51 protein-coding genes and 2 tRNA genes (1 of these 53 cut by a window edge) are annotated in these 53,142 nt (G+C 62.5%); 21 read left to right on the top strand and 32 right to left on the bottom strand.

Features of this window, described 5'->3' with window-relative positions:
• Positions 1-702, bottom strand: partial view of a recombinase RecA gene (recA, locus tag NKJ20_RS17645; protein ID WP_023674696.1) — the 5' portion only. It extends 396 nt beyond the left edge of the window; the window shows 702 of its 1,098 coding nt (coding positions 1-702); its start codon is at positions 700-702; its stop codon lies beyond the left edge, outside the window.
• A 277-nt stretch (positions 703-979) separates the two neighbouring features.
• On the opposite strand from recA, the gene NKJ20_RS17650 reads away from it, so the two are divergent.
• Entirely contained in the window at positions 980-1,903 is a 924-nt protein-coding gene (locus tag NKJ20_RS17650) for a PfkB family carbohydrate kinase (protein WP_352745706.1), read from the top strand.
• Between the two features lie 34 nt (positions 1,904-1,937).
• Here NKJ20_RS17650 and NKJ20_RS17655 read toward each other — a convergent pair whose 3' ends face one another.
• Positions 1,938-2,261, bottom strand: a complete 324-nt coding sequence (locus NKJ20_RS17655) for a TfoX/Sxy family protein (protein ID WP_023717364.1) — start codon at positions 2,259-2,261, stop codon at positions 1,938-1,940.
• 90 nt (positions 2,262-2,351) lie between these two features.
• On the opposite strand from NKJ20_RS17655, the gene NKJ20_RS17660 reads away from it, so the two are divergent.
• Complete coding sequence (locus NKJ20_RS17660; protein WP_352745708.1) at positions 2,352-2,849, top strand: GFA family protein; 498 nt, start codon at positions 2,352-2,354, stop codon at positions 2,847-2,849.
• 142 nt (positions 2,850-2,991) lie between these two features.
• Here NKJ20_RS17660 and sufA read toward each other — a convergent pair whose 3' ends face one another.
• The 8 genes from sufA to NKJ20_RS17700 all read right to left on the bottom strand — a co-directional run bounded on the left by sufA (position 2,992) and on the right by NKJ20_RS17700 (position 10,510).
• Positions 2,992-3,372, bottom strand: coding sequence for a Fe-S cluster assembly scaffold SufA (gene sufA / locus NKJ20_RS17665; RefSeq protein ID WP_352449379.1), 381 nt, complete (start codon positions 3,370-3,372; stop codon positions 2,992-2,994).
• 108 nt (positions 3,373-3,480) lie between these two features.
• Positions 3,481-3,873 carry an SUF system Fe-S cluster assembly protein gene (locus tag NKJ20_RS17670; RefSeq protein WP_023674690.1) on the bottom strand — a complete coding sequence of 131 codons (393 nt, stop codon included), beginning with the start codon at positions 3,871-3,873 and terminating at the stop codon, positions 3,481-3,483.
• Between the two features lie 5 nt (positions 3,874-3,878).
• Positions 3,879-5,120: a cysteine desulfurase gene (locus NKJ20_RS17675; RefSeq protein ID WP_023674689.1), complete on the bottom strand. Its 1,242-nt coding sequence runs from the start codon at positions 5,118-5,120 to the stop codon at positions 3,879-3,881.
• Positions 5,121-5,157: 37 nt separating this feature from the next.
• Positions 5,158-6,426 (bottom strand): Fe-S cluster assembly protein SufD, encoded by a 1,269-nt coding sequence (gene sufD, locus NKJ20_RS17680; protein WP_023674688.1) that lies wholly within the window; start codon positions 6,424-6,426, stop codon positions 5,158-5,160.
• 43 nt (positions 6,427-6,469) lie between these two features.
• Positions 6,470-7,225, bottom strand: coding sequence for a Fe-S cluster assembly ATPase SufC (gene sufC, locus NKJ20_RS17685; RefSeq protein WP_352745713.1), 756 nt, complete (start codon positions 7,223-7,225; stop codon positions 6,470-6,472).
• 72 nt (positions 7,226-7,297) lie between these two features.
• Positions 7,298-7,615: a hypothetical protein gene (locus tag NKJ20_RS17690; RefSeq protein WP_352681965.1), complete on the bottom strand. Its 318-nt coding sequence runs from the start codon at positions 7,613-7,615 to the stop codon at positions 7,298-7,300.
• Between the two features lie 10 nt (positions 7,616-7,625).
• Positions 7,626-9,143 (bottom strand): Fe-S cluster assembly protein SufB, encoded by a 1,518-nt coding sequence (gene sufB, locus NKJ20_RS17695; protein ID WP_352745715.1) that lies wholly within the window; start codon positions 9,141-9,143, stop codon positions 7,626-7,628.
• Positions 9,144-9,331: 188 nt separating this feature from the next.
• Complete coding sequence (locus NKJ20_RS17700; RefSeq protein ID WP_352745717.1) at positions 9,332-10,510, bottom strand: cysteine desulfurase family protein; 1,179 nt, start codon at positions 10,508-10,510, stop codon at positions 9,332-9,334.
• Between the two features lie 238 nt (positions 10,511-10,748).
• Here NKJ20_RS17700 and NKJ20_RS17705 point away from each other — a divergent pair, with 238 nt between their 5' ends.
• Both NKJ20_RS17705 and NKJ20_RS17710 read left to right on the top strand, forming a co-directional pair.
• Positions 10,749-11,423, top strand: a complete 675-nt coding sequence (locus tag NKJ20_RS17705) for an alpha/beta hydrolase (RefSeq protein ID WP_023674683.1) — start codon at positions 10,749-10,751, stop codon at positions 11,421-11,423.
• A gap of 6 nt (positions 11,424-11,429) precedes the next feature.
• On the top strand, positions 11,430-12,080 hold the full coding sequence (locus tag NKJ20_RS17710) for an FMN-binding negative transcriptional regulator (RefSeq protein WP_352449373.1): 651 nt from the start codon (positions 11,430-11,432) through the stop codon (positions 12,078-12,080).
• 40 nt (positions 12,081-12,120) lie between these two features.
• On the opposite strand, the gene NKJ20_RS17715 is transcribed toward NKJ20_RS17710, so the two are convergent.
• Entirely contained in the window at positions 12,121-12,453 is a 333-nt protein-coding gene (locus NKJ20_RS17715; protein WP_023717355.1) for a lipid-A-disaccharide synthase N-terminal domain-containing protein, read from the bottom strand.
• A complete protein-coding gene (locus NKJ20_RS17720) occupies positions 12,446-13,174 on the bottom strand; it encodes a glycosyltransferase family 2 protein (RefSeq protein ID WP_352449372.1) in 729 nt (242 codons plus the stop codon). Before NKJ20_RS17720 ends, NKJ20_RS17715 begins: the two co-directional genes overlap by 8 nt.
• 379 nt (positions 13,175-13,553) lie before the next feature.
• On the opposite strand from NKJ20_RS17720, the gene tyrS reads away from it, so the two are divergent.
• Positions 13,554-14,819 (top strand): tyrosine--tRNA ligase, encoded by a 1,266-nt coding sequence (gene tyrS, locus NKJ20_RS17725; protein WP_352745720.1) that lies wholly within the window; start codon positions 13,554-13,556, stop codon positions 14,817-14,819.
• A 378-nt stretch (positions 14,820-15,197) separates the two neighbouring features.
• Here the strand turns inward: tyrS and NKJ20_RS17730 are convergent, their stop codons facing one another.
• Positions 15,198-18,572, bottom strand: a complete 3,375-nt coding sequence (locus NKJ20_RS17730; protein WP_352745723.1) for a hypothetical protein — start codon at positions 18,570-18,572, stop codon at positions 15,198-15,200.
• A 96-nt stretch (positions 18,573-18,668) separates the two neighbouring features.
• Between NKJ20_RS17730 and NKJ20_RS17735 the strand changes: the two genes are divergently transcribed.
• Positions 18,669-19,136 carry a peroxiredoxin gene (locus NKJ20_RS17735; RefSeq protein WP_352745726.1) on the top strand — a complete coding sequence of 156 codons (468 nt, stop codon included), beginning with the start codon at positions 18,669-18,671 and terminating at the stop codon, positions 19,134-19,136.
• A 138-nt stretch (positions 19,137-19,274) separates the two neighbouring features.
• Complete coding sequence (locus NKJ20_RS17740) at positions 19,275-20,567, top strand: M23 family metallopeptidase (RefSeq protein WP_352745729.1); 1,293 nt, start codon at positions 19,275-19,277, stop codon at positions 20,565-20,567.
• A 75-nt stretch (positions 20,568-20,642) separates the two neighbouring features.
• Here the strand turns inward: NKJ20_RS17740 and NKJ20_RS17745 are convergent, their stop codons facing one another.
• Positions 20,643-21,434 carry an alpha/beta fold hydrolase gene (locus NKJ20_RS17745; RefSeq protein WP_352745732.1) on the bottom strand — a complete coding sequence of 264 codons (792 nt, stop codon included), beginning with the start codon at positions 21,432-21,434 and terminating at the stop codon, positions 20,643-20,645.
• 320 nt (positions 21,435-21,754) lie between these two features.
• On the opposite strand from NKJ20_RS17745, the gene NKJ20_RS17750 reads away from it, so the two are divergent.
• From NKJ20_RS17750 to NKJ20_RS17775, 6 genes are all read left to right on the top strand, one after another.
• The gene (locus tag NKJ20_RS17750; protein WP_352619162.1) at positions 21,755-22,921 is read left to right on the top strand and encodes an ROK family transcriptional regulator; all 1,167 of its coding nucleotides are present in this window, start codon (positions 21,755-21,757) and stop codon (positions 22,919-22,921) included.
• Positions 22,918-23,682 carry an ATP-binding cassette domain-containing protein gene (locus NKJ20_RS17755; RefSeq protein ID WP_352745735.1) on the top strand — a complete coding sequence of 255 codons (765 nt, stop codon included), beginning with the start codon at positions 22,918-22,920 and terminating at the stop codon, positions 23,680-23,682. Before NKJ20_RS17750 ends, NKJ20_RS17755 begins: the two co-directional genes overlap by 4 nt.
• 39 nt (positions 23,683-23,721) lie before the next feature.
• Positions 23,722-24,762: a sugar ABC transporter substrate-binding protein gene (locus NKJ20_RS17760; RefSeq protein ID WP_352745737.1), complete on the top strand. Its 1,041-nt coding sequence runs from the start codon at positions 23,722-23,724 to the stop codon at positions 24,760-24,762.
• Between the two features lie 162 nt (positions 24,763-24,924).
• Positions 24,925-25,920, top strand: coding sequence for an ABC transporter permease (locus NKJ20_RS17765; RefSeq protein ID WP_352449360.1), 996 nt, complete (start codon positions 24,925-24,927; stop codon positions 25,918-25,920).
• Positions 25,917-26,687, top strand: coding sequence for an SDR family oxidoreductase (locus tag NKJ20_RS17770; protein ID WP_352745740.1), 771 nt, complete (start codon positions 25,917-25,919; stop codon positions 26,685-26,687). The genes NKJ20_RS17765 and NKJ20_RS17770 overlap by 4 nt, the downstream gene beginning before the upstream one ends.
• Positions 26,684-27,340, top strand: a complete 657-nt coding sequence (locus NKJ20_RS17775; protein ID WP_352745743.1) for a GNAT family N-acetyltransferase — start codon at positions 26,684-26,686, stop codon at positions 27,338-27,340. The genes NKJ20_RS17770 and NKJ20_RS17775 overlap by 4 nt, the downstream gene beginning before the upstream one ends.
• 200 nt (positions 27,341-27,540) lie before the next feature.
• Here the strand turns inward: NKJ20_RS17775 and NKJ20_RS17780 are convergent, their stop codons facing one another.
• Both NKJ20_RS17780 and NKJ20_RS17785 read right to left on the bottom strand, forming a co-directional pair.
• Positions 27,541-28,014: a hypothetical protein gene (locus tag NKJ20_RS17780; protein ID WP_352745746.1), complete on the bottom strand. Its 474-nt coding sequence runs from the start codon at positions 28,012-28,014 to the stop codon at positions 27,541-27,543.
• Between the two features lie 51 nt (positions 28,015-28,065).
• Positions 28,066-28,141, bottom strand: a tRNA-Val gene (locus NKJ20_RS17785).
• Positions 28,142-28,358: 217 nt separating this feature from the next.
• Here NKJ20_RS17785 and NKJ20_RS17790 point away from each other — a divergent pair.
• Positions 28,359-28,435 (top strand) — tRNA-Asp (locus NKJ20_RS17790).
• A 92-nt stretch (positions 28,436-28,527) separates the two neighbouring features.
• On the opposite strand, the gene rbsK is transcribed toward NKJ20_RS17790, so the two are convergent.
• Genes rbsK through NKJ20_RS17805 form a run of 3 tightly spaced genes read right to left on the bottom strand, consistent with a single transcriptional unit; the run spans position 28,528 to position 31,016 of the window.
• On the bottom strand, positions 28,528-29,469 hold the full coding sequence (rbsK, locus tag NKJ20_RS17795; protein ID WP_352745748.1) for a ribokinase: 942 nt from the start codon (positions 29,467-29,469) through the stop codon (positions 28,528-28,530).
• A gap of 4 nt (positions 29,470-29,473) precedes the next feature.
• Positions 29,474-29,926, bottom strand: coding sequence for an RbsD/FucU family protein (locus tag NKJ20_RS17800; protein WP_352745750.1), 453 nt, complete (start codon positions 29,924-29,926; stop codon positions 29,474-29,476).
• Between the two features lie 31 nt (positions 29,927-29,957).
• A complete protein-coding gene (locus tag NKJ20_RS17805) occupies positions 29,958-31,016 on the bottom strand; it encodes an ABC transporter ATP-binding protein (RefSeq protein ID WP_352449436.1) in 1,059 nt (352 codons plus the stop codon).
• A 293-nt stretch (positions 31,017-31,309) separates the two neighbouring features.
• Between NKJ20_RS17805 and NKJ20_RS17810 the strand changes: the two genes are divergently transcribed.
• The 3 genes from NKJ20_RS17810 to NKJ20_RS17820 all read left to right on the top strand — a co-directional run bounded on the left by NKJ20_RS17810 (position 31,310) and on the right by NKJ20_RS17820 (position 35,154).
• Positions 31,310-32,974 carry an ABC transporter substrate-binding protein gene (locus tag NKJ20_RS17810; RefSeq protein ID WP_352575956.1) on the top strand — a complete coding sequence of 555 codons (1,665 nt, stop codon included), beginning with the start codon at positions 31,310-31,312 and terminating at the stop codon, positions 32,972-32,974.
• A 127-nt stretch (positions 32,975-33,101) separates the two neighbouring features.
• Complete coding sequence (locus NKJ20_RS17815; protein ID WP_352576054.1) at positions 33,102-34,223, top strand: carbohydrate ABC transporter permease; 1,122 nt, start codon at positions 33,102-33,104, stop codon at positions 34,221-34,223.
• Between the two features lie 13 nt (positions 34,224-34,236).
• Complete coding sequence (locus NKJ20_RS17820) at positions 34,237-35,154, top strand: carbohydrate ABC transporter permease (protein ID WP_352614125.1); 918 nt, start codon at positions 34,237-34,239, stop codon at positions 35,152-35,154.
• 50 nt (positions 35,155-35,204) lie between these two features.
• On the opposite strand, the gene NKJ20_RS17825 is transcribed toward NKJ20_RS17820, so the two are convergent.
• Positions 35,205-35,948 carry a creatininase family protein gene (locus NKJ20_RS17825; protein WP_352745753.1) on the bottom strand — a complete coding sequence of 248 codons (744 nt, stop codon included), beginning with the start codon at positions 35,946-35,948 and terminating at the stop codon, positions 35,205-35,207.
• Positions 35,949-35,953: 5 nt separating this feature from the next.
• Complete coding sequence (gene hxlB / locus NKJ20_RS17830) at positions 35,954-36,520, bottom strand: 6-phospho-3-hexuloisomerase (RefSeq protein ID WP_352745755.1); 567 nt, start codon at positions 36,518-36,520, stop codon at positions 35,954-35,956.
• A 185-nt stretch (positions 36,521-36,705) separates the two neighbouring features.
• Here hxlB and NKJ20_RS17835 point away from each other — a divergent pair, with 185 nt between their 5' ends.
• A complete protein-coding gene (locus NKJ20_RS17835; protein WP_352745757.1) occupies positions 36,706-37,728 on the top strand; it encodes an aldo/keto reductase in 1,023 nt (340 codons plus the stop codon).
• An 88-nt stretch (positions 37,729-37,816) separates the two neighbouring features.
• Here NKJ20_RS17835 and NKJ20_RS17840 read toward each other — a convergent pair whose 3' ends face one another.
• From NKJ20_RS17840 to NKJ20_RS17855, 4 genes are all read right to left on the bottom strand, one after another.
• A complete protein-coding gene (locus NKJ20_RS17840; protein ID WP_023674657.1) occupies positions 37,817-38,089 on the bottom strand; it encodes an HU family DNA-binding protein in 273 nt (90 codons plus the stop codon).
• Between the two features lie 196 nt (positions 38,090-38,285).
• On the bottom strand, positions 38,286-40,697 hold the full coding sequence (gene lon, locus NKJ20_RS17845; protein WP_352619243.1) for an endopeptidase La: 2,412 nt from the start codon (positions 40,695-40,697) through the stop codon (positions 38,286-38,288).
• Between the two features lie 266 nt (positions 40,698-40,963).
• Positions 40,964-42,238, bottom strand: coding sequence for an ATP-dependent Clp protease ATP-binding subunit ClpX (gene clpX, locus NKJ20_RS17850; RefSeq protein ID WP_352449349.1), 1,275 nt, complete (start codon positions 42,236-42,238; stop codon positions 40,964-40,966).
• A 304-nt stretch (positions 42,239-42,542) separates the two neighbouring features.
• Positions 42,543-43,172 carry an ATP-dependent Clp protease proteolytic subunit gene (locus NKJ20_RS17855; RefSeq protein WP_023674655.1) on the bottom strand — a complete coding sequence of 210 codons (630 nt, stop codon included), beginning with the start codon at positions 43,170-43,172 and terminating at the stop codon, positions 42,543-42,545.
• Positions 43,173-43,519: 347 nt separating this feature from the next.
• On the opposite strand from NKJ20_RS17855, the gene NKJ20_RS17860 reads away from it, so the two are divergent.
• The gene (locus tag NKJ20_RS17860; protein ID WP_352745760.1) at positions 43,520-44,110 is read left to right on the top strand and encodes a hypothetical protein; all 591 of its coding nucleotides are present in this window, start codon (positions 43,520-43,522) and stop codon (positions 44,108-44,110) included.
• A gap of 4 nt (positions 44,111-44,114) precedes the next feature.
• Here NKJ20_RS17860 and NKJ20_RS17865 read toward each other — a convergent pair whose 3' ends face one another.
• Entirely contained in the window at positions 44,115-45,206 is a 1,092-nt protein-coding gene (locus NKJ20_RS17865; RefSeq protein WP_352745763.1) for an NAD(P)/FAD-dependent oxidoreductase, read from the bottom strand.
• A 96-nt stretch (positions 45,207-45,302) separates the two neighbouring features.
• On the opposite strand from NKJ20_RS17865, the gene NKJ20_RS17870 reads away from it, so the two are divergent.
• A complete protein-coding gene (locus NKJ20_RS17870; protein ID WP_352745766.1) occupies positions 45,303-46,550 on the top strand; it encodes a cytochrome P450 in 1,248 nt (415 codons plus the stop codon).
• 161 nt (positions 46,551-46,711) lie between these two features.
• Here NKJ20_RS17870 and NKJ20_RS17875 read toward each other — a convergent pair whose 3' ends face one another.
• Positions 46,712-47,626 (bottom strand): LysR family transcriptional regulator, encoded by a 915-nt coding sequence (locus NKJ20_RS17875; protein WP_352745769.1) that lies wholly within the window; start codon positions 47,624-47,626, stop codon positions 46,712-46,714.
• A gap of 109 nt (positions 47,627-47,735) precedes the next feature.
• On the opposite strand from NKJ20_RS17875, the gene NKJ20_RS17880 reads away from it, so the two are divergent.
• A complete protein-coding gene (locus tag NKJ20_RS17880) occupies positions 47,736-49,193 on the top strand; it encodes an LVIVD repeat-containing protein (RefSeq protein WP_352745772.1) in 1,458 nt (485 codons plus the stop codon).
• Between the two features lie 158 nt (positions 49,194-49,351).
• On the opposite strand, the gene NKJ20_RS17885 is transcribed toward NKJ20_RS17880, so the two are convergent.
• The 5 genes from NKJ20_RS17885 to NKJ20_RS17905 all read right to left on the bottom strand — a co-directional run bounded on the left by NKJ20_RS17885 (position 49,352) and on the right by NKJ20_RS17905 (position 53,027).
• A complete protein-coding gene (locus tag NKJ20_RS17885) occupies positions 49,352-49,702 on the bottom strand; it encodes a cupin domain-containing protein (RefSeq protein WP_352646533.1) in 351 nt (116 codons plus the stop codon).
• A gap of 5 nt (positions 49,703-49,707) precedes the next feature.
• A complete protein-coding gene (locus NKJ20_RS17890) occupies positions 49,708-50,988 on the bottom strand; it encodes an O-acetylhomoserine aminocarboxypropyltransferase (protein ID WP_352745774.1) in 1,281 nt (426 codons plus the stop codon).
• A gap of 187 nt (positions 50,989-51,175) precedes the next feature.
• Entirely contained in the window at positions 51,176-51,697 is a 522-nt protein-coding gene (locus NKJ20_RS17895) for a CoA-binding protein (protein ID WP_352542616.1), read from the bottom strand.
• A gap of 76 nt (positions 51,698-51,773) precedes the next feature.
• Entirely contained in the window at positions 51,774-52,196 is a 423-nt protein-coding gene (locus NKJ20_RS17900; RefSeq protein WP_352702557.1) for a VOC family protein, read from the bottom strand.
• Positions 52,197-52,205: 9 nt separating this feature from the next.
• The gene (locus NKJ20_RS17905) at positions 52,206-53,027 is read right to left on the bottom strand and encodes an enoyl-CoA hydratase (RefSeq protein WP_352745776.1); all 822 of its coding nucleotides are present in this window, start codon (positions 53,025-53,027) and stop codon (positions 52,206-52,208) included.
• Between the last annotated feature and the right edge of the window lie 115 nt (positions 53,028-53,142).

The raw sequence follows: 53,142 nt of genomic DNA on the forward strand, positions 1-53,142 counted from the left end.
GAGGCGGACCGAGGCATAGAATTTCAACGCATTGCCGCCGGTCGTCGTCTCGGGCGAACCAAACATGACGCCGATCTTCATGCGGATCTGGTTGATGAAGATGACCATGGTGTTGGAGCGCGAGATCGAGGCGGTGAGCTTGCGCAGTGCCTGGCTCATCAGGCGGGCCTGCAGGCCGGGCAGCGAATCGCCCATCTCGCCTTCGATTTCCGCCCGCGGCGTCAACGCCGCCACCGAATCGACCACCAGCACGTCGATGGCGCCGGAGCGCACCAGCGTGTCGCAGATCTCCAGCGCCTGCTCGCCGGTATCGGGCTGCGAGATCAGCAGGTTTTCGAGATCGACGCCGAGCTTGCGGGCATAGACCGGGTCGAGCGCGTGCTCGGCATCGACGAAGGCGCAGATGCCGCCCTTCTTCTGGGCTTCGGCCACCGTGTGCAGCGCCAGCGTCGTCTTGCCCGAGCTTTCCGGCCCGTAGATCTCGACGATGCGGCCGCGCGGCAGGCCGCCGACGCCAAGCGCGATGTCCAGCCCAAGCGAGCCGGTCGGCACCGTTTCGATCTCGACGACCTGCTCGTTCGCGCCGAGCCGCATGATCGAGCCCTTGCCGAAGGCACGCTCGATTTGCGACAGCGCCGCATCCAGAGCCTTTGATTTGTCCACCGCTTTGTCCTCTACAAGCCGCAAAGAATTCTGAGCCATGATACATCACCCCGTGGTCGTCAATGGAGGCCGGACAATCCCGCAATCCTTAAAAGAATGTACCTCATTTGTTCTCATTTGTCAATGAGCACCAAGGGTTTGAAAAATAACGCATATCCCTATTTGTTCTATTTTTGTTTCGCAATTATTGCTTCCGATGTGTCTCGCCTCGCATGCGGCGCCGTTGCCGTCACCAACCGAATCGGACCCGCGATTGCAGGGTTCCGCCCGGCGACCTAGTCTCCCCCGGGCAACAGCTAAAGGGCATTTTGACGGCATGATCAAATCCCCGACGATCCTGGCCGTGGGCGGCGCCTATATCGAGCGGCGCGGCCGGGTTGCCGGCGCCTTCGTGCCGGCCGCTTCCAACCCCGGCACGATGCGCGAGCATGTCGGCGGTGCCGTCTTCAACGCCTTGCGCTGTGCGGTGCGACGCGGCGTCTCGGCCTCGCTGCTTTCGGTGCGCGGCGGCGATGCCCTTGGCGACACGGTTTTACGCGCCGTCACCGAGGCCGGCGTTGCCGACCTGTCGGCGGTGTTCCTCGACCGAGCAACGCCAAGCCATACGATGCTGATCGACAGCGACGGCGGGCTGATCGCCGGCCTTGCCGACATGGTGCTCTACGAGCTGGCGCTTCCCAAGCAGATCCGCCGTGCCAAGGTGCGGGAAGCGATCGGTTCGGCCGACGCGGTGCTGTGCGACGCCAACTTGCCGTCGACCGCGCTGGAGCGGCTGGCGGCACTCGCCGCCGGCAAGCCGGTGTTTGCGCTTGCGGTCTCGCCCAACAAAGCGGCGCGGCTGACGCCGGTGCTCGACCGTCTGGCGATGGCCTTCATGAACCGGCACGAGGCCGGCGTGCTCGCCGGCGTCCAAATCGATCAAGGCATCGTCGACGGCCTGAGACGCGCCGGGCTGAAAAGCGGCGTGATCACCGCCGGCGACGAACCAGTGCTCGGTTTCGACGAATTGAGCGCGTTCTCGATCTCGCCACCGCCGCTGCAAAAGCGGACCGATGCTGCCGGCGCCGGCGACGCATTGGCAGGCGCCACGATCGCTGCCCTGCTGCGCGGCCTGACGCTGCGCGCGGCACTGCGCGAAGGCATTGCCGCAGCGATGCTCGTCGTCGAGAGTGCCGCCTTCACCAGCGCTGGCTTTGCCGAAGCGCTGGCGCTCGTGCCCGAGGCGCGGGACCTGGCGTGAAATGCGGCCCGGAATTGCCGAAGCATGACGCAGCCTATTTGCCGGCGCGCCGTCCTGCCTCGTAGGCGCGACGCGCCCAGATCGCCATCTCGTCGGGATCGTCGAACGCGCTGTCGGGAACGCTCCAATAGGGCATCGACACGAGCTTGCCGTGGCGCGAGCCGGTATAGGTCCATTGCCGGCAGCCGGCCGCTTCGAAATCGGGCGCGCTTTCGGCGTCGGCCTTCAGCATCAATTCGCCACGGATGACGATGGCGACGATGACGCCGTCGAAATAGATGCCCTTGCCGCCGAACAGCTTGCGGATGCTGACCGGGCCGAGGCCTTCGAAAAGCTCTTCTATGCGCTCGTTGTCCATGCGGCGATCATGTCACCCGGATTTCCCCTTGTCATCGCCGCAACCGGCGCCATCCTGACAAAGTGCAAATCACTTTCGTCGGAGTTTCTCATGCCGCTTCTGCTCAAAGGGTCCTGCCGGTGCAATGCCGTGCGTTTCGAGGTGGAAAGCCACACGCCGGTGCCGTTCATGCTGTGCTACTGCTCGATCTGCCGCAAGCAGCAGGGCGGCGGCGGTTTTGCCATCAATCTCGGCGCCGATTACGAGACGCTGAAAATCCAGGGCAAGCGCCATCTCGGCGTCTTCCGTGCCGAGATCGAGGACGACGAGCACCCGCAACGCGAGATCTCGACGGGCGAGCGGAACTTCTGCACGAAATGCGGGACGGCACTCTGGCTCTACGATCCGACCTGGCCGGAGCTGGTGCATCCGTTCGCCTCGGCTGTCGACACAGACCTGCCGAAACCGCCGGAGAAGGTGCATCTGATGCTGAAATACAAGGCGAATTGGGTCGAGCCGGATATCGGCAAGGGCGACAAGGTTTTCGATGTCTACCCGGAGGAGTCGATCGCCGACTGGCACAAGCGAACGGGGATGTGGGTGGATTAGCGTTCTTCTCCCCGTCGCTATACGGGGAGAAGATGCCGGCAGGCAGATGAGGGGCGGCGCGAACTTGCGAGAGCAGGCTCTGCCCCTCATCCGGCCCTTCGGGCCACCTTCTCCCCGTATAGTGACGGGGAGAAGGAAAGCCTCAGGCCGAAGCGCGTGCTTCGGCCAGTGCCTTCAGATCAGCCGGCTTCAAATCGACCGATTCGCCGCAGCCGCAGGCCGAGCTCTGGTTCGGATTGCGGAAGGTGAAGCCGGTGCGCAGCGTCGTCTGCTCGAAATCCATCTCGGTGCCGAACAGGAAAAGTGCCGCCTCCGGCGCGACATAGACATGGGCGCCGTCGCGCTCGATGTGGTCGTCCTTGGTGTTGGGCTTGGTCACCAGATCGACCGTATATTCCATGCCGGCGCAGCCGCCCTTCTTGATGCCAAGGCGAATGCCATGCGCATTCTCACGGGTCGCGACGATCTCGCGCACCCGGTCGGCAGCCTTTTCGGTCATCGTGATGACGGCAAAGCGTCCCATTTCATTCTCCACGTTCGCGCGGGTTCAAGGCCTGCCGAATGATTCCTCACCTAAAATGGTGAAGTTTTGTATCCGGCGCAAGTGCGCCAGCCTCTGGCTGGTCGGATGCTAGTACCAGCCAACCGCCACCTGCGCCTCTTCCGACATGCGGTCGGGCGACCATGGTGGGTCGAAGGTCATGTTGACCTCGACGCCGGAGACGCCTTCGACGGCGCCGACGGCATTCTCCACCCAGCCCGGCATTTCGCCGGCCACCGGGCAGCCCGGCGCGGTCAGTGTCATGTCGATCTTGACCGAGCGGTCGTCCTCGATGTCGATCTTGTAGACCAGGCCGAGCTCGTAGATGTCGGCCGGGATTTCCGGGTCGTAGACCGTCTTCAGCGCCGAGACGATGTCGTCGGTCAGCCGCGCCAATTCTTCGGCCGGAATGGCCGATCCGGAGACCACCGCATTGGTGGCCGTTTCGGAAGTGGTCTCGGCGGTATGGCCGGCATCATCCATGATCGTCACCCGAAGAACTTGCGCGCTTTTTCCAGCGCATCGGCCAAAGCATCGACTTCGGCCCTGGTATTATACATGCCGAACGACGCCCTGCATGTGGATGTTACGCCGAAGCGTTTCAACAGCGGCTGGGCGCAATGCGTGCCGGCGCGCACCGCCACGCCCTGCCGGTCGATGACCATCGACACGTCATGGGCGTGGATGCCCTGCAGCTCGAACGAGATGATGGCGCCCTTGCCGGGCGCATCGCCGAAGATGCGCAGCGAGTTGATGGCGCGCAGTTTTTGATGCGCATAATCCTTCAGATCGGCCTCGTGCGCGGCGATGCGCTCGCGGCCGATCTTTTCCATGTATTCCAGCGCGGCACCAAGCCCGATTGCCTGCACGATCGGCGGCGTGCCGGCCTCGAAACGGTGCGGCGGGTCGTTGTAGGTGACGATGTCCTGCGTCACCTCCTCGATCATCTCGCCGCCGCCCATGAACGGGCGCATGCGCTCCAGAATATCCTTCTTGCCATAGAGCACGCCGATGCCCGACGGGCCATAGACCTTGTGGCCGGTGAAGACGAAGAAATCGCAGTCGAGGTCCTGCACGTCGATCGGCATGTGCACGGCGCTCTGGCTGCCGTCGACCAGCACCGGAATGCCCCGGGCATGCGCGATGCGCACAATCTCCTTGATCGGCGTCACCGTGCCCAGCGCATTCGACATGTGGGTTATGGCGACCAGTTTTGTCCGGTCGGTCAGCCGCATTTCGAATTCCTCGATGTGGAAGACGCCGAGATCGTCGACCGGTACCCAGACCAGCTTCGCGCCCTGCCGCTCGCGGATGAAATGCCACGGCACGATGTTGGAATGGTGCTCCATGATCGACAGCACGATCTCGTCGCCTTCGCCGATATTCGGCATCCCGAAACCATAGGCGACCGTGTTGATCGCCGCCGTGGTGTTCGAGGTGAAGACGATGTTGTCGGTGCTCGGCGCATTGAGGAAACGGCGCACCGTCTCGCGAGCCTTCTCATAGGCGTCGGTCGCGGCATTCGACAGGAAATGCAGGCCACGATGGACGTTGGCATATTCCTGGGAATAGGCGTGCTGGATAGCGTCGAGCACCGCCTGTGGCTTCTGCGCCGAGGCGCCATTGTCGAGATAGACCAGCGGTTTGCCGTAGACTTGCCGCGACAGGATCGGGAAGTCGCGGCGGATCGCCTCGACGTCGTAGGGGATGTTTTCGACTTTCTGGTCCATCTCGAAGTCCTTGCCGCGCTGCCGCGTTCCTTCCCCTTTACCCGTGCGCCACGAACCAGTTGTCGAGTCTCGCTTCCAGCGCCTCGACGATGGCCTCGTCGTCCAGTTCCTCGATCACCTCGGCGACGAAGGCCTTGACCAGCAGGCCGCGCGCGGTCTTCTCGTCGATGCCGCGCGCCATCAGGTAGAACAGATGGCTGTGGTCGATCTCGGTGACGGTCGCGCCATGGCCGCAGACGACGTCGTCGGCGAAGATTTCGAGCTCCGGCTTGGTCGAGAACTCGCCGTCATCCGACAGAAGCAGCGTGTTGCAGGCCATCTTGGCGTTGGTCTTCTGCGCATATTGGTGGACGTTGATGCGGCCCTGGAAGACGCCGCGCGCCTTGCCGGTCACCACGTTTCGGATGACTTCGGTCGAGGCTGTGTGCGGTACGGCGTGGTCGAGCACCATAGTGACATCGGTATGGGTATCGCCGGCGAGCAGATTGATGCCGCGCAAGGTGAATTCGGCGCCCTCGCCGGTCGTCTTCACAACGACCTCCTGCCGGACAAGCTTGCCGCCGGCATTCATGATGAACAGCGTCAGCTTCGAATTCTTGCCGAGATGCGCCTTGAACTGGGCAAGATGCGTTGCCGTATCCGGCTGCTCCTGCACGACCAGCCATGTCACTTCGGCGCCCTCGCCAAGCAAAAGCTGGCTGACCGAGCTGACCAGCGCCGCCCCCTCGCCTGCCTGGCGTTCGACGATGACAGCGTTGGCGCCGGCACCGACACGGACGGCCAGGCGTACATGCGTCTGTCCACCGGCCTGCAAATTCTGCAATTCGAGCGGCTTGTCCAGTTGGGCACCGTCGGCGATGTCGACGAAATAGCCGTCGGCGACAAAGGCGGTGTTGAGCGCGCCGATGGCATCGTCGCTGCCATAGGAATCCAGCCCCGGGGCGATGCTGCCGTCGGTCAGCTTCTCCGATAGACGCTGTACCGTGACGCCCTCGACAGCAGCCCATTTCGCGCTCGAAACGCCGTTCAGTACCGGCAAAACCGAGGAGCCTTCGACGATCGGCGCAATGGCTTTCGCGACCGCTGCCGGATCGAAGTCCGGCACCGAGGTCAGCAGCCGGCGCAGGTCCGTATAGTGCCAGGATTCGATGCGCCGCGTCGGCAGGCCGCCCTTGATCGCCTCGATGGCGTCGTCGCGCTTCAGCATCACCGCGCCGTCGCCGGGCAGCAGCGACAGCCGCTCGCCGAAGGCGTCGATCAGCGCCGTTTCGGCTAATGTCCGCTGGGGTGTCGTGTGCATATTCATCAGTATCGCCTTGTTTGGCTTGCCTTCCGGGCCCGCTTGCATCTCACGCGGCTTGCCCGATCACGCCGGCATAGCCATTGGCCTCGAGGTCGAGCGCCAGCGACTTGTCGCCCGACTTGATCACCTGGCCCCTGTAGAGCACGTGCACCGTATCCGGGACGATGTATTGGAGCAGGCGCTGGTAGTGGGTTATGACGACAATGGCCCTATCCGGCGAGCGCAGCGTGTTGACGCCGTCCGCGACGATCTTCAGCGCATCGATATCGAGTCCGGAATCGGTCTCGTCGAGGACACACAGCTTCGGCTCGAGCAGCTTCATCTGCAGGATCTCGGCGCGCTTCTTCTCGCCGCCGGAAAAGCCGACATTGAGCGGCCGCTTCAGCATCGCCATGTCCATGTTGAGCGAGGCGGCAGCTTCCTTTACGCGCTTGAGAAATTCCGGGATCTTCAGCGGTTCCTCGCCACGCGCCTTGCGCTGCTCGTTCATCGCCACTTTCAGGAATTCCATCGTCGCCACCCCCGGTATTTCCATCGGATACTGGAAAGCGAGAAAGATGCCGGCGGTAGCGCGCTCGGCCGGATCCATGTCGAGGATCGACTGGCCGTTATAGAGGATGTCGCCCTCGGTGACCTCATAGTCCTCGCGGCCGGCGAGGATATAGGACAGCGTCGATTTTCCCGAGCCGTTCGGGCCCATGATGGCGGCGACCTCGCCGGCCCTGACCGTCAGGTTCAGGCCGCGAATGATCTCGGTGCCGTCGTCGACGATACGGGCATGGAGGTTTTTTATCTCAAGCATTTTTTGCAGTCTTTCAGTCGTATTGGATCGTGGCGTTAGCCGCTGAATGAATGTGTTACGTCAATCTCGCCTTCATGGACTCGTGCCCTCCTCAGACCAGAGGCCGGACCCGTCAATAAAGCCGAGCGCTTCCTTCCCGCCGCAGCCGAACCGACGTTTTACCGAACGCCGCGCGTCCAAACGCGAAACGCCCGACGCCCGCTGACTGCTAAGAAATTTTTCAACTTCGTCAGATGTCACGACCAAATCACGAGCCGGCTGGAGTTCGAGCCCATACCGTCCGCGAATCTCCTTGATCGTCTTAATCGGGTCTTCCCCACGAGCATTCTGTTCGCGCACAAACTCCTGCGCGTCGGTATGTGGGGATACGTCTCTGTCAACAAGGTTCATGGCGACGTTACTACCCTACGCTCCCCTCAAGGCTGATCCCGATCAGCTTCTGCGCCTCGACGGCGAATTCCATCGGCAGCTGCTGGATGACGTCCTTGACGAAGCCGTTGACGATCAGCGCGATCGCCTCTTCTTCGGGGATGCCGCGCTGCATGACGTAGAACTTCTGGTCCTCTGAAATCTTCGAGGTGGTGGCCTCGTGCTCGAACTGCGCGGTCGAATTCTTGGCTTCCATGTAGGGCACGGTGTGTGCGCCGCACTGATCGCCGATCAGCAGCGAGTCGCAATTGGTGAAGTTGCGGGCGTTGGTTGCCTTGCGGTGCGCCGAGACCTGGCCGCGATAGGTGTTCTGCGAGTAGCCGGCGGCGATGCCCTTGGAGATGATGCGGCTCGACGTGTTCTTGCCGAGATGGATCATCTTGGTGCCGCTGTCGACCTGCTGGTAGCCGTTCGAGACGGCGATCGAATAGAACTCGCCGCTGGAATCGTCGCCGCGCAGGATGCAGCTCGGATATTTCCAGGTGATGGCCGAGCCGGTCTCGACCTGCGTCCACGAAATCTTCGAGCGATGGCCACGGCAGTCGCCGCGCTTGGTGACGAAATTATAGATGCCGCCCTTGCCCTCGGCGTCGCCGGGATACCAGTTCTGCACCGTCGAATATTTGATCTCGGCATCGTCGAGCGCGATCAGTTCGACCACCGCGGCGTGAAGCTGGTTCTCGTCGCGCTGCGGCGCCGTGCAGCCTTCGAGATAGGAGACGTAAGCCCCCTCCTCGGCGATGATCAGCGTGCGCTCGAACTGGCCGGTATTCTTCTCGTTCATGCGGAAATAGGTCGACAATTCCATCGGGCAGCGCACGCCCTTGGGCACGAAGACGAACGAACCGTCGGTGAACACGGCCGAATTCAGCGTTGCGTAGAAATTGTCGGAGGTCGGCACGACAGAACCGAGATATTTCTTCACCAGTTCCGGATGCTCGCGGATCGCTTCCGAGATCGAGCAGAAGATGACGCCGGCCTGCGCCAGCTCCTTCTTGAAAGTCGTGACGACGGAGACGGAATCGAACACCGCATCGACGGCGACGCGGCCCGACTTGTAGACGTTGTCGCTGGCTTCCTCGAGCTCCGAGGCATCGGTCTTCTGCACGCCGGCGAGGATTTCCTGTTCCCTGAGCGGAATGCCGAGCTTCTCATAGACCTTCAGCAGTTCGGGATCGACCTCGCTGAGCGAAGTCGGCCCCGGCGTGCTCTTGGGCGCGGCGTAATAGTGGAGGTCCTGGAAATCGATTTTGGGATAGTGGACGCGCGCCCATTTCGGCTCGTCCAGCGTCAGCCAGCGGCGATAGGCTTCCAGGCGCCATTCCAGCATCCAGGACGGCTCGTCCTTCTTCGCCGAAATGAAGCGGATAATGTCTTCGCTCAGGCCCTTGGGGGCCTTGTCCATCGCGATTTCGGTCTGGAATCCGTATTTATACTGGTCGACATCGATCTTTCGAACTCGATCGATCGTCTCCTGCACAGCAGGCATCAGCGTTCTCCATCCACGCCGGGGTCAAGGCCCGGCAGTTTTCAAACTATGGCACCGCAAACGAGCACCCATCAGGCACCCGAGGCGGCGTAAGTTTCATATAGTGCGTTCATGCCAGAAATTCACCCGGCCAAATTCGAACGCACGGCTCTACCAGGCCGCAAGGCCCTACATTTCGTCTGCCGCGCTCAGGCGGCTCGTTCCCTGCTTGCCTTTTCCTTACCGGCTTGGCGCGCGACGATCGTCGCCAGCGCCGAACGGAACAGCTCAATGTCTTCAGCGCTGGTCGCGTGGCCGATGGACACGCGCAACGCGCCGAGGCTGTCGCCATAACCCATGGCTTTCAGCACGTGACTCGGCCCTACTTTGCCCGACGAACAGGCCGATCCAGCCGACAGCGCCACACCGGCCAGGTCGAAGGCAATCTGCGCCGTCTCGGCCTTGATGCCGGCAATAGCGAAGAATGTCGTATTGGCAAGCCTTGGCGCGCCGGTCCCGAAGATTTCGGCGTCCGGAACAAGCGTTTTCACGATCGCCTCGATTTCGTCGCGACGCTGCCGCACCGTTTCGATCGTTTGCAAGCCGGCAGACGCCTCGCGCGCCGCCGCGCCAAACCCGGCGATCGCCGCCAGGTTTTCGGTGCCGCCGCGATGGCCTTTTTCCTGGCCACCGCCGCTGACCAGCGGTCTTGGCATCATCAGGTCCGAAGCCGCGACCATGGCGCCGACGCCCTTGGGGCCGCCGATCTTGTGCGAGGAAAGAAACAGATAATCACCGTAACCCGCTGACATATCGAGCGGAATGCGGCCGGCCGCCTGCACCGCATCGATAATCAGGATGCCACCCGCCGCCTTGACGATTTCGGCAATGCGGCCAACCGGCTGGATCACGCCGGTCTCGTTGTTGGCGGCGTGTATCGCCACCAGCGGCAAGCCTTCGGCCTTGTCATGCTGGGCGAGAGCCTCGGCCAAAACGTCGAGCCTGACGACGCCGTCGGTGTCGACGCCGATCCGTGTCACCTGCGCCGCTGGGAAACGCCCGCCGTTCAGCAGGCAAGGATGATCGGCCTCGGACACATAGAGCCGGCTCATACGGACAGCGCCGCGCCCCATTTGCCAGTCCGGCGTCAGCAGCGTCGAGGCCGCTTCCGTCGCGCCGGAGGTGAATACGACATGCTCGGCCCTGGCGTTGACCAGTCGCGCCACGTCGCGCCTGGCGTCCTCGATCAGCCGCCGTGCAGCGCGGCCCTCGGCATGAACCGAGGACGGGTTGGCGGCAACGTCGAGCGCAGCCACCACCGCCGCGCGCGCCGAGGCAAGCAGCGGCGCGCTGGCGTTGTAGTCGAGGTAGGCGCGTGCTCCGGCCATTTCCGTCCAACTGGTCCCTTCAAAAGCCGTTCCGCGAAGATAGCGCGTTATTTCCTTGAAATTGCAAGGCAAGACGTCCTATTTACGCGGCTTGCGGCGCGGGTGGCCGAGCCACAATTTTTGGCCGCCCAGTTTTGAACAATTCTAAACTAGCTTCTAGAAAGACGCTCGCCCTGCGTCAAGGCCAGAGGAAAAGTTGTTCCGGGCGCCGCGCAATTTATGCCAAGTGGAGTATTTCATGCCTGAGGTCATTTTCACCGGTCCTGCCGGCCGTCTGGAGGGTCGCTATCAGCCCTCGAAGGAAAAGAGCGCGCCGATTGCCATCGTCCTGCACCCGCACCCCCAGTTCGGCGGGACGATGAACAACAAGATCGTCTACGACCTCTTCTACATGTTCCAAAAGCGCAATTTCACCACGCTGCGCTTCAATTTCCGCGGCATCGGCCGCAGCCAGGGCGAGTTCGACCACGGCACCGGCGAATTGTCCGACGCCGCCGCGGCGCTCGACTGGGTGCAGTCGCTGCATCCGGATTCCAAGAGTTGCTGGGTTGCCGGCTATTCGTTCGGCTCGTGGATCGGCATGCAGCTTCTGATGCGCCGGCCGGAGATCGAGGGCTTCATCTCGGTCGCGCCGCAGCCCAATACCTATGATTTCTCGTTCCTGGCGCCATGCCCGTCGTCCGGCCTGATCATCCACGGCGACGCCGACAAGGTCGCGCCGCCCAAGGACGTGCAGGGCCTGGTCGACAAGCTGCACACGCAAAAGGGCATTACCATCACCCAGAAGACCTTGCCCGGCGCCAACCATTTCTTTGCCAACCATGCTGAGCTTCTGATCGAGGAATGCGCGGACTATCTCGATCGCCGGCTGGCCGGGGAACTGTCCGACCCACGGCCGAAGCGGCTGAGATAATCGGCGATGTACCAACCGCCTCACTTCCAGGAAACACGGCCGGACGTCCTGCACGGGCTGATCCGGGCGCATCCGCTTGGCCTGCTGGTCTCGAACGGCGCCGAGGGGCCGGTCGCCAACGCGATTCCTTTTCTTCTAGACGCGGATGTGCCGCCGAACGGCAGGCTGCGCGCCCATTTGGCCAAGGCCAATCCGCAATGGCGGCTTTTGGCCGACAATCCCCTGGCGCCGGTACTGGTCGTCTTCCAGGGCGCCGATGCCTATGTGACGCCGTCCTGGTACGAGACCAAGCGTGAAACCGGCAAGGTGGTACCGACCTGGAACTACGCCATCGTCCAGGTGCGCGGCAGCGTCACGGTGATCGAAGACCAGGATTGGCTGGCCGAGCAGATTTCGGATCTGACGATGTCGCAGGAGGGCAGCCGCGCGGCGCCATGGGCGGTAACCGACGCGCCGGCACCCTTCATCCAGTCACAGATCAAGGGCATCGTCGGCCTGGAGATCGAAATCACCGCAATCAGCGGCAAATGGAAAGTCAGCCAGAACCGCCCGGCCGCCGACCGCGTCGGTGTCGCCGAGGGGCTCGAGAGCGAGACTGCCGATTCGGCCGACATGGTCCGGCTGGTAAGATCCTACGGCGGGCTGGACGGCAAGTAATCTGGATTGCTTGCTCGACCGGTTCAGGCCGGTGGCGGGCTCAATCGACCTTGGTCATCGCCGCCTTGCGCTCGTTGGCGATCAGCCAGAGATTGCGGATATAGATCAGCAGGCCCATGGCCTGGCCGGCGATGAACACCGGATCCTGACGCTGGATGGCGTAGACCAGCAGCAGGCCGCCGCCGAACAGCGAAAAGAACCAGAAGGCGATCGGCACGACGCTGCGCTTGGCCTTTTCCGACGCCACCCACTGCACCAGAAAGCGCATGGTGAAGAAGAACTGGGCGACGAAGCCAAGCAGAACCCAGGCATCGAATTGCTTGACGAAAACATCGTGAAGCCAGGTCGCCAATTCCTGAAGCACGTTACCCATGCCTGATTTCCTCTACTTTGGGCATTCTGCGGCGCCTGCGGCGCAGCCACCAGACGCCGGCAAGATCGAGCACGCCCTGCAGGCCGCGATCGAAGATGCCGTAATTCGATTTGCCGTGACGGCGGGAGCGGTCGACGACATCGCAATGGACGACGCGGTAGCCCTCCTGGATGACCAGCGCCGGAACAAAGCGGTGGGTGCCGTCGAAGAACGGCAATTTCCGCAAAATGTCGGTGTAGATCGCCTTGAGGCCGCAGCCGGTATCCCGCGTCTCGTCGTGCAGGATGGCTTTTCTCAGCCCGTTGGCGAAACGCGACGCCAGTTGCTTGATCTTGCTGTCGCGGCGCTTCAGACGCTGTCCCTGCGCGGCCCCGACTTCGGGACCAGCCTGCCGCAACGCGTCGATCAACACTGGGATATAACCGGGGTCGTTCTGGCCGTCGCCGTCGATGGTGGCGACGATATCGCCGCGCGCCGCCCAGGCGCCCGAGCGCACCGAGAGCGACTGGCCGGCGGATTTTTCATGCCTGAGATGGCGCAGCGGAAACCGGCGAAGCGCTGCCTCTGCGGCAAGCACCGAAGGCGTTTCGTCGGTCGAGCCGTCGTCGACGACGATGACCTCGAAGTCGCGCCCGGCCATGGCGGTGCCGATCTCGTCGAGCAGAAGCGGCAGGTTCGCCGCCTCGTTCCGGCAAGGAATGACGATGGATATCTCCGGCATCTCGACTCTGTCATAGGATATGGCATTCGATCGATGCCGTGCGGTCCAGCGGATGAGACCCGTTGGCGGCGCCTCATTACGCCAGCCGAAACGATGACGCAAGCAGGCCGCACGCTTGGGGTTGTCCCTTCTCCCCTTGTGGGAGAAGGTGGCCGCGCGAAGCGCGGTCGGATGAGGGGTGTTCCAGCTTGGCAACGACGGCACTCCGTCCAACACCCCTCAACCGTCTTGGCGCTGCGCGCCAATCCACCCACAAGGGGAGAAGGCAAGAGGGTGTCGCAAAACCGGATTCCACTTTTGCTGATCGCGCTTGAGTGCTAAACGCCCGCCTTCATGCATAGCCGAGCCGCATTCGGCCGGAAGCTTTTCGGGAAAGAAAATGTCCGCCTTCAAATCCGATTTCCTGCGCACGATGGGCGAGCGCGGTTTCATCCACCAGACCTCCGACGATGCCGGCCTCGACCAGCTTTTCGCCACGGAAACGGTGAGCGCCTATATCGGCTTCGACGCCACCGCCAGGAGCCTGCATGCCGGGTCGCTGATCCAGATCATGATGCTTTACTGGCTGCAGCAGACCGGCCACCGGCCGATCGCGCTGATGGGCGGCGGCACCTCGATGATCGGCGATCCGTCGTTCAAGGACGAGGCGCGCAAGCTTTTGACGCCGCAGGACATCGAGGACAATCTCGCCGGCATCCGCCGCAACTTCACACCCTACCTCAAATTTGGCAGCGGCCCGAACGACGCCGTCATGATCAACAATGCCGACTGGCTGATGGACATCAACTACGTCAATTTCCTGCGCGATGTCGGCCGGCATTTTTCGGTTAACCGCATGCTGGCCTTCGATTCGGTCAAGCTCCGGCTGGATCGCGAGCAGTCGCTGTCGTTCCTCGAATTCAACTACATGATCCTGCAGGCCTACGACTTCGTCGAGCTCTACAAGCGCCTCGGCTGCCGGTTGCAGATGGGCGGCTCCGACCAGTGGGGCAACATCGTCAACGGCATCGATCTCGGCCATCGCATGGAAGGCGCGCAGCTTTATGCGCTGACGACGCCGCTGCTCACCACCTCCTCAGGCGCCAAGATGGGCAAGTCGGCCTCGGGCGCGGTCTGGCTCGATGCGGAGATGCTGAGCCCGTACGAGTTCTGGCAATACTGGCGCAACACCGAGGATGCCGACGTCGGCCGTTTCCTGAAGCTCTACACGACCCTGCCACTCGCCGAAGTCGCACGCCTCGAACGGCTCGGCGGCTCGGAGATCAACGAAGCCAAGAAGATCCTCGCCACCGAAATCACCGCCATGCTGCATGGCCGCGAGGCGGCGGAGGAGGCAGCTAGGACGGCAGAAGCGCTTTTCGAAAGAGGTCAGTCAACCGAGTCATTGCCGACAGTAACCATCGACAAAGGACAGGATGACAAATGGCAATTTGGCAGGTCGAATGCAGCAATTGCCGTCGCGTCGGGACTTGTGCCGTCCAATTCGGAAGCTCGGCGCAAGATGGCGGAAGGTGCTCTACGAATCAATGACAGGGTCGTCACCGACCCGAACGAAATTGTCTTGTGGACCGACCTGTACGAAAACACCGGAGCATTCAAAGTTCAGTTGGGAAAGAAGAAGGTCATTCTGGTACGGCCGGTCTGACCTCTGCTGAGGCTCAGGTGAGACCGAGCCGGCGACGGGCACAAGCAATGGATCGCTGCATTCCTCGGCAACTGTAACGGCATGGATCCTAGGGTCTCCGCGACGTCGCTTCGCTCCTGCTGCGCCCTAGGATGACGAAGGCATGGTGGCTCAAGGCTAGTCGCGGATGTCGGAGAGCGAGGCGGTCGCGTGGCGGCCGATGGCAAACGCGACCTTCGAGATTGGCTGAAGTCTCCCCTCGCTTCGTCATCCTAGGGCGAAGCAGGAGCGAAGCGACGTCGCGGAGACCCTAGGATCCATGCCGTTACCTCTAGGCGGTGCTACGCTGAACAGCACTTCACCCGGCCTTTTTGGCGCCACCCGCCTACCCTACCCGCCTCAGCGATACTCGAAGATCGACCGGAAAATCCCGGGCGCTATCACCGATAGCGGATTTACCTCCAGGTTCGGCTTGTTGGCGTTGCCCTTGAGCCTGTAGGTGACGCCGATCAGGCCGCGGTCGCGGCCGTTGCCGAGCAGTGCGCCGATCAGCGGCAGTTCGCCGAAGATGCGGTTTACGCCGTAGGCCGGCATGAACGTGCCGGTCATGTCCATATTGTTGTTCTGGTCGTAGAGCGTGCCCTGGAAGGTGGTGCCGATGCGCGAGCCGCGCAGCACGCCGTTGCGCAGCTTGAGATAGCCGCTGCCCTTATCGATCTCGCTGAAACCGCGCTCGAACTTCACCCTCGACGTGTCGAGATTGCCTTTGACCGCCTCGTTGAGGCTGCGGTTGTCGCCAGCCGGCGTCGTCGACACGATCGAGGCGAGCTTCGGCTCGTTGACGATAAAGAAGTTCTTGGCGTCGACCTGGCCTTTCATCGGACCGTCGCCGGCGCCGGTGAGCGCCAGCGTGATCGAGCCGCCTTCCATATGCTCGTAGATGTTGAGGAAGCGCAGTATGGCGCCGGCGTCGGCCGACTTCATGTTGAGCGTGCGCAGGCCGCCGCCGGTCGTGTTGCTGATGGTGATGGCGGCTCCCGAACTTGCCGTGGCGCTCACCTTGAGCCCGTTCACCCGGGACCCTGCGGCGCTGTAGTCGAGTTTCAGATTCGACAGCACCTCGTCGTGGAAGCCGGTCAGGGAGCTGACGTCGGCGCTGACCGAGATCGCATCGACGCCGGTGGTCTTGGTGGCGGTATCGACATCGGACGTGAATTGCTTGATCAGCGAGCGTGCGTCCAGCGCGCTGCCGCTGACCTCGACCGCATAGGCCTTGCCCGACCGCTTCACCGAGACGGCGACGTCGTCGCCCCTGTTCAAGGTGACCTTGCTGAACCGGGCCGAGGACAAGGCGCCCTTGACCAGCACCGCGCTGCCGTCGATGGAAAAGGTCTTGCCATCGAGTTCGAAATTGGAGAGCGTCGTGGTGTCGCCGGTCTTCGCCATGGCGAAGACGACCTTGGCGGGAATGCCAGGCCCCTTGCTCCAGCCGGCCCAGGGGATGTCCAGCCTGGCATTGGTCAGGTCGGCCGACACGTTCTGGTTGCCGGTGCCACTCTTGTCGATCGCCACCTTGATGGTTCCGGAAAGCAGCGTCGACAGGCCAGGCATGGCGGTGGCGCGCGTCTTGTCGTCGAGCACCAGCGCCACTTTACGACTGCGCGGCGGGCCGCCATCCCTGAGCGGCTCGATCAGGTCGAGCTCGGCCGGAATGCCGTTGAGCAGCGCCTTCGCCGAGATCACCGCCCGGTCGGGCGCGACCGTGATCGAGCCGTCGGCATGGCTGACTGTCTGGCCCTCGAACGGCTTGCCCAGCGACAGGTCCTTGTAGTCGAGCGCCACCAGCCAATCGAGTTTGGACGAGTCGACACCGGACTGCAGCGGAATATCAGCCTTGACGTGGCCGGTCACCGTGCCGGACAGGTCGTCCGGCAGCAGGCCGACATGGCGCATGGCATTGATCGGGTCAAAGGATGCCAGCTCGGCGATTGCCGGCGCCTCGCCGGCGACATCGATGTCGAGCGCGCCGATCACCGGCGGATGGTTCGCCGCCTTGACGGTGAGCGTGCTGTTGCTCGCCGCCACCGTGCGGCCGCTCGGCATATAGACGCTGCCCGACGACAGCGCGACGTCGACGTCGTTGCCGTGGAAGCCGACGACGCCAACGGCATCGCGGATCGGCGGAATGCGGCCGGCCGTGTCGAAGCGCGATCCTTCGACCTGGAATCGGCCGAACACTTCATCGGCGGAAAGCGGCACGCCGTTGCCGAGCCGTCCGGGCACGACCTGGAACTGCAGGCTGCCATCGACGACGCGGCCGCCGAACAGGTTCTTAAGCACCCACAGCCTGGCATTGCGCGCCGAAAACCATGGCCATAATTGCTTGACGTGCGAGACCGGCATGTCGTGGACATTGAGCGCGACCGATATGCCCGGCGCCTGGTTGGCGACGAATGAAACCGAAGCCGTGCCCAGCACTTCGCTGCCCGGTCCGGACCGGACGCCGATCTGCTCGGCGACCAGCTTTTGGCTGGTCGGCTGGTAGACGCCGGCGATACGGGCAATGAAGCTGAGTGCCGGCTCCGGCGAATCGGAAGGCGCCAGGGTCGAACCGTCGCTGGTCAGGTCGTAACGATAGGATGGCTCCTCGCCCGCTGCGCCGGTAGCCGGCTTCGGCCCGATCGAACCGGCGAAATCGAAGGTCGAGCGGCCGGTTTTCACCAGCAAACTGTCGACCTGGATTTTGTTCGACCCGGCGACGAGTGTTGCATCGAGATCGATGTCGGCCGGAAGCAGGCCGCGCGAACCGAGATCGAGCACCGATCCGGTCAGTGACAGGGCAGCGGTCAGCCGCGAACCGTTGTCGCCGGTCCCTTCCGACCCCGCCAGCTTCAAGGCGATCGCACCCAATTTGCCACCTGCCGCAGTGTCGGCGTCCGCTGCCTGGATGCTGGCGTCCAGCGTGGTGATGCGTCGCGTCGCCGGATCGCGGGTGGCGGAAGCGGCGATGGTAAGCGCCCTGCCGTCGACATCCGCGTCGGATGAAAACTCCATGCTTCCCGGTCCCGACTGCGAGACGGAGGCGTCGGCGATGGTGACCGACTTGACCGATCCGGTCTCGGGCAGTGCCAGTTCGACGTTGCGCAGATCGATCTGGCGCATCGAATCCTCGCGCACCGCGTCGAGCGCGCGGTTGAGGTTGGCGAAGACGGCGGCGGAAAGTTTTTCCGGATCGATGAGGCCGTCCTGGTTGCGCAGCTCGGCCGTCCAGTCGCCGCCGGACGGCATTGCCGCCATGACGATGTGCGCGTCGGAAATCCGGGCGCTGGTCAGCCGTACCTCGCCCGAAAGCAACGGGATCAGCCGGATGCCGAAGCGGACCCGGCCGGCATCGGCCATTGGCTTTCCGTCGGCGGTCTTGAGGCTGACGTCGCTGACCTGCAGCGCAATGAAGCTCGACCCGTCAAGCGTCAGCCGTGCCGGCCCGACGGCAACGTCGACATCGAAGCCGGCCAATTTCTCGATTGCCGTTTCAGCTTCCGCGCGAAGCCGCTCCGAGCCGAAGCCGGACACGCCGATCGCGTAGACGCCGGCGGCAGCCAGCAGCACAAGGGCGACAAGGCCGGCAAACAGCCGCGCCATCAAACGGACGCCGCGACCGATCGACGCCTGGCCGAGCGGCGGGACGCGGCACGCGGACGGAAAGGTTCCCAGGTCGGTGATCTCGTCACGCCTGAACCTGATCTTCTCGTGCTGCGGTAGCTCCTGATCCACGCAATCTTCCGTTGAAACGAATTCGATCGTGGACGAATCCCCGCTCGACATTATATCGGTGCAGCCTGGCGCGTAACTTCAAACAAGGGCATCGGTATGGCTGACCTCGACATGGGCGATGTTGCGCCGCAGTTCGATCTTCCGCGCGACGGCGGCGGTTCACTCAGCCTCGCCGCATTGCTGGGAAAACCCATCGTACTCTATTTCTACCCACAGGACGACACCACAAGCTGCACCAACGAGGCGATCGGCTTTTCGCAGTTGAAGCCGGAGTTCGAAAAGGCCGGCGCTGTCGTCATCGGGCTCTCGCCGGACAGCGTCAAGAAACACGACAAATTCAAGGCGAAATACGATCTGAGCGTCAACCTTGTCGCCGACGAAGAGCGCAAAGTGATCGAGGCTTACCATTTGTGGGTGGAAAAGAAGCTCTACGGCCGCACCTATATGGGCGTCGAGCGGGCGACGTTCCTGATAGGCCGGGACGGACGCATCGCCAGGATCTGGCGCAACGTCCGCGTCAAGGGGCACGCCGAAGAGGTGCTGGAGGCGGTTCACGCCCTTTGAGAGCTGCGCCAGGCCGCTGCAATTCGATACCCGTTTTGCGCGAAGACCTTTGCCTGTCATTCGATCCGGCAAAACTTTGTTAACCCTAATAATGTGTAATCAGGCTCGTCGTTGGTGTCGTAACGAAAGCTTGGTCCCGTGAACGTAGCCAGTCAGTCAGCGGTCTTCGGCAGACGCAGAGAGCCCCACACGGTCATCATCGCCCGGGGCGACCAGATAAGGCATTTCACCATACGCCCGTGGCTGGCTGCATTTTGCGGCTCGGCGCTGGCGGCGGTCGTCATCGGCTACCTGCTGGCGACCTCTTATCTGGTGCTGCGCGACGATCTGATCGGCGCCACGACGGCGCGGCAGGCGCGCATGCAGCAGGCCTACGAAGACCGCATCTCGGCACTGCGCAGCCAGGTCGACCGCATCACCAGCCGCCAGCTACTCGATCAGCAACTGATGGAAACCAAGGTCAGCGAGCTGCTGGAACGGCAGAGCCAGCTCAGCCTGCGTCACGGCCGTCTCGGCCCGATCCTCGAACGAGCCGAAAACGAGGTCGCAACGCCGCCGGTGCCGGCGGCAAAGCCGGACGAACATGCCGACGCGACCGGCAGCATCCAGCCGACGGCCTATTCCGTCGCCAGCCTTGCCGCCCCCCTTGCCGCTCCTGTGGGCGTTGACGACACCAGGCCGTTCTCGCTGTGGTCGACCCGCGCCGATCCGCTGCCGAGCGAAAGCGCGGCCGACCGGGCAGACAAGCTCTTCGTTTCGATCAACAACTCGCTGAAGGCCATAGAGAGCCAGCAGCTCACCCGCATCGCCACACTTGCCGACAATGCCTACAAGAGCGCCGACGCGATCTCGCAGGCGCTCGAGGCCGCCGGCCTGCCCGTCGATAGCGAATTCGAAAAGAGCGACGTCGGTGGCCCGCTGATACCACTCGACAGCTCGTTGGTCTTCGACAGCAAGGTCAAGGAGTTGGACGAGGCTCTTGACGCGCTGGATCATCTTAAAAAGGAAGCGCGCCGGCTGCCGCTCGCCAACCCCGCCCCCGGCCGCAGCGTTACCAGCCCATTCGGCGTGCGCACCGACCCCATCCTCGGCACGGCCGCCTTGCATTCCGGCATGGATTTCAGGGCGCCGATCGGTATGCCAGCCAAGGTCACGGCAGCCGGCGTTGTCGTCAAGGCCGGCTGGAACGGCGGCTACGGCCGCATGATCGAGGTCGACCACGGCAACGGTTTTGTGACGCGTTACGGGCATCTCAGCGAAATCGACGTCGCCGTCGGCCAGAAGCTCGATGCCGGAGACATCATCGGCAAGACCGGCAACAGCGGCCGCTCGACCGGCCCGCACCTGCATTACGAGGTTCGCCACAATGGCGAGGCAATCGACCCGCTACGGTTTCTGACGGTCGGCAAGAAGGTCGAGCGGTATCTGTAGAGCCGGCGATTCATTCGGCGTGAAGCCTGGCGCGCGGCCAACCGCCCGCCAGGCAATATCAAAGATAGATCGCTTTCAGCCCTCAGCAGCAGCCATGAACGCGCCGAGCCGCCGGTTGAACGGCTCACCGGTCTGCTGAACGCTGTGCCCCGCGCCGGCGATCACGGCACGATCGGCACCAAGCACGTTTTCGAGCACGTCGCAGACGGCGTCGAATGCTGCGCTGTGCCCGCCGGATACCACCAGTTTCGGGAACGGCGCATCGGCAAGTTGCCGAAGCGGAATTTCGGCCTCCCATGGCCCGCGTTCGACGACGAGCATGGCCGCGCCTTGCGCGAGTGGGGGCGGCAGCGGGTCTGGCAATTGTATCGCCGAGCCGACCAGATGGAGGAACTGGCGCAAGAAAAGCGCGGGGTCGTCGCGGGGTCCGCTTTGCCAGTGGGTCTTCAGGCGCGTCACGAGTTCATTCACGGCAACGTCCCCGCGCGCAAGGTCAAAGGCCGGCGGCTCGATCACCGTGAGCGAACGGATTGCTCGCGGGCGCATCGCTGCTGCAAGAAGAGAGATGACGCCGCCATAGGAATGCCCGACCAGATGGACGCGGCTTTCGTCCCAGAGGTCATGCGTCCGATCGAGGAATCCGGCGACCAGTCTGGCGTCGACGACGAAATCCTCGCGTTCGGCAGGGGAACTTGATCCGTATCCAGGCCGGTCGACCACAACCAGCTTCCAGCGCTCCGCAAGCGGTAGCTGCGCGGACCATGTCATCATGCCGTTCGTGACGCTGCCGTGGACGAACAGAACCGGCGGCCCGTCGCCCCGCACCTCATAGCCGAGATCAATCCCGTCGAGGGTCAACTTCGGCATCGCATCTCCTCCCGCAGACCGGCGAGAGGAAGTATGCTCCCTGCAACGGAAAGGCGCAACGAACTCCGATCCCTGGCCGGCTCACAACCGGTTCCGAAATGGGCTTCAGGGCGCTGATCGGATTGCCGGCCAAGGTGATGCCTGGCTCCCGTCCAGCCGGTGGCGCTTCATACTGGAAAATTGCCAGAGTTGGCCCATCCGCCGGCGGGCGCGAATTCGCCGGCGTTAGAAGGACCTTGGCCACAGGCGAATTATTTTTGAATTCCATTTGACTGAATAAATCTTCAGTGCCAGTCTGGCCTCTCTCGAGGGCACAAGGCATGGCACTGCGGGGAACCAATCAGGAGTTCGGGCGGCCGTATAACCGGCGCATCGTGCTCGAATCCATCCGCCTTCACGGACCGATCGCCCGCGGCGACATTGCCAGGCGGGTCGGGCTCACCGTGCAGACGGTGTCTACCATCGTTCGCGAGCTGGAAGAGCACGGTTACGTGTTGTCGCTGCGCGAAGAGCCCAAGGGGCGCGGCCTGCCACCGGCAACGCTGCGCATCAATCCGGAAGGCGGCTATGCCGTCGGCATCCACGTCACCCCGCTGGGTATCAATGCCGCCCTGATCAACCTAAGCGGCGATGTTATCGAGAGCACCTACCGCGAAGCCCCAAATGCAACGCCCGACCACGCTTTCGAGCTGATCGGCGCCATGGTGCTCGAATTGACGGCATTGCGGCCCGGCGGCCGCGTTCTCGGCATTGGCATGGCGCTGCCCGGACCGTTCGGCGTGGAGTCCATGAGCTTTGTCGGGCCGACCACCATGACCGGCTGGAAGGATGTGGCGCTGCGCGAGCGGCTGGCCGCCTCGACCGGACTGCCGGCCTTTTTCGAAACCGATATGGCGGCGGCTGCTATCGGCGAGCGCCTCTACGGCCTCGGAACGGCATATTCCGAGTATTACTATCTTTATTTCGGCGTCGGTCTCGGCGGCGTCATGGTGCATGACGGGGCGGCATTGCGCGGCGCCTGGGGAAACGCCGGTGAAATCGGCCACATTCCCGCGGTGCCGGGCGGCGAGCCCTGCCCCTGCGGCAATCGCGGCTGCCTCGAACGGTATCTCTCGCTCGAGGCGCTGCGGCGCCGCAACATCGCCGACGCCGAGTGGGTGAGCGAGATTGCACCGATCTTCCGCAACGCCGTCACCATCATCGAAAACTTGTTCGATCCCGAAACCATCATCCTCGGCGGGCTGGCGTCCACCGACCTGCTCGAAAGGCTTGCCGGCGCGGCCGCGCACCTGCCCAATTCGGTGTCGGCGCGAAGCGATCGCACGACGCCCCGCGTCAGCGTCGCACGCGGCGGCCAGCATGCGGTGTTGCGCGGCGCCGCCGCGCTTGCCGTCTCAGGAGTGCTTTCGCCGCGCTTCGGCCAGATCTTCACCGCCGAGCGCGAACGCGGTCGGGATCTCTTGCATAACAAGGGGATCGCGGCATGAGTGAACCGCTGCTCGTGCTCGACAACGTCGCCAAGAATTACGGCGCCATCGAAGCGCTGAAAGGCATCAGCTTTTCGATCGACAAGGGCGAAGTGGTGGCGCTTCTGGGCGACAACGGCGCCGGCAAATCGACGCTGGTCAAGATCATTGCCGGCGGCCTGGAGCCGACCTCCGGCCGCATGCTGTTCGAAGGCAAGGAATTCCTGGCCAAATCTCCCGCCGAGGCCAAGGCCGCGGGGATCGAGACGGTCTACCAGGACCTGTCGCTTTGCACCAATGTCGACGTGGTCGCCAATTTCTTCATGGGCCGCGAGATCACCAGGAAGGTTCTCGGCATTCCGGTGCTCGACGAGCGCGCCATGGAGCAGGTGGTGCAAAAGGCGCTGGCCAGCGCCGGCACCCGCATTCCCTCGCTTCGCACCAATGTTGAGCACCTCTCGGGCGGTCAGCGGCAGGCCATCGAGCTCAACCGATTCGTGCATTTTGGCGGCAAGCTGGTGCTTCTCGACGAGCCGTTCGCGGCACTCGGCGTCGAACAGACGCGGCGCGGCCTCGACATGATCCGCCAGGTGGCGAGCCAGGGCATCGGCGTCGTCATCATCACCCATATCATGCAACAGGCCTTCCAGGTCGCCGACCGGATCGTGGTGATCCGGCAAGGTGTCGTGGCTGGCGATGTCGCACGCAACAAAACAAGTCCCGACGCGGTGATCAGCATGATCACCGGAGAGACGCTCGCCGGTGCCGGACCGGCGAGCTGAGGGACAAACGAGGGGTCCGGCGCAAGAGGAGCGAACGACATGAAGAAAATACTTCTTTCCGTCTTCGGTATCCTGGCACTGGCCTTTGCCACGCTCACGCCGGCATTCGCCCAGTCCAAGGGCACCGTCTACTACATGGTGCCGACATTGCTCGATGAGTTCCAGACCGGCTCGGTGAGCGCGCTGGAGTTGTTCCTGAAGCAGGTCGGCTACGAGATGAAGACGCTGAACGCCGACAACAAGACCGACGCTCAGCAATCGCAGATGAACGACGTCATCGCGCTGAAGCCGTCGGCGATCATTCTTGCCGCCGTCGATTTCAATGCGCTGAAACCGTCGATCGAGGCCGCCCGCGCCGCTGGCATCCCGGTCGTCGAGTTCGACCGCCAGATCACCTCGACCCCGTCCGACTTCACCTCGGTGGCCGGAACCGTCGAGATCGGCTACGTCGCCGCCGACCAGGCACAAAAGCTCCTGACCGCGAAGAACGGCTCGGTGAAGGGCAAGATCCTGCAGGTGCTCGGCGATCCGGGCGACCCCTACACGCTCGACATCCAGAAGGGTTTCGAGGAGAAAATGAAGGCGTTCCCGGACGTCAAGATCATCTCGCTGCCAGCCATGCAATGGGAGGCCAGCAACGCCGGCACCATCGTCGCCGACCAGATGCTCGCCAACCCCGACATCGACCTGATCTTCAGCCATGCCGCGCATCTTTCGGTCGCTGCCGTCGCCTCGCTCGAGGCCGCCGGCAAGAAGCCGGGCGACGTCATGCTGATGAGCTCGAACGGCGCTCCGGTCGGCCTCGACCTGATCCGCAAGGGCTGGCTCAATGTCGAAGTCGAGCAGCCGCTCTACGCCCAGGCTGCGGCGGTCGCGATGTTCATAGACAAGGTGGTCAACAAGCAGGAGATCAAGCCAGGCGAATACGACGTGCTCGGCCTGAAGTCGACCGTGACCAAGGAAGCCTGGGGGCCAAACATCAAGATCCCCGGCGCTGCGATCACCAAGGAAAATGTCGATAACCCGGCCTTCTGGGGCAACATGAAGCCGCCGACCGAAACCATAAAGCCGGTCGAATAGCGAACTCGCCATAAGCTCCGGGCCATGCCGGCCCGGAGCCCAGCCCTGCAGCCCCAGTGCGTTCAAACGGACGCGCGCGGGTATGCCGCAGCAATTTTCAACCGCGCCTGATCTTTCCGAAGAACGAATGGTTTTCGGGGTCGGCGCCAACCGGATCCTGAGATGAACCCCCGCACGCGCCAAACCCTCGAGTTCATCCTCGACAATCTTGTCTGGTTCATGCTGGTCTTCGTGCTGGTGGTCTTTTCCATCCTCATCCCCAACTATTTTCAGCTCGGCATCTTCGCCAACATTATCGAGGCCTCGAGCGTGCTCGGCGTCATGTCGATCGGCCTGGCGCTGGTCATCATCGCCGGCCATATGGACCTGTCGGTCGAATCGGTGGCGGCGCTCAGCGCCATGGCGGTCGGCATCCTGTTCTGCTCGTCGGGCATCGGCCTTGGCATCCAGTTGCAGCCGCAATGGCTGATGGTTCCTGTTTCGCTGCTCATCGCGCTTGCCGTCGGCGGCCTCATCGGCGCCATCAACGGCTACCTGGTGGTCAAGGTGAAGATGAGCGCCTTCATCATCACGCTGGCCTCCTACATCTGGGTGCGCGGCCTCGTGCTGGTCATCTCCGGCGGCCGCTCGGCGCAGGACCTTGCGCCGGCAATCCGCTGGTTCGGCATCCAGCGTCTGGGCGGCCTGCCGCTGACTGCCTGGATCGCCATTGCGTGCTTCGTGGTGTTCTCGCTGATCATGGCCAAGACGCCCTTCGGCAGGCACCTGGTCATGATCGGCGGCAACGAGACGGCGACCTTTCGCGCCGGCATCCGCGTCAACCGCAACCTGGTCATAGCCTTCGTTCTCGCCGGCGCCATCGCCGGCCTTGCCGGCTGGCTGCTGGCGATCCGCACCTCCGGCGCGACAGCTAATCTCGGGGTCGGCCTGTTGTTCAATGCCTTCGCCGCGGTCGTCATCGGCGGCGTCAGCCTGAAGGGCGGCGTCGGCACCTTGCCCGGCGTCTATGCCGGCGTGCTGCTGCTTTCGGCCATCAATACGGCGATCAATTTGATGGGTCTGCCGGCCAACTTCACCCAGGTGATCCATGGACTGCTCGTCCTCGCCGCGGTGCTGCTCGACGCCTTCAAGCAAACCATCCGCCAGAGGCTGGCATGACCGGCCGTCTGGAAGACAAAGTCGCGCTGATCGTCGGCAGCGCACGTGGCATCGGCAAGGGCATCGCACAGCGTTTTGCCGAAGAGGGCGCGAAGCTTGTGCTCGCCGACACCGAGGCCGAGGCCGGGCAAGCGACTGCGGACGAGCTCGGTGCCGCCTTCATACGCACCGACATCTCGCAGATGGCCGATGCGCAGGCCGCTGTTGCACTGGCGCTCGACCGTCATGACCGGCTCGACATCATGGTGCAGAATGCCGGCATCTATCCCTGGCAATTGCTGGAAAACACCAGTCCCGACGACTGGGACCGGGTCATGGCGGTGAATTTGCGTGGCAGCTTCATCGCAGCGCGCGCAGCGCTCGTTCCGATGAAGGCACAGCACTTTGGCCGCATGCTGTTCACCTCCTCGATCACCGGCCCGCATGTCACCAGCCCCGGCCACGGCCATTATTCGGCGACCAAGGCCGGCATCAACGGCCTGATCCGTTCGGCTGCGCTCGAATTCTCCGGCTATGGCATTACAGTCAACGGCGTCGAGCCCGGCAACATCCTCACCGAAGGCATAGAGCTGCATCGCGGGGCCGCCTTCATCAAGAACATGGAAGACGCCATCCCGCTCGGCCGCCTCGGCAGCCCGCGCGACGTGGCCAATGCCTTCCTGTTCCTGGCCTCTGACGATGCCAGCTACATCACGGGCACGACCATCATCGTCGACGGCGGACAGCTTTTGCCCGAGGGCAAGGATTTCCGGCTGCTGCCGCCATGATCCTCGATTTCGGCGGCGGTTTCTTCCTGCGCCGGGCGACCACCGCCGATCATGCAGCGCTTGCGATGATCTGTCTCAAGACCGGCGATGCCGGCAAGGACGCCAGCGGCCGCGAGGACGACCCGGACCTGCTCGGCCTCCTCTACACCATTCCCTACCAGGTGCTCGAACCCGAGCTGGCCTTCATTATCGATAGTCCCGCAGGTGCGGCCGGCTACCTGCTTGGCGCGGCCGGTACGGGCGCTTTCAATGCCAGCCTGGCATCAGACTGGTATCCCGATCTTCAGCGGCGCGTGGCAGACCCCGGACCCGACAGCTCGCGCTGGCGCGGCAGCGACTGGGCGCGGCATCGGGTCCATCATCCCGATTTCGCTGTTCCGCCTGCGCTGACCGCCTATCCGTCGCATGGCCATATCGACCTGTTGCCGCAAGCGCGCGGGAAAGGCATCGGCCGGCGCGCGATGGCCTTCCTCGAGCAGGGGCTTGCCGCGAGCGGCTCGACCGGCATCCACCTCGAAGTCATGCCGGAGAACGATGGTGCGCTAAGGTTCTACAAGGCGATTGGATTTGAGGTGGTGCAGGACGCTGATTCATCAAAGCGTTGTGTTTATGTGGCGAAACGGATTGCTCACGCTCCGGCGATTGCAGGCTGATCTGCGACAAGCCAATCGCCTAAGTTGCAAAGAACCGGGAGGCCTATGGAAGTACAATGCTGCCGTTCTGCAGCAGCCAGTTGCCCGCGTGAACACCTTTGCCGCGGGAACGAAACCTTCGTCGCGTGCTCCACCGCAGACACGAAAGTCACCAGCATCAACACGGTGCGGGGCTAATCCGAGTGTTGGCGGAGCGTCTACTAGTTCAGTATGGGCGGCAGGGGAACATCCGCGACCGTTCCCCCGGCCACAATCGAGAGCACATAAAGCAGATAAATGGCTAATACCAACAGGGCGAGGAATGAACCGCTGGCAAAGACTCCTGCAACCGCGGCGTCGGGATAAGCTTCGACTTGTTCTTTCTTGAAGGTGTCTTCTTCGTTACGGGTTGTCTTCACAACCCGTTCGCCTGGAAGCCGGTTTTTTTCAGCTTCCTTCGATATCTTATCCGCGAGATCTCCTGCGATCACGGGATCGTCCGGAAGATGACTCGCAAGCCATCCAGGAATATTTTCGCTCCCGCCCATGCCCATACGCAATTGAGATACTGCAAGTTGTAGCTTTCGGCAATCGTTTCCCTCATGAGAGGCAAGCAGATCAGACTTAAGTCCCTGCGGAAAGACAGTTTGAATCAGACCAAAGTCCGAGTAGCACAGCGGTCGGATGCGTCTCACCTGGGCGATCAGCTTGAGCGGTGTAGCCCAAACTGAACACATCGAGGAAAATGGTGGGCGATGACGGGCTCGAACCGCCGACATCTTCGGTGTAAACGAAGCGCTCTACCAACTGAGCTAATCGCCCGCCCCGGGCCGGACCTTTAAGCAGTTAGGATCGGCTTCGCAAGGCCAAATGAGCGGCGAGTGGCTTGGCCGGGAGCCGGTTTCGGCAACAAAGTTCGGCTTATCAAAAAACCTTCTGCTGTTTGCTGTTATGCTGTCCGGGTCCGCTTGACACCCGGTGGCTTACCCCTTATCCACCGCCCCAACGACGAACACGGCTGACACGTGCTCGTCCATGCGCGGGTGTAGCTCAGTTGGTTAGAGTGCCGGCCTGTCACGCCGGAGGTCGCGGGTTCGAGCCCCGTCACTCGCGCCATTTCTCCTTCGGGCCACGGCCCCTGGTGTCGGAGAAATGTCGACGTTGATTTGTCAAAAACCGTCTTCGTTCATGATGTAATCCATACGGTCTCACCCCTCGGCGAGCAGCGCCTCGACCTCCTGCAGCGTCGGCATGGACGGCGCGGTGCCTGGGCGCGTCACCGAGATGCCTGCGACGGCGCAGGCGAAGCGCACCGCTTCCAGAGGTTCGATCCCCCTCGACAGCGCCGCAGCCAGGCCGCCGTTGAAGGCGTCGCCAGCGCCTGTGGTCTCGACCACCGGGCCGGCGGCGACCGCTGCGACATGCTCGGAACGATCGGCCGTGTGCAGCAGCGCACCGTTTTCGCCAAGCGTCACGATGACCGCCCCAACGCCCTTCTCAAGCAGGCTGTCGGCGGCACGGCGGGCATCGTCGATGGAGGATACCTTGATGCCGGTCAGTTCCTCCGCCTCAGTCTCGTTCGGCGTGACATAGTCGCAAAGCGTGTAGATACGGTCCGGAAGCTTGTCCGCCGGCGCCGGGTTGAGGATGGTGGTCACCCCTGCCCCGCGCGCGATCTCCAGCGCCCGCAGCGCCGCCTCGATCGGCTGTTCTAGCTGGGTGACGAAAACGCCGGCCGCGCGGATCAGGCCGGCATTTGCCTCGATATCGGCGGGCGAGATCAGCATCGCCGCACCAGGACTGACGATGATCGCGTTGTTGCCGCTCGTCTCCTCGATGAAGATATAGGCGGCACCGGTGTAGCTTTCCGGCGTGTCGATGACGGCGCTCTTCACGCCGGCCTGCGACCAGGTCTGTCTCGCCATATCGGCAAAGGGGTCGACCCCGAGGCGGGTAAGGAAGGTGACATCGGCGCCGAGCCGGCCGGCTGCCACCGCCTGGTTCGAGCCCTTGCCGCCGGGGCCGAGCGTGAAGGACGTGCCCAGGATCGTCTCGCCCATGCGCGGCTGGCGGGCGGCGCGGTAGGCCGTATCGGCGACGAAGACGCCCAATATGACAACCGGCTTCATGACGATCGGTTTCGCCGGCATGCCGCTACTCCGCATCCGGTGGCACGACGCCCTTGCGGAACGCAAAACAGCCATAGAAGCGGCGCTCGCCGGTCTGGATGACGCAATAGGCCTTCTTGGCCCGTTCGTAGAAGGCGTAGCGCTCGACCGAGATCATCGGCCAGGCCTTGCCCTCGGCGGCATCGATCTCTTTTTGCACTTCCTGCTGCACGGCGGGAATGTCGTCCGGCTTGCCGACGATCTCCATGCGCGCGGCCGCGTCGTCGACGAAGGTGTCCAGCGGATAGAGCGACAGTACCGCCTTGACCACGTCGGCCGCCGACGCATCGACGCGCAGCAGCCGGCCAAGCACGGTCTGGCGCGCCACCGAATCGGACGGGAAATTGGTGTCGGCGATAATCAGATCGTCACCGTGGCCCATCGCCCGCAGCGCCTGCAGCACATCGGCATTGAGCAGCGGATTGATTCCTTTGAGCATGGTATTCCTCGCGAAGTTTGCTGGGGCGAAATCAGAGACGCTTGCCGGTCTCTGCGTCGAAGAGATGCACCTGGTCGAGCCGCGGTTTCAGGTGCAGTGTGTCGCCCGGCTTGAAGTCGTGGCGCTCACGGAACAGCGCCACCATCTCGCCCTCGCCGAAGCGCAGGAACACCAAAGTCTCGGAACCGGTCGGCTCGACCACCGAAATCTTCGCCGGAACACCATCGGGATGGATTTCGAGATGCTCGGGCCGCACGCCGTAGACGACATTACGGCCATCCTCGACGGCACTGGTCGCCGCAATCGGGAACGGCGTCCCGGCGATCTCGACGACGGGCTTGTCGCCCTTGCGCACGACGCCCTTGAGCAGGTTCATCGAGGGCGAGCCGATGAAGCCGGCGACAAACAGGTTGGCCGGCCGGTCGAATAATTCCAGCGGCGCGCCGACCTGTTCGATGCGACCGTCGCGCATTACCACGATCTTGTCGGCCATGGTCATGGCCTCGATCTGGTCGTGGGTGACGTAGATGGTGGTGGTCTTCAGCCGCTGGTGCAGTTCCTTGATCTCGGTGCGCATCTGGACACGCAGCTTGGCGTCGAGATTGGAGAGCGGCTCGTCGAAGAGGAACACCTGCGGGTTGCGCACGATGGCGCGGCCCATGGCGACGCGCTGGCGCTGGCCGCCAGAGAGCTGGCGCGGATAGCGCTTGAGGTAGGGATTGAGGTCGAGGATGTCGGCGGCGCGCTTGACGCGCTCAGTGACCACCGCCGGGTCGGTTTTGCGCAGCTTGAGAGCAAAGGCCATATTCTGCTCGACCGTCTTGTGCGGATAGAGCGCGTAGTTCTGGAACACCATGGCGATGTCGCGCTTGGCCGGCGGCAGATGGTTGACGATGCGCTCGCCGATGGCGATGGTGCCGCCGGAGACCGTTTCCAGCCCGGCCACCATCCTCAGCAGTGTGGACTTGCCGCAGCCGGAAGGCCCGACCAGCACCACGAACTGCCCGTCGGCGATGTCGACGCTGACATCGTGCAGAACCTTGACGGTTCCGAACGCCTTGGCCACATTGCGGATCGCGACTTGAGCCATCATTCCCCCTTCAGTTGCCGTGAAGCTAAACAACGCAAACGGCGAGGGCAAGTCAGTCTCTTATAGATAAAAAACCCATTCACGTTGACACCGCACTTCGTTGTGCGAATAGTGACAGTGTCCGGCTTATGACCCTGTTCCGGGCGCACCGGTACGCTTGTCCGGCACTGAATGCCAAGCGTCGCGGGAGGGAGAATTCGGGCCGCTATTTACCGGAGTCGCTGTCGTTGGGGAACATAATCGGCGCTCCACCATCTGAACCAATTCACAATTGACCTTCTGGGAGGAACGAAATGAAAGTCAGCCTTTATAACCAACTTGTCCGCGCCGGGGCCACCCGCCGCGACGTGCTGAAGGGAGCGGCCAGCATGGCCGCCCTCGCGGCGGCCTCAAGCGCCGGACTTGGTGCGCTGACGCGCACGGCTGCGGCCGCCGACGACCTGCGTGCGCAGATCCTGCAGATCCCGGGTGTCGGCAAGGGTCAGCCGACCGATGCCGACTTCCAGCAGGTCGGCGAGCTTTGCCTTGGCGCCACCAAGGCCAATGTCAAGGAAGGCGAATTCGCCGGTGTCGAACTCACCTTCATGGGGCTCAACAACCAGAACCTGCACAATGTGCTGTTTCGCGGCTTCCTGAAGCCGTGGGAGACCTATACCGGCGCCAAGATCAACTGGATCGACCTGGCGCAGGCTGACTACAACGCCCGCCTGCAGCAGTCGATCGCGACCGGCACCGTCGATTTCGACATCATCGAAATGGGGGCACCGTTCGAAGGCGACGTCTGCGGCAAGGGTCTCACCTCCGAGATGCCGGACTGGGTCAAGGACCAGATCGACATGAAGGATGTCGTGGCCTATCTGCAGCCGCCGGTGGGCACATGGGACGGCAAGCAATATCGCGTGACCGTTGACGGCGACGCACATAATTTCAACTACCGCACCGACGTGTTTGCCGATGCCGACCTCGCCAAGGCCTGGAAGGACGGCGGCGGAGAAGGCGAATGGGGCGTGCCGAAGACCTGGCAGCAGGTGCAGGCGGTGACGAAATTCCTCAAGGGCAAGCAGGTGAAGGGCCAGGATGTCTTTGGCTACCTCGATGCGCCCAAGCCCTGGGGCGGTTTCGGCTTTTATTTCCTCGGCAGCCGCGCCAGCGCCTACGCCAAGCATCCCGATGACAAGGCCTGGCTGTTTGATGCCGACACGATGAAGCCGCGCGTCAACAATCCGGCATGGGTGCGGGCGATCCAGGACGTCATCGATGCCCTGCCCTCCGAACCCGCCGACCAGATCAATGCCGACCCGAACACCACCGCCTTCCAGCAATTCCTGGCAGGCACCGGTTCGATGGTTACCTGGTGGGGCGACGTCGGTTCGAACGTCAAGACCAACGATTCCTCGGTCGTCGGCGACATCACCGGCTTCTCGATCCTGCCGGGCTCGGACGATGTCTACAACTCCAAGACCGGGCAGTGGGACAAGCTCGCCAGCGGCCCGAACCATGCACCGAACTGCGCCTATCTCGGCTGGGGCGTTTATGTCATGGCCCGCGTCGACAGCGACGAAAAGAAGAAGAAGGCGGCATGGTCTGCCGCTGCCCATCTCGGCGGCAAGGACCTGTCGCTCTGGTGCGCGGCCTATCCGTCGGGTTTCCAGCCCTATCGCAACTCGCATTTCAACATTCCGGAATGGGTGGCAGCGGGCTACGACGAGGCGTTCATCACATCGTATCTGAAGTCGGAAGCCGACAGCTACAACCATCCGAACGCGGCGATCGAGCCGCGCATCCCCGGCATCTTCCAGTACTACAGCGCTGCCGAGGACATTTTGGCCAACACCTTTGCCGGCAAGATGAAGGCGCAGGAAGGCGCCGACGCCATCGCAGCCGCCTGGGAGAAGCTGACCGACCAGATCGGCCGCGACAACCAGGTCAAGCTCTACAAAGCCTCGCTCGGCATGTAGGCTGAGATCGTGAAACTGGTTCGGCGGCGCACAGCCGCCGGACCTCACCTTGACCAACTTGGCCTCGACCGGCTCGGCCGGTCATCGAGCCTCCTGTGAACGGGCAAGACGCGTGGCTGACCGGACCCTGGCTGACCAGACTTTGTCGACAAGTGAATGGCCGGCAGGCGCCGTGCCATCGGACCTGATACCGCGGAGCCGCAAACGGCTTGGCTGGGCGCTGATGGCTGCTGCAACGCTCGGCCTTCTGGCGGTGATCGCGCTGCAAATCCTTTACAGGAGCGATGTCGATGCTATCGGCTTCGAAACCTGGCGGCCGGTGGTCTACGCCTATGTGCTGTGGGGTGTCGCGCTCGGCATCGGCCAGGTACTGACGCGCGGCGAGGACGGCCAGCGCGCTCTGTTCCTGCTGCCGGCGCTGCTGTTTACCATTGCCATGGTGATCTTCCCGACGCTGTTCGGCTTCTACATCGCGCTGACCGACTGGAACCTCAGTTCCTTCAGCGGACGGCAGTTCAACGGGCTCGACAATTTCTGGCAGATGCTGAACGACGCCTATTATCGCAATGCGCTGTTCAACATGGTGCTCTACGTGCTGGCGGTGTTCGTCGAATATGTCATCGCCTTCGGCCTGGCGCTGCTGCTCAACGCGCAGATCCGGGCACGAAAATTCTTCCGCGTCGTGTTTCTCATGCCGCTGATGCTGTCGCCGGTGGCGGTGTCGTGGATGATCGGCAAGTCGCTGATGGAATACCGCTTCGGGCCCGCCGCGACGCTGGCGCGCCATCTCGGTTGGGAAAACCCGGCCTTCTTCTCCAACCCGATCACCGCCCGCATCTCGATCATGGTGCTCGACGCGTGGACGTTCATCCCGTTCATGATGATCATGCTGCTCGCCGGCCTGCAGGCGATGTCGCGCGAGGTGCTCGAGGCAGCGCGTGTCGATGGCGCCACTGCCTGGCAGACCTTCTGGCAGGTCACCTTCCCGCTGATGCTGCCGGTGTCGGTGACAGCGGTCATCCTGCGCATCATCTTCAAGCTGAAGCTCGCCGATATCATCATCACCGTCACCTCCGGCGGGCCGGGCGGCGCGACCGATTCGGTGTCCAGTTTCATCTACCGCGAATATCGCGACCGCTCGAACGTCGGCTACGGCACGATGCTGGCGATGGCCTATTTGATCATCATCATCGTGTTCGTGACCTGGCTGCTGAAATTCGCCAGCCGCTTCGTGCGCAACGTCAACTGATCGGGCCGGCGAGATGAGCGTTCAAACCACCGACTATGCCGCCTCCGAAATCCGCTCGCCGGCGAGCTTCGTCGCCAACCGCGTCTTCATCTACGGCGCCCTCATCTTCTGGGCTTTCATCTGCCTGTTCCCGATCTATTGGACGATAACCACCTCGTTCAAGACCGCGGTCGACGTCACCCAGGGCCATCTGATCCCGTTCGTCGACTTCCGGCCCGACTGGAAGGGCTGGCGTTCGCTCGGCCTGTCGCCGGACTCGATCTTTCGGACGTCGACGGTCCGCGACGAATTCATCAAGCGTTTCATGAATTCGGTCATCACCTCGGTCGGCGCGTCGAGCCTCGCCATCGTCATCGGCAGCCTCGCCGCCTACGGGCTGACCCGCTATCGTTACAAGTTCGCCTGGTTCAGGAACGAGGATATTTCCTTCTTCTTCCTGTCGCAGCTGATCCTGCCGCCGGTGGTTTTGGCCCTGCCCTTCCTCGTGCTTTACCGGGAGGTCGGCCTGCTCGACACGCGCGTCGGGCTGATCCTGCTCTACACGCTGATGGTGCTACCGATCGTCATCTGGATCATGCGCGACCAGTTCAACTCCATCCCGGTGGAGTTGGAGGAGGCAGCACTCGTCGACGGCCTGTCGATCTGGGGCGCCTTCTTGCGCATCGTCATGCCAATCGCGCTGCCGGGCATGGTCGCCGCCTTCATCCTGGCGATGGTGCTGTGCTGGAACGAGTATTTCTTCGCTGCGCTTTTGACCTCGACCGACGCAAAGACCATCCCTGTCATGGTGGCGAGCCAGACCGGCTCACAAGGCATCAACTGGTGGTCGATGGCAGCGCTTGCCACCGCCGCCATCACACCGCTCGCCGTCATCGGCATCGCGCTCGAGCGTTACCTGATCATGGGCATGACAGCGGGCGCGGTGAAATAACTGCGCCGGCTCTCCCTTCTCCCCTTGTTGTGGGAGAAGGGAAAAGCGCGCTAACCCGAAAGTGTTGCCCGCAAATGCTCGAGGATCATGGCAACCCCTTTTTGCCCCAATTCCGCCGAGGCTTCGGGCGCACTTGCCGTGTACCAGCCGGTGTTGTCGGCGAAGCGGCCGACATCCACCGCTTCCGGGCACAGCGCCAGCATCAGTGACGTCTCGCCGGTGCCGGCATGGTCGAACGGGTACCGGCTGTGCATTGAAGCCGGCATCAGCGGATGCACCTGCACCCAGTTGAAGAAATTGCTGCCCTCGGCGTGCTCGGCATAATAGTCGGCCATCGCCGGAGAGCCCCACCAGCCTTCGCCACGTTCTTTCTCCAGGAAGCGGAAGATCGCCTGCCGGCCGGCGGCCTTGAAGGCGAGATCGGTTGGCATGCCGGCGGCAAAATTTTCGGTCTGGTGGTGAATGATGGCGTGGATGTTGCGGAAGCCGATGCGCAGCAGGCTGTAGAACAGTTCTTCCGCAAATGGCGCCAGCACATTGCCGCCGACCTGCACCGAGCCGCTGCCTTCCGGTGCTGCAACAGCATAGCTCGCCGCGCCGTAATAGAAGGGCGGCAGAATGACGATCTCGGCTTCTTTTTCGAACAGTTCCAGGCTCTTGACCACCGCCAGCGTGTCCATGCCGACGGCCATGTGCTCGCCGTGATATTCGAGCACACCCAGCGGCAACACGACCGGCCAGTTCTCGGCGATCGCCTTGCGGATCTGATGCGGCAGCATCAGTTCGTAGCGCATGACACCTACTCCATATTGGTGTGGCGGGCGCGCATCGCTTCCGCCGAGACGCCGGTCAGATCCCTGAGCTTCAGCACCATCACTTCGAAGAGGACGAACAGCGCGCCTTCGAACACCGAGCCCATCGGCAGGACGGATGTCTTTTCCGGCCCCTGGTCGTCGGCCATGGTCTGAGCCGGGATAAGCAGTGTGAAATCGGCCAGCTTCGCGGCAGAGCTGTCGGCTTGTGCGGTGAGCAGCAGGACTGTGGCACCGGCCTCGCGCGCGACCTGCATCAAGGTCAGCACCGTCGACGTCTCACCCGGGCCGGAACTGGCGAGGAAGACATCGGCCTCGCCCAGCGGCGGCGTGGTCATGTCGCCGACGACCGACACCGGCAGACCGAGATGGTAGAGCCGCATGGCAAAACCCTGGACCTGCAGCGCCTCGCGGCCGCAGCCATAGGTGACGATCCTTCTCGCGCCAGCCAAGATGGCGCAAGCTGCGTCGATACGGCTTTCGTCGATGCGCTCCAGCACGGTGCCAAGCTCGTTCAGCGCAATCCCAAACAGGTTTTCGCCGGCGTCCGTCATGACATTTGCACCAGCTTGCCGGTGCCGGAGAACCATTTGAATATCTCAGTCACATCTGCCCCGAACAGCTTGTTTTCACTCATGCTATCACCGCGAAAATCGGTGTCCAACGACACGCAGTGCTTTTGATGCGCCACAGCCGTGATAGTGTCACGGCAAAATCGCAAATGAGGAAACGGCAGCATATGAAGACACGGCATTTCGACCGCATCGGCAATGGCGGCATCACCTTCACCGAGCTCGGCTTCGGCACTGCGCCGCTCGGCAATCTTTATCGCGCCGTATCCGATGAGGATGCCAATGCTACGCTGGAGGCGGCATGGCGGGTCGGCTGCCGCTACTACGACACCGCGCCGCTCTATGGGCTGGGCCTTGCCGAAACGCGGCTCAATCCGTTCCTGCGTTCGAAGAAGCGTGACGACTACGTGCTGTCCAGCAAAGTCGGGCGCATCATGCGCGCCTGCCCGCCGGAACAGCGCACCGGCATCGGCAAATTCTTCGACACCCCATCGCGCCGCGAGGTCTACGATTACTGCTATGACGGCGTCATGCGCTCCTTCGAAGCCTCGCTGGAACGGCTCGGCGTCGACCGCATCGACATCCTGTTCGTGCACGATGTCGACATCTTCACCCATGGCAGCAAGGAAGCCTCGGACCAGCGCATCCAGGAATTCATGAGCTCCGGCTACTACGGATTGCTGGCATTGCGCGACCAGGGCGTGATCAAGGCGTTCGGCGGCGGCATCAACGAGTGGCCGGTTGCCCAGACGCTGGCCGAGCGCGGCGATTTCGATCTGTTCCTGCTTGCCGGGCGTTACACGCTGCTGGAGCAGGAAGCGCTGCAGTCTTTCCTGCCGCTATGCCAGCAACGCGGCATCGGCATCGTTCTCGGCGGGCCGTACAATTCCGGCATCCTGGCAACCGGGCCGAAGCCCGGCGCCTACTACAACTATTCGGAGGCGCCGCAGGACATCATCGACCGCGTCACCCGCATCGAGGCCGTCTGCAAGCGCCACGGCGTGCGCCTGATCGAGGCGGCGCTGCAGTTCCCGCTGCTGCATCCTTCGGTCGTCTCGGTAATCCCGGGCGGCCAGCGGCCGGGCGAAGTCGAAAGCAATCGCTCGCTGCTCGACACAAAACTGCCATCGGCGCTGTGGGCCGATCTCAAGACAGAAGGCTTGATGCGCGCGGATGCGCCGACGGCATAGCGCCGCCTTTTCCAACGACGCTGCGGGCACAGAAAAGAAAAACCGGATATACCGGCTTTTCTTTTCTCTGAAAGACTTAAGGAGGCGCTTAGTTGACCGCGTCCTTGAGGCCCTTGCCGGCCGAGAACTTCGGCACGGTGCGCGCCGGGATCTTCACTTCCGCACCGGTCTGCGGATTGCGGCCGGTCGACGCGGCGCGTTGTGACACGGTGAAATTTCCGAAGCCGACAAGCCGGACATCGCCGCCCTTTTTCAGTTCGCCGGTGATGACGGAAAACACCGCATCAACCGCCGACTGCGCGTCACCCTTCGAAATACTCGCGGCATCGGCGACAGCGGACACCAGTTCGTTCTTGTTCATAAAAATTCCCTTCCATGAGAAAACCGGAACACTCGACTCATCCGGCAGGAAACGGACTTTAGAAAGAAGCGCTCCGGCAACCAAGTCGAAAAGCGCCGGGAAAGTCGAAAAAAGCCCGGAAATCCGGGGTTCTTCACACGAAAAAGCCGGGCTCAAGGCCCGGCTCTCTCTTTGTGCATTGCAACTTTAGCAAGAGCTAATGCGCCAGCGATTTACCAGCTTCGTCTCCGACATCGACCACGGCCGGCGCATTGACGGGTTCGACCCACTGGATCGGTTCCGGCATGCGCACCAGCGCATGGCGCAACACTTCGCCAACCCGTGAGACCGGAATGATCTCCATGCCGCTCTTCACGTTCTCCGGAATCTCCGCCAGATCCTTGGCGTTCTCTTCCGGGATCAGCACCTTCTTGATGCCGCCGCGAAGTGCGGCAAGCAGCTTCTCCTTGAGGCCGCCGATCGGCAGCACCCTGCCGCGCAGCGTGATCTCGCCGGTCATCGCCACATCGGCCTTGACCGGGATTCCGGTCAGCACCGAGACGATCGCCGTCGCCATCGCCACGCCAGCCGACGGTCCGTCCTTGGGCGTTGCGCCTTCCGGCACGTGGACGTGGATATCGCGCTTGTCGAACAGCGGCGGCTCGACGCCGAAATCGATGGCCCGCGAGCGGACGTAGGACGCCGCCGCCGAAATCGATTCCTTCATCACGTCGCGCAGATTGCCGGTCACGGTCATGCGGCCCTTGCCGGGCATCATGACGCCTTCCACCGTCAACAGCTCGCCGCCGACTTCGGTCCAGGCGAGCCCGGTGACCACGCCGACCTGATCGTCGCTCTCGACCTGGCCGAAGCGGAAGCGCGGAACACCAAGGTAATCGGCAAGATTGTCCGCCGTGATGTTGATCGTCTTCTTCTTCGTCTTCAGGATCTCGGTCACGGCCTTGCGCCCGAGCTTCATCAGCTCGCGCTCCAGGCTCCTGACGCCCGCTTCACGGGTGTAGGTCTGGATGATGCCGCGGATCGCGTCCTCACCGACGGAGAATTCCTTCGGCTGCAACGCGTGGTCGCGGATCACCTTGGGCATCAGGTGACGTTTGGCGATCTCGATCTTCTCGTCCTCGGTGTAGCCGGCGATACGGATGATCTCCATGCGGTCCATCAAGGGCGCAGGGATGTTCAGCGTGTTCGCCGTCGTCACGAACATCACGCTCGACAGGTCGTATTCGACCTCGAGGTAATGGTCCATGAACGTCGAATTCTGCTCGGGATCGAGCACCTCGAGCAAAGCCGATGACGGATCGCCGCGGAAATCCTGGCCCATCTTGTCGATCTCGTCGAGCAGGAAGAGCGGGTTGGATTTCTTCGCCTTCTTCATCGACTGAATGACCTTGCCGGGCATCGAGCCGATATAGGTGCGGCGGTGACCGCGGATCTCGGCCTCGTCGCGCACGCCGCCCAGCGCCATGCGGATGAACTCGCGGCCGGTCGCCTTGGCGATCGACTTGCCGAGCGAGGTCTTGCCGACGCCGGGAGGTCCGACGAGGCACAGGATCGGCCCCTTCAGCTTCTTCTGGCGGCTCTGCACGGCGAGGTATTCGACGATGCGGTCCTTGACCTTGTCGAGGCCGAAATGATCCGTATCGAGCACGTTCTGGGCAAAGGCCAGATCCTGCTTGACCTTGGAGTTCCTGCCCCACGGGATCGACAGCAGCCAGTCGAGATAGTTGCGCACGACGGTCGATTCAGCCGACATCGGCGACATCGTCCGCAGCTTCTTCAGCTCGGCTTCCGCCTTTTCGCGGGCCTCCTTGGAGAGCTTGGTCTTCTTGATGCGCGCCTCGATCTCGGCGGCCTCGTCGCGGCCGTCCTCGCCTTCGCCGAGCTCCTTCTGGATCGCCTTCATCTGCTCGTTGAGGTAGTATTCGCGCTGCGTCTTCTCCATCTGGCGCTTGACGCGCGAGCGGATGCGCTTCTCCACCTGCAGCACCGAGATTTCGGCTTCCATGAAGCCCATCGCCTTTTCCAGCCGTTCCTTGACGGACAGCGTGGCGAGCATCTCCTGCTTCTCGGGGATCTTGATGGCAAGGTGCGAAGCGACCGTGTCGGCGAGCTTGGAATAGTCGTCGATCTGGCTGGCGGCACCCACCACTTCGGGCGAGATCTTCTTGTTCAGCTTGACGTAGTTCTCGAAGTCGGTGACCACGGAACGCGCCAGCGCCTCGACCTCGACCTCTTCCTCATCCGGTTCGACCAGCGCCGCAGCACGGGCTTCATGGAAATCGGGACGGTCGGTGAACGCGACGATTTTCGCGCGCGAGGCACCTTCGACCAGCACCTTCACGGTGCCGTCCGGCAGTTTCAGCAATTGCAGCACATTGGCGAGCGTGCCGATGTCAAAGATGGCATCGGGCTCCGGATCGTCGTCGGCGGCATTCATCTGGGTCGCAAGCAGGATCTGCTTTTCCTGACCCATCACTTCTTCCAGCGCCTTGATCGACTTTTCACGCCCGACGAAGAGCGGAACGATCATGTGCGGGAACACCACGATGTCGCGCAGTGGGAGGACTGCGAAGACGCCGTCGCTGGGAGCCTTGGATAATTTGGCCATTGTCCAACCTTTCATATCGCGGCCGCCAATCGGCCAACCGCGAATCTCATATTAACGACCGGGGATCGTTCCGCCTACCACCGTTTGTGACGGGAGTTTTACAGCACAGAATTCGGCACCACGGCCTTCTGCCATTAGTTGGAGGCACAGGGGGTAAAGATCAAGGGTCAACACGGTCCGTCCCTCCAATCCGCAGCGATGACGCGGTGTGACAGCAAAACGGCGCCCTGCGGCGCCGTTTCAGAAAAATCCATTGCCGGCTCACGTCAGGCGCTGACGTTGCCTTTCTTTTCCTTCTGCTCGGAATAGATGTAGAGCGGCCTGGCGTTGCCTGACACCACCTCTTCCGAAATAACCACTTCGCGCACGCCTTCCAGCGCCGGCAGTTCGAACATGGTGTCGAGAAGGATCGCTTCCATGATCGAACGCAGGCCGCGCGCGCCGGTCTTGCGGTCGATGGCGCGCTTGGCGATCGCCGACAGCGCGTTCTCGTGGAAGGTCAGGTCGACATTCTCCATCTCGAACAGCCGCTGGTACTGCTTGACCAGCGCGTTCTTCGGCTCGGTCAGGATCTGGATCAGCGCCGGCTCGTCGAGGTCCTCCAGCGTCGCCAGGACAGGCAGACGGCCGACGAACTCGGGAATGAGGCCGAACTTCAAGAGATCCTCAGGCTCGACCAGGCGGAAAACATCGCCGGTGCGGCGATCCTCGGGCGAAGCAACGATGGCGCCGAAACCGATCGAGGTCTTCCTGCCGCGATCCGAGATGATCTTGTCCAGGCCGGCGAAAGCGCCGCCGCAGATGAACAGGATGTTGGCGGTGTCGACCTGCAGGAATTCCTGCTGCGGATGCTTCCTGCCGCCCTGCGGCGGCACGGAGGCGACAGTGCCTTCCATGATCTTCAAAAGTGCCTGCTGCACGCCCTCGCCCGAGACGTCGCGGGTGATCGAGGGATTGTCCGACTTGCGCGAGATCTTGTCGATCTCGTCGATATAGACGATGCCGCGCTGGGCGCGCTCGACATTGTAGTCGGCCGACTGCAACAGCTTCAGGATGATGTTCTCGACATCCTCGCCGACATAGCCGGCCTCGGTCAGCGTCGTCGCGTCGGCCATGGTGAAGGGGACGTCGATGATGCGGGCCAGCGTCTGCGCCAGCAGCGTCTTGCCGCAACCGGTCGGGCCGATCAGCAGGATGTTAGACTTCGCCAGTTCGACGTCGTTGTTCTTGCCGGCATGGGCGAGGCGCTTGTAGTGGTTATGGACGGCCACCGACAGCACGCGCTTGGCGTAAGGCTGGCCGATGACGTAGTCGTCGAGAACCTTGAGGATTTCCTGTGGGGTCGGCACGCCCTCGCGCGACTTCACCATCGAGGTCTTGTTCTCCTCGCGGATGATGTCCATGCACAGTTCGACGCATTCGTCGCAGATGAACACCGTCGGCCCGGCGATCAGCTTGCGCACTTCGTGCTGGCTTTTGCCGCAAAACGAGCAATAAAGCGTGTTCTTGGAATCACCGCTGTTGTTGCCGACCTTGCTCATTTTCCTGTCCTTTCATGGCCGCCCGCCGATGGTCTGGTTGAAAGGGCGCATATTCAATCTATCGCGGGAATCCGCTGCCGCCAGTGCCCCGGCTCCCGCAACGCATTCCGTACGAAACACAAATCGGAAAACGGGGCAATGATTCGAACAACCCCACGCAAAGCTAAGCCGTCGAAAATCAACATAGCCTTAACGTAGGCAATTGCACCCGTCGAGGGAACAGCCAATTGTGGCCGAAATGCCGCAAGCTGCGCCAAAAGCGCGTGATCCCGCCACTCATTGCCACCGCGGGGCCACCGCGGGCCTATAAGGCAATACCTTCGACCGGCTCACGTGACGAAATGACCTTGTCGATGAGGCCGAAATCCCTGGCCTCGTCGGCAGTCATGAAATGGTCACGGTCGAGCGTTTTTTCAATCTCATCGTAGCTCTTGCCGGTGTGCTTGACGTAAACCTCGTTGAGGCGGCGCTTCAGCTTGATGATGTCCTGGGCATGGCGCTCGATGTCGGAAGCCTGGCCCTGGAAGCCGCCGGAAGGCTGGTGGACCATGATGCGGGCGTTCGGCGTGGCAAAGCGCATGTCCTTGTGGCCCGCCGTCAAGAGCAGCGAGCCCATCGAGGCGGCCTGACCGATGCAGAGCGTCGACACGGCAGGCTTGATGAACTGCATCGTGTCGTAGATCGCCATGCCGGAGGTGACGACGCCGCCGGGCGAGTTGATATAGAGGTTGATTTCCTTCTTCGGATTCTCGGCCTCGAGAAACAGCAGCTGCGCGCAGACCAGCGTCGCCATGCCATCCTCGACCGGGCCGGTGATGAAAATGATGCGCTCCTTGAGGAGCCGCGAGAAAATGTCGTAGGCCCGCTCGCCGCGATTGGTCTGTTCGACCACCATCGGAACGAGGTTCATGTAGGTTTCGACGGGGTTCTTCATGGACTATCCCTTTTTGAGGATGGGATTCCGGCGCCGGAGATTTGCAATCGGGCAGAATCGGTTCTGGATCGTTATTGTGTAAATAGGATGCCGGCTCACCCTAGCGCAAGGCCGCCTCTCCTAGCCATCCGGTTAAGTCGAATCAAGGTTTCCAAACCAGTTTCGCCTGTCGCCGTGCCGGCAGCCCCTCTCCTGCCGTGGGAAGGGGCGCTCATGCTTGGCCGTTGTTTAGCAGTTTCTTAACCGCATCGCTTAACGAAAAGTGGTGAAACCGCTTTTTCCGGCCACGGCTTACCCTACAATCCAACGTTGAACTCGCTTCACGCAGTTCAAACAGGGGGAGTGCGATGATCAGGAAAACTGCTTCCTTGGCCCTTGCCGGCATCACCGTCCTCGGCATGGCATCCGAAACGGCCGCCGGCGGACACGCGGTCGAATGCTACGAGCAGGTCAATCGGCCGGCCGTCTACGACACCGTCTACGAGGATGTGCTCGTCAGCCCAGCCGGCCAGCAGGTGCAGTATGAAGCGCCGATCTACGGGACGCGCGAGCGCGTGGTGCAGATCGCGCCGGCGCGCGTCAGCTACGAGATCGTGCCCGCCATCACCCGCACCATCTACCGCACCGTGAGGGTCGATGACGGCGGCTATTCCTGGGAATGGCGCATCATTCATGGCCGCAAGGTGCTGTGCAAGGTCAGGCACAGGGCGCGCTATGAACGCGTGGCCGAAATCGTCGTGGTTGAGCCGGAACGCCGGCGGCGCGTTGTCCTCCCCGCCGAGTACGAGGGCGTCGCCGAAGAGGTTCTCGTGCGGCCGGAGCAACGGCGCATCATCGACATTCCTGCGTCTTATCAGACAGTAGCTCGCCGCGTGGTGGTCAGGGAGGGCTCATCCAGCTGGCGGCGCGTGCATATTCCGAGGCATTGCCGATACTAGGCGCTCAGGCGCCCTCCGCCCTGAGCCATATCTTCAGGCCGTCGACATCGCCATTGCCGACGCAGGCCGCAACACGCCGGCCGACCGCCGCGCCGAACTTGTAGCCGTGGCCGGAGCAGGCCGAGACGACCAGGCATCTGCCTTTCCGGTGGGCCAGAAATTTCTCGTCGGCGGTGAAGGTGTAGGCGCAGGTGACCTTGTATTCCTCGATACGAGCGATCGGCGGCGAAAACAGGTTGCGGATCGCCTCAACCTCGCCCGGCACCGGCTGGCGGTTCCAGTCGGCATCGCTGGTCGGCACCCTGTGCAGGCCCGAGCCGAATTTCATGCCGGCGCCGCCGGAGGGCGGGATCACGTAGCCGTCGACGCTGCCGCCAATGTTGAGGACGACCGGTGCTGCCTGCCAGACCGCTTTCAGGTCCGCCGGCGGTTCGACATAGGCGAGCGCGGTGCGCCAGGTTTTCAGCTCGCCATCCAGCTCCGGGAACAGTTTTAGCACCCAGGCGCCGGCAGCGACGACGATCCGGTCGGCCTGCATCGTTTCGCCGCCCGCCAGCACGACATGCCCGGCCTCGGCGTCGATCTCGACCACCTTGCTGTTTTCGTAGACATTGGCGCCGTTCGCGCGCAGCCACCTGGCGAGGCCGGCAGCGATCTTGCGGCAGTGCAGCGCGCCGCCGTCCGGCGAAAAATACGCATAGCGGAATGAACCAGGTTCTAGGAACGGCCAGCGTTCGACCGCGGCATCCGGCTCGAACAATTCGAACGGGTAGTTCCCGGCTTCCATGCCTTCGCGGTATTCCTCGGCCTCATCGCCCGGCTGGCGCGAAATGCAGATGAAGCCGCGCGGATCGAGATGGCTTTCACCGAGATCGGCCCACATCTCATCCCAGGCTTCATACGCTTCGGTGATCAGCCGGCCATAGCCCGTTCCGGCCCGGTAGGCGCGGCGGATGATGCGATGATGGTCGCCGGAGGCGGCGAGCGGATTGGGGATTGGTCCCTGCTCGACGATCGAGACGAGGTGACCGGCCTTGGCCAGCGACCACGCCGTCGAAAGCCCGGCAATGCCCGCACCGACCACGATCACATTCATGAAACCGTCCTTCCGCAACCGCTTCGGCGGCTCACCTCACGGGAGGGCCAACATACGGTCTGGCACCAGACTGGCAAGCCGCGCTAATGATCTGGCATGACCGAATTGAAGCCGCCCTATCTTGCCTTTGATCCAGCCTCCCGCCGCCTGCGGCTCGATCCGCACGAACCGGCTTTTTTCCAGAACCCTTACGAAGCCTATGCCTTCCTGCATGGCGCATTGAACGCCTTCTTCTGGGAGGAGTTTGGTTTCTGGTGCTTTGGCGGCTTCGACGACGTCAACCGGCTGCTGCGCGATCGCCGCTTCGGCCGGCAGAACCCGGCCGGCATTCCGGACAGCCGAGGCATCGGTCAGGACCGCACGCACCTCAGCGCGTTCGACGGCATCGAGGCCAATTCGATGCTGGAGCTGGAGCCGCCTGTCCACACACGGCTCAGAACGCTGGTCAACCGCGCCTTCGTCTCGCGCCAGGTCGAGCGGCTCAGGCCACGTGTCGAGGCGCTGGCCAACGAACTGATCGACCGTTTCGAACCAGGAGGAGTCGACCTGCTGCCGGCATTCGCAGCTCCCTTGCCGATCACCATCATTGCGGAGATGCTCGGCGTGCCGGTCGACATGGGGCCGCAGCTGCTCGACTGGTCGCATCGGATGGTCGCCATGTACATGCATGGCCGCACCCGCGAGACGGAGGACACGGCCAATCGCGCCGCGCGCGACTTTTCCGATTTTCTGCGCGGCTACGTCGCCGAGCGGCGAAAGAGGCCGGGCGAGGATCTTCTGTCGCTGCTGATTGCGGCACAGGAGGACGGCCAGAAACTGTCGGAGGACGAGCTGGTATCCTCGGCCATCCTTTTGCTCAATGCCGGCCATGAAGCAACTGTCCACCAGACCGGCAATGCGGTGCGCTCGATCCTTGCGCAAGGCGGCGACGCGCGCCGCTTCTTCGCCTCACCGGAAGCAACAGCCGCGACGGTCGAAGAGTGCCTGCGCTTCGACGCGCCGCTGCACATGTTCACGCGCTACGCCTATCAGGAGGTCGAGGCCGGGCCGGGGATCATCGTCCAGCCGGGCGAGACGATCGGGCTGTTGCTCGGCATGGCCAATCGCGACCCTACTGCGTTTGCCGAGCCCCTCGCCTTCAGGCCGGACCGTGCCGACCAGAAGAACGTATCGTTCGGCGCCGGCATCCATTTCTGCATCGGCGCGCCGCTCGCCCGGCTCGAACTGCAGGTGTCGCTGAAAACCTTGTTCGAACGCCTGCCGCGGCTCCAAATGGCCGAACAGCCGCGCTTCCGTGACACGTATCATTTCCACGGGCTGGAAACGCTTGCCATCAGAATCTGAGGACGGCTTCCGACGACAGGCTTCGAAAGCCGGCTCCGGCGAATTCCGGTCAAATAGGTAACATCTCAAGGTCGCGAGTGCCAAATAATCGCCGATCGAACGATGAAGCTACCGGAAGCAAGACCTCACACTAACAATCCCGGATGCCTACAGAAATTCGGTCATGAAGCTTGAAGAGAGACGGGATTTGAATCTTTTTGCGTCGTCTCGCGGACGATGTCGAGGAAGGCCTTCAGCACCGGCGAGGGTTGTTCATGCCGGTAGATGATTGAAGTGTCGATGGACAAGGTTCGTCCCTGGATGGGGCGATAAACGACGCCGTGCCGGCGCAAATTTTGCAGACAAGCGGGCAGCAACGAGACGCCCAGCCCGACGGATACAAGTCCGATGATTGTCTGCTTGGGCGTTGCTTCTCGAACGATCCTCGGGCTGAACCCGGATGAACGGCACAGCCCGACGATCTCGTCATAGAGGGATGGATTGATGCTGCGCGGGAACTGAATCAACGCTTCGGAGGCCAGGTCGGCCAGCGCGACCTCTGCTTCCGAGGCCAGCCGATGCGTTTCCGGCAAGGCCACGATCAGGGGTTCGACCAGTATGCTTTCGACCCTCAATGCCTCGTGAACGACGGGAGGATGGACAAAACCGATATCGAGCTGGCGTTCGGCCACTGCCCTGACTTGATTGGGAATGCGCAGGTCGGTCAGGCTCAACTCGACCTCGGGATAGCGCTTGGTGAAGCGTTGGACGACAGAAGGCACCACACTGTAGATAGCCGCGTCGATGAATCCGACAGCAAGATGGCCGGTTTCGCCACGATCGGCTTTGCGAGCAAGCTCCACCGCCTGCTCTGTCTGGTGAAGCACGGCCCTAACCTCATCAAGGAACACACGCCCCGCCGCAGTCAGTTCGACCTTGCGCTTGGTGCGCTCCAGCAAGCGCACACCCATCGCCTGTTCCAGTTGCTGGATCTGCTTTGTCAGGGGCGGCTGTGAGATATGCAAGCGCGCTGCCGCGCGCCCGAAATGCAGCTCTTCGGCGACGGCCATGAAGGACTGCATCAGCTTGTGGTTCATCTTCAGCCTTTAATTTCCCAAATAGAATTACCCATGGCTCAAACGATATTGGACGGAAAGTATCGGAATCTGCAAAATCCGGAAAGCTGCAAAATCCGGGAGACGCGCTTTGAAAAATTCCGAGATTTCACGCCGCCAGATGCTGAAAGTGCCGCTCATCGGCGCGACGATCGCCGCGACATCTCAATCCGGTCTTGTCTGCGAGGCCCTTGCCCAACCCGTTCCAGCTTCGTCGCCAGCGCCCCCTGGCGCTTTCGCCCACAATGTCGAAGCAGTGGGTTATACCGATCTCGATCATCGCCCAGCCTTCAAAATGGCGATCAGGCAGGTTGGCGAACGTTGGTATCTCTACACTGGGCACTTCTGGCACTCCGGCTGGAGCATCGTGGACGTGACCGACCCGGCCAAGCCCGAGACGGTCAAGTTCGTGCCCTATCTCGGCACGAATACTTGGACTCTACAAATAGATTTGTCCGGCGACACGATGGTGACCGCCCTCGAAAAGCCCTTTGCTAATTTCGGCGGTGACCCCGACGCACCGTTCGGCGAAGGCGTTCTGATCTGGGATATCGCGGATCCCATCAATCTGAAACAACTCAGTCACTACCGCACCGGCGGAAACGGCACGCATCGCAACCTCTATCCCGGTGGACGTTATGTCCACCTTGCCGCCGGCATGCCGGGTTACAGGGGCAACATCTACGTCATCCTCGATATTTCGGATCGCTCGAATCCGCGCGAAGCCGGACGCTGGTGGGTGCCGGGCCAGCACGAGGCCGGCGGCGAGAGCTTTGCGGCTGCGAAGCCCGCCGCCGACCAGGAGACCGCCGATCGCTACCGGTTGCGACTGAAGCCGCAATGCATGTGCGGCGCCTTCTGCGCCAGCACGGGCGAGGATGTCTCGCTGCACGGCCCGCCTTATGTCACTGGCGATCTTGTCTATTTGCCTTATGGTGCGGCGGGAATCGTTGTGCTCGATATTAGCGACGTCTCCCAGCCGAGGCAGGTCGGCGGCCTGAGCTTCAGCCCTCCGTTTCATTCGCGCTTCGGTGTGCATAGCGTGCTGCCGATTCCAGAGCGCGGCATTGCCTTCGCCAATTCGGAGAACGTCACCTATGGACTTGGTCCGATGCATCACGCTTCGATCGTCGATATTTCCGATTCCAGTGAACCCTTTCTGCTGTCGCTGTTGCCCGAACCAGTGCCACCCGAAGGCGCTCCCTATTCGGATTTCACAACTCGTGGCGGCTGGCGCGGACCGCACAACATCAACCACCACCAGCATCATCCCGATGTCCAGAAACAAGGCGATCTGTTCTATATCGCGCACTTCAACGCTGGGCTCAGGGTCTATGACGTCTCAAATACTCGGCTTCCGCGCGAGGTCGGCTACTTCATCCCGCCGGAGCCAGTCCGACGCTACGGCCCTATGCCGGAAGACAAGCTGGTTGTTCAGACCGAGGACGTGGTCGTGGACCGGCGCGGCTTCATTTACATAACTGACAAGAACCTGGGGCTCTGGATTCTCCGCTACACCGGCCCGCGGCCGGAAACGGATCGAACGTGACGGTCACATTCACCCTGAATGAAGCCTTAGTCGGAGCGCGGAAGCGGAGGCAGTCATGATTCGCTGGGAAAGTTTCATGGCACCGCGACATGATGAGCCGATACGGATTTTCCGACACGGACATCGATGGCTTTTGTAAAGTCCGGCGCCATGCGAGATCAAAGCTTGATTACATACTCCTTGCGCGTCGTTTCAAGCACTTCCCAGCTTCCTCTAAAGCCCGGCCTCAGCACGAAACTGTCGCCTGCCCTGACGGTGCGCGCATCGCCGCCGTCTTCGGCGATCACCGAAACCCCTGACAGGATGTGGCAGAACTCCCACTCATCATATTCGATGCGCCATTTGCCGGGCGTTGCTTCCCAGACGCCGGCATAGAGGCCGCCGTCCTGTTCCTCGACATTCCAGGTGCGGAATTTCGGATCGCCCGAAATCAGGCGATCCGGCGCTGGTGCGCCAAGTTCCGGTTCGACGGTGTCGACGCCGACGGACAGAAATTTCGGCGTGGTCATGGCGATCAAACCTTGGCGAGAGCCTGTTCCAGATCGGCGACGATGTCGTTGACGTCCTCGATGCCGACCGAAAGCCTGACCGTGTCCGGCCCTGCCCCCGCGTTGATCTTCTGCTCGTCGGAAAGCTGGCGATGCGTGGTCGATGCCGGGTGGATGACCAGCGACTTGGTGTCGCCGACATTGGCCAGATGCGAGAACAGTTCGAGCGCCTCGACGAACTTGATGCCCGCCGCATAGCCGCCCTTCAGCCCGAATGTGAACACCGCGCCGGCGCCAAGCGGCGAGTATTTCTTCTGCAACGCGTTGTTCTTGTCGCCGGGCAGGCCGGGATAGGAAACCCAGGCGACCTTGGGATGGTTGGAGAGCCATCCGGCGACCGCCGCCGCATTGTCGCAGTGGCGCTGCATCCTGAGCGGCAAGGTTTCCAGACCGGTCAGGATCAGGAAAGCGTTGAACGGCGAAATCGCCGCGCCGATATCGCGCAGGCCGAGCACTCGGGCGGCAATGGCGAAAGCGAAATTGCCGAAGGTTTCGTGCAGGACGAGGCCGCCATATTCGGGGCGCGGTTCCGACAGCATCGGATATTTGCCCGACTTCGACCAGTCGAAGGTGCCGCCGTCGACAATGGCGCCGCCGATGGAATTGCCGTGGCCGCCGATGAACTTGGTCAGTGAATGCACGACGATGTCGGCGCCATGCTCGATCGGCCGCAGCAGGTAGGGGGAGGCCAGCGTGTTATCGACGATCAGCGGCAGGCCGTGCTTGCGGGCGATGTCGCCGATCTTCTCGATATCGACGAAGACGCCGCCAGGGTTAGCCAGGCTCTCGATGAAGATCGCCTTGGTCCTGTCGTCGATCTGACTCTCGAAGGTCGAGATATCGTTGGTGTCGGCCCAGCGCACCTGCCAGCCGAAATTCTTGAAGGCGTGGCCGAACTGGTTGATCGAGCCGCCGTAAAGCTTTGTCGCGGAAACGAAATTGTCGCCGGGCTGCATCAGGTTGTGGAAGACCAGCACCTGCGCGGCATGGCCGGAGGCGACGGCAAGGCCTGCCGTGCCGCCTTCGAGTGCCGCGATGCGCTCTTCCAGCACCGCCTGCGTCGGGTTCATGATGCGGGTGTAGATGTTGCCGAACGCCTTCAGCCCGAACAGTGAGGCGGCATGGTCGGCATCGTCGAAGACGAAGGAGGTGGTCTGGTAGATCGGCGTCGCGCGTGCGCCGGTCGCCGGATCCGGCTTGGCGCCGGCATGGACGGCGAGCGTATTGAAACCGGGCATGCGGGCCATCGAAAAACCTCCCTCAATGGTGAATGGTGAATGGTGAATGGTGAATGGTGAATGGTGAATGGTGAATGGTGAATGGTGAATGGTGAATGGCAAAGTCGGCCAGCCCCACCCTGATTGCAAGCGGCTCATATGCCGCCTTGCCCGCCTTCCAGAAAAATCCTTCTATTCACCATTCACCATTCATTACCTACTTCTGGCGAACGCCGAAACTCTGGAACCCCGGCCGCATCAGCGGCTTCTTCGACGACAGCACGCCTGAATTGACGCCGGTCCAGCCGATCTCGCCGGACAGCTTGCCATATTCGATCTTGGGGCAACGGTTCATCACCACCTTGATGCCGGCGGCTTCGGCGCGTGCGGCCGCCTCGTCATGGCGTATGCCAAGCTGCATCCAGATGACCTTCGGCAGCGGATCGAGCCGCAACACCTCGTCGACAATGCCCGGCACGGCAGCGGAAGCGCGAAACACGTCGACCATATCGACAGGTTCCGGAACGTCGGCGAGCCTGGCATAGGTCATCTGGCCCAGAATCGCCTTGCCGGCCTGGCCGGGATTGATCGGGAACACCGAAAACCCCTTGCCGAGCAGATATTTCAGCACGAAATAGCTCGGCCGCACATCGTTGGCCGACGCGCCGACCATGGCGATGGTCTTCACGGAATTGAGAATGCCGGCGATATAGGCGTTGTCGTAGGCGTCGTGGTTCATGCCTCGTCATACAGCGCTTCGGAGTGAGGTGCCAACAGCCGAGCAAGTGGCTTGCAATGGGCCAGGGAGAACGTCGTCAGCCCGGCAGCGAAATCGATCCGTCTTCCGCGATCGGAAAAGCGGGATTGTGCGCGACTTCCCAGACATGCCCGTCCGCATCGGCGAAATAGCCGTACCAGCCGCCCCAGAAGGCGCGCCCGGCCGGCTTGACGATCTTGCCGCCGGCCTTCTCAGCCGCCGCAAGCACTTCGTCGACCTCGGCGTCAGAGCGGGTGTTGTAGGCAAGGTAGACGGCCGAAGGTGCCTTGCTGAAGGTCACGCCCGAATCCTCTTCGGCGCTTTGCCGCGGGAACAGGCCGAGAATGGCGCCGCCCATCTGGAAGAAGGCAACGCCCTCGGTGATCCCGGCATGGCGCTTCAGGCCCATCGCCTCATAGAAGCGCACCGCGCGGTCGAGATCGTCGGTAGCTATGGTGATGATGGAGATGCGCGGTTCCATATCCGCCTCCTATTCCTCCGGCCATTCCGGCTTGCGCTTGCCGATGAAGGCACCGATGCCCTCTTCCGCATCGCGCGCCAGCATGTTCTCGACCATGACGCGCCCGGTGTAATCATAGGCCTCGGCCAGCCCCATTTCTGCCTGTTCGTAGAAGGCTTCCTTGCCGATCTTGACGACCAGGGAGGATTTGGACGCAATGGTTTGCGCGTATTTGGTGACAATCTGATTCAGATATTCGCGCGGCACGACGCGGTTGACCAAGCCGAATTCCTTGGCGGTTGCCGCATCGATCGTCTCGCCGGTCAAAAGCATCTCCATGGCGTGCTTGCGCGAGACGTTGCGCGACAGCGCCACCATCGGCGTCGAGCAGAACAGTCCGATATTGACGCCAGGCGTGCAGAAGGTCGCCTCGTGCGAGGCGATGGCGAGATCGCAGCTGGCGACCAGCTGCAATCCGGCCGCCGTCGCCAGGCCGTCGACTTCGGCGATCACCGGCTTAGGATGGCGAACGATCGCCTGCATCAGTGAAGCGCAGGCGGAAAACGTCTTTTCGAAAAAGGCCCTGCCGCGATCGGCATCGGCGCGGTGCGCGCTCAACTCCTTGAGGTCGTGTCCGGCGCAGAACACTTTGCCGGCCGCCCCAAGGACGATGACGCGGACGGATTTGTCGGCCTTGGCGCGGTCGAGTTCCGTCATCAGCGCCGCCATCACTGCAAGCGAAAGAGCGTTGGCCGGCGGATTGGCGAGCGTCAGACGGAGCACGCCCTTGTCCAGCCTGGAGACGACGGGCCCTTCGGCAACGGCAGGTTTGATGGCAACGATTTCGGCCATGGGGTCCTTCCTCCGCGATTCCGGATCGATGATGGACTAATCTAGTATGCCGTCGCGCTTCGGCCAACTCCCTCGTGCGCGTCGGCGATTGGGGTGTCGCGTATGCAGATGTCCG

Origin of the sequence: Mesorhizobium sp. M0185 (assembly GCF_040322175.1) — a bacterium.
Lineage (GTDB): Bacteria > Pseudomonadota > Alphaproteobacteria > Rhizobiales > Rhizobiaceae > Mesorhizobium.

Excerpts from the sequence above, each read along its gene's own strand:
- NKJ20_RS17885 (WP_352646533.1), bottom strand. The coding sequence starts at position 49,702 with ATGACCACGCCGAAATTTCTGTCCGTCGGCGTCGACACCGTCGAACCG.
- NKJ20_RS17900 (WP_352702557.1), bottom strand. The coding sequence starts at position 52,196 with ATGGAACCGCGCATCTCCATCATCACCATAGCTACCGACGATCTCGAC.
- NKJ20_RS17810 (WP_352575956.1), top strand. The coding sequence starts at position 31,310 with ATGAAAGTCAGCCTTTATAACCAACTTGTCCGCGCCGGGGCCACCCGC.
- NKJ20_RS17805 (WP_352449436.1), bottom strand. The coding sequence starts at position 31,016 with ATGGCTCAAGTCGCGATCCGCAATGTGGCCAAGGCGTTCGGAACCGTC.
- NKJ20_RS17660 (WP_352745708.1), top strand. The coding sequence starts at position 2,352 with ATGCCGCTTCTGCTCAAAGGGTCCTGCCGGTGCAATGCCGTGCGTTTC.
- NKJ20_RS17855 (WP_023674655.1), bottom strand. The coding sequence starts at position 43,172 with ATGAAGAACCCCGTCGAAACCTACATGAACCTCGTTCCGATGGTGGTC.
- NKJ20_RS17825 (WP_352745753.1), bottom strand. The coding sequence starts at position 35,948 with ATGCGCTACGAACTGATGCTGCCGCATCAGATCCGCAAGGCGATCGCC.
- NKJ20_RS17715 (WP_023717355.1), bottom strand. The coding sequence starts at position 12,453 with ATGGGTAACGTGCTTCAGGAATTGGCGACCTGGCTTCACGATGTTTTC.
- NKJ20_RS17750 (WP_352619162.1), top strand. The coding sequence starts at position 21,755 with ATGGCACTGCGGGGAACCAATCAGGAGTTCGGGCGGCCGTATAACCGG.
- NKJ20_RS17860 (WP_352745760.1), top strand. The coding sequence starts at position 43,520 with ATGATCAGGAAAACTGCTTCCTTGGCCCTTGCCGGCATCACCGTCCTC.
- NKJ20_RS17655 (WP_023717364.1), bottom strand. The coding sequence starts at position 2,261 with ATGGACAACGAGCGCATAGAAGAGCTTTTCGAAGGCCTCGGCCCGGTC.
- NKJ20_RS17865 (WP_352745763.1), bottom strand. The coding sequence starts at position 45,206 with ATGAATGTGATCGTGGTCGGTGCGGGCATTGCCGGGCTTTCGACGGCG.
- NKJ20_RS17905 (WP_352745776.1), bottom strand. The coding sequence starts at position 53,027 with ATGGCCGAAATCGTTGCCATCAAACCTGCCGTTGCCGAAGGGCCCGTC.
- NKJ20_RS17720 (WP_352449372.1), bottom strand. The coding sequence starts at position 13,174 with ATGCCGGAGATATCCATCGTCATTCCTTGCCGGAACGAGGCGGCGAAC.
- rbsK (WP_352745748.1), bottom strand. The coding sequence starts at position 29,469 with ATGCCGGCGAAACCGATCGTCATGAAGCCGGTTGTCATATTGGGCGTC.
- NKJ20_RS17760 (WP_352745737.1), top strand. The coding sequence starts at position 23,722 with ATGAAGAAAATACTTCTTTCCGTCTTCGGTATCCTGGCACTGGCCTTT.
- hxlB (WP_352745755.1), bottom strand. The coding sequence starts at position 36,520 with ATGACGGACGCCGGCGAAAACCTGTTTGGGATTGCGCTGAACGAGCTT.
- NKJ20_RS17775 (WP_352745743.1), top strand. The coding sequence starts at position 26,684 with ATGATCCTCGATTTCGGCGGCGGTTTCTTCCTGCGCCGGGCGACCACC.
- NKJ20_RS17735 (WP_352745726.1), top strand. The coding sequence starts at position 18,669 with ATGGCTGACCTCGACATGGGCGATGTTGCGCCGCAGTTCGATCTTCCG.
- NKJ20_RS17895 (WP_352542616.1), bottom strand. The coding sequence starts at position 51,697 with ATGAACCACGACGCCTACGACAACGCCTATATCGCCGGCATTCTCAAT.
- NKJ20_RS17890 (WP_352745774.1), bottom strand. The coding sequence starts at position 50,988 with ATGGCCCGCATGCCCGGTTTCAATACGCTCGCCGTCCATGCCGGCGCC.
- NKJ20_RS17690 (WP_352681965.1), bottom strand. The coding sequence starts at position 7,615 with ATGAACCTTGTTGACAGAGACGTATCCCCACATACCGACGCGCAGGAG.
- NKJ20_RS17650 (WP_352745706.1), top strand. The coding sequence starts at position 980 with ATGATCAAATCCCCGACGATCCTGGCCGTGGGCGGCGCCTATATCGAG.
- NKJ20_RS17835 (WP_352745757.1), top strand. The coding sequence starts at position 36,706 with ATGAAGACACGGCATTTCGACCGCATCGGCAATGGCGGCATCACCTTC.
- sufD (WP_023674688.1), bottom strand. The coding sequence starts at position 6,426 with ATGAATATGCACACGACACCCCAGCGGACATTAGCCGAAACGGCGCTG.
- NKJ20_RS17840 (WP_023674657.1), bottom strand. The coding sequence starts at position 38,089 with ATGAACAAGAACGAACTGGTGTCCGCTGTCGCCGATGCCGCGAGTATT.
- NKJ20_RS17705 (WP_023674683.1), top strand. The coding sequence starts at position 10,749 with ATGCCTGAGGTCATTTTCACCGGTCCTGCCGGCCGTCTGGAGGGTCGC.
- sufB (WP_352745715.1), bottom strand. The coding sequence starts at position 9,143 with ATGCCTGCTGTGCAGGAGACGATCGATCGAGTTCGAAAGATCGATGTC.
- sufA (WP_352449379.1), bottom strand. The coding sequence starts at position 3,372 with ATGGGACGCTTTGCCGTCATCACGATGACCGAAAAGGCTGCCGACCGG.
- NKJ20_RS17770 (WP_352745740.1), top strand. The coding sequence starts at position 25,917 with ATGACCGGCCGTCTGGAAGACAAAGTCGCGCTGATCGTCGGCAGCGCA.
- lon (WP_352619243.1), bottom strand. The coding sequence starts at position 40,697 with ATGGCCAAATTATCCAAGGCTCCCAGCGACGGCGTCTTCGCAGTCCTC.
- NKJ20_RS17755 (WP_352745735.1), top strand. The coding sequence starts at position 22,918 with ATGAGTGAACCGCTGCTCGTGCTCGACAACGTCGCCAAGAATTACGGC.
- NKJ20_RS17710 (WP_352449373.1), top strand. The coding sequence starts at position 11,430 with ATGTACCAACCGCCTCACTTCCAGGAAACACGGCCGGACGTCCTGCAC.
- NKJ20_RS17675 (WP_023674689.1), bottom strand. The coding sequence starts at position 5,120 with ATGGACCAGAAAGTCGAAAACATCCCCTACGACGTCGAGGCGATCCGC.
- NKJ20_RS17870 (WP_352745766.1), top strand. The coding sequence starts at position 45,303 with ATGACCGAATTGAAGCCGCCCTATCTTGCCTTTGATCCAGCCTCCCGC.
- NKJ20_RS17875 (WP_352745769.1), bottom strand. The coding sequence starts at position 47,626 with ATGAACCACAAGCTGATGCAGTCCTTCATGGCCGTCGCCGAAGAGCTG.
- NKJ20_RS17800 (WP_352745750.1), bottom strand. The coding sequence starts at position 29,926 with ATGCTCAAAGGAATCAATCCGCTGCTCAATGCCGATGTGCTGCAGGCG.
- NKJ20_RS17820 (WP_352614125.1), top strand. The coding sequence starts at position 34,237 with ATGAGCGTTCAAACCACCGACTATGCCGCCTCCGAAATCCGCTCGCCG.
- tyrS (WP_352745720.1), top strand. The coding sequence starts at position 13,554 with ATGTCCGCCTTCAAATCCGATTTCCTGCGCACGATGGGCGAGCGCGGT.
- NKJ20_RS17670 (WP_023674690.1), bottom strand. The coding sequence starts at position 3,873 with ATGGATGATGCCGGCCATACCGCCGAGACCACTTCCGAAACGGCCACC.
- NKJ20_RS17745 (WP_352745732.1), bottom strand. The coding sequence starts at position 21,434 with ATGCCGAAGTTGACCCTCGACGGGATTGATCTCGGCTATGAGGTGCGG.
- NKJ20_RS17765 (WP_352449360.1), top strand. The coding sequence starts at position 24,925 with ATGAACCCCCGCACGCGCCAAACCCTCGAGTTCATCCTCGACAATCTT.
- NKJ20_RS17700 (WP_352745717.1), bottom strand. The coding sequence starts at position 10,510 with ATGGCCGGAGCACGCGCCTACCTCGACTACAACGCCAGCGCGCCGCTG.
- sufC (WP_352745713.1), bottom strand. The coding sequence starts at position 7,225 with ATGCTTGAGATAAAAAACCTCCATGCCCGTATCGTCGACGACGGCACC.
- clpX (WP_352449349.1), bottom strand. The coding sequence starts at position 42,238 with ATGAGCAAGGTCGGCAACAACAGCGGTGATTCCAAGAACACGCTTTAT.